Origin of the sequence: Roseobacter sp. TSBP12 (assembly GCF_009129705.1) — a bacterium.
Lineage (GTDB): Bacteria > Pseudomonadota > Alphaproteobacteria > Rhodobacterales > Rhodobacteraceae > Celeribacter > Celeribacter baekdonensis_A.
Genome location: NZ_PYIB01000030.1, coordinates 1 through 55,939, shown reverse-complemented (window position 1 = coordinate 55,939; position 55,939 = coordinate 1). Strand labels below are relative to the sequence as shown.

57 protein-coding genes and 2 pseudogenes (1 of these 59 cut by a window edge) are annotated in these 55,939 nt (G+C 58.4%); 37 read left to right on the top strand and 22 right to left on the bottom strand.

Going from position 1 to position 55,939, the window contains the following annotated elements; genetic code table 11:
• From C8029_RS10140 to C8029_RS10125, 4 genes are all read left to right on the top strand, one after another.
• On the top strand, positions 1–111 hold the 3' portion of the coding sequence (locus tag C8029_RS10140) for a cation efflux transmembrane domain-containing protein (protein WP_107718023.1). The gene continues 468 nt to the left of window position 1, outside the view; the window shows 111 of its 579 coding nt (coding positions 469–579); its start codon lies off the left edge, out of view; it ends in the stop codon at positions 109–111.
• Positions 112–206: 95 nt separating this feature from the next.
• Complete coding sequence (locus C8029_RS10135) at positions 207–962, top strand: transglutaminase-like domain-containing protein (RefSeq protein WP_107718025.1); 756 nt, start codon at positions 207–209, stop codon at positions 960–962.
• Complete coding sequence (locus tag C8029_RS10130) at positions 952–1,917, top strand: cation diffusion facilitator family transporter (protein WP_152002836.1); 966 nt, start codon at positions 952–954, stop codon at positions 1,915–1,917. The genes C8029_RS10135 and C8029_RS10130 overlap by 11 nt, the downstream gene beginning before the upstream one ends.
• Positions 1,889–2,251 carry a SpoIIAA family protein gene (locus tag C8029_RS10125; protein WP_009573604.1) on the top strand — a complete coding sequence of 121 codons (363 nt, stop codon included), beginning with the start codon at positions 1,889–1,891 and terminating at the stop codon, positions 2,249–2,251. The genes C8029_RS10130 and C8029_RS10125 overlap by 29 nt, the downstream gene beginning before the upstream one ends.
• 270 nt (positions 2,252–2,521) lie before the next feature.
• On the opposite strand, the gene C8029_RS10120 is transcribed toward C8029_RS10125, so the two are convergent.
• Together C8029_RS10120 and C8029_RS10115 are read right to left on the bottom strand one after the other, a co-directional pair.
• Positions 2,522–3,364, bottom strand: coding sequence for a hypothetical protein (locus tag C8029_RS10120; RefSeq protein ID WP_107718027.1), 843 nt, complete (start codon positions 3,362–3,364; stop codon positions 2,522–2,524).
• Positions 3,365–3,600: 236 nt separating this feature from the next.
• Complete coding sequence (locus tag C8029_RS10115) at positions 3,601–4,254, bottom strand: hypothetical protein (RefSeq protein ID WP_226946299.1); 654 nt, start codon at positions 4,252–4,254, stop codon at positions 3,601–3,603.
• 473 nt (positions 4,255–4,727) lie between these two features.
• On the opposite strand from C8029_RS10115, the gene C8029_RS10110 reads away from it, so the two are divergent.
• Positions 4,728–4,970: a type II toxin-antitoxin system ParD family antitoxin gene (locus C8029_RS10110; RefSeq protein ID WP_009573607.1), complete on the top strand. Its 243-nt coding sequence runs from the start codon at positions 4,728–4,730 to the stop codon at positions 4,968–4,970.
• A 5-nt stretch (positions 4,971–4,975) separates the two neighbouring features.
• Complete coding sequence (locus C8029_RS10105; RefSeq protein ID WP_009573608.1) at positions 4,976–5,296, top strand: type II toxin-antitoxin system RelE/ParE family toxin; 321 nt, start codon at positions 4,976–4,978, stop codon at positions 5,294–5,296.
• Between the two features lie 208 nt (positions 5,297–5,504).
• Here the strand turns inward: C8029_RS10105 and C8029_RS10100 are convergent, their stop codons facing one another.
• The 6 genes from C8029_RS10100 to C8029_RS10075 all read right to left on the bottom strand — a co-directional run bounded on the left by C8029_RS10100 (position 5,505) and on the right by C8029_RS10075 (position 10,555).
• Complete coding sequence (locus tag C8029_RS10100) at positions 5,505–6,827, bottom strand: APC family permease (protein ID WP_009573609.1); 1,323 nt, start codon at positions 6,825–6,827, stop codon at positions 5,505–5,507.
• Positions 6,820–7,512: a TVP38/TMEM64 family protein gene (locus C8029_RS10095; RefSeq protein WP_009573610.1), complete on the bottom strand. Its 693-nt coding sequence runs from the start codon at positions 7,510–7,512 to the stop codon at positions 6,820–6,822. Before C8029_RS10095 ends, C8029_RS10100 begins: the two co-directional genes overlap by 8 nt.
• Complete coding sequence (locus C8029_RS10090; RefSeq protein ID WP_009573611.1) at positions 7,509–8,957, bottom strand: multicopper oxidase family protein; 1,449 nt, start codon at positions 8,955–8,957, stop codon at positions 7,509–7,511. The genes C8029_RS10095 and C8029_RS10090 overlap by 4 nt, the downstream gene beginning before the upstream one ends.
• Positions 8,958–8,972: 15 nt before the next feature.
• Entirely contained in the window at positions 8,973–9,434 is a 462-nt protein-coding gene (locus C8029_RS10085) for a rhodanese-like domain-containing protein (protein ID WP_009573612.1), read from the bottom strand.
• Positions 9,435–9,455: 21 nt separating this feature from the next.
• Complete coding sequence (locus tag C8029_RS10080) at positions 9,456–9,842, bottom strand: DUF302 domain-containing protein (RefSeq protein ID WP_009573613.1); 387 nt, start codon at positions 9,840–9,842, stop codon at positions 9,456–9,458.
• 89 nt (positions 9,843–9,931) lie between these two features.
• The gene (locus C8029_RS10075) at positions 9,932–10,555 is read right to left on the bottom strand and encodes an EF-hand domain-containing protein (RefSeq protein ID WP_193217633.1); all 624 of its coding nucleotides are present in this window, start codon (positions 10,553–10,555) and stop codon (positions 9,932–9,934) included.
• A 168-nt stretch (positions 10,556–10,723) separates the two neighbouring features.
• Between C8029_RS10075 and C8029_RS10070 the strand changes: the two genes are divergently transcribed.
• The 8 genes and pseudogenes from C8029_RS10070 (at position 10,724) to lgt (ending at position 18,395) form a co-directional block, all read left to right on the top strand.
• Positions 10,724–11,446, top strand: a complete 723-nt coding sequence (locus C8029_RS10070) for a response regulator (RefSeq protein ID WP_009573615.1) — start codon at positions 10,724–10,726, stop codon at positions 11,444–11,446.
• On the top strand, positions 11,443–12,828 hold the full coding sequence (locus C8029_RS10065) for an ATP-binding protein (protein ID WP_009573616.1): 1,386 nt from the start codon (positions 11,443–11,445) through the stop codon (positions 12,826–12,828). Before C8029_RS10070 ends, C8029_RS10065 begins: the two co-directional genes overlap by 4 nt.
• Before the next feature lies 1 nt (position 12,829).
• Positions 12,830–13,150: an SHOCT domain-containing protein gene (locus C8029_RS22020; RefSeq protein ID WP_226946298.1), complete on the top strand. Its 321-nt coding sequence runs from the start codon at positions 12,830–12,832 to the stop codon at positions 13,148–13,150.
• A gap of 47 nt (positions 13,151–13,197) precedes the next feature.
• Positions 13,198–15,196: pseudogene (locus tag C8029_RS10055) on the top strand (heme lyase CcmF/NrfE family subunit).
• 3 nt (positions 15,197–15,199) lie between these two features.
• Positions 15,200–15,760, top strand: coding sequence for a DsbE family thiol:disulfide interchange protein (locus tag C8029_RS10050; RefSeq protein WP_107718031.1), 561 nt, complete (start codon positions 15,200–15,202; stop codon positions 15,758–15,760).
• 1 nt (position 15,761) lies between these two features.
• Positions 15,762–16,232, top strand: a complete 471-nt coding sequence (locus C8029_RS10045) for a cytochrome c-type biogenesis protein (protein WP_009573620.1) — start codon at positions 15,762–15,764, stop codon at positions 16,230–16,232.
• Positions 16,229–17,392, top strand: a complete 1,164-nt coding sequence (gene ccmI, locus C8029_RS10040) for a c-type cytochrome biogenesis protein CcmI (protein ID WP_009573621.1) — start codon at positions 16,229–16,231, stop codon at positions 17,390–17,392. Before C8029_RS10045 ends, ccmI begins: the two co-directional genes overlap by 4 nt.
• 97 nt (positions 17,393–17,489) lie before the next feature.
• Positions 17,490–18,395 carry a prolipoprotein diacylglyceryl transferase gene (gene lgt, locus C8029_RS10035; RefSeq protein WP_009573622.1) on the top strand — a complete coding sequence of 302 codons (906 nt, stop codon included), beginning with the start codon at positions 17,490–17,492 and terminating at the stop codon, positions 18,393–18,395.
• Between the two features lie 57 nt (positions 18,396–18,452).
• On the opposite strand, the gene C8029_RS10030 is transcribed toward lgt, so the two are convergent.
• From C8029_RS10030 to C8029_RS09995, 8 genes are all read right to left on the bottom strand, one after another.
• A complete protein-coding gene (locus tag C8029_RS10030) occupies positions 18,453–18,935 on the bottom strand; it encodes a c-type cytochrome (protein WP_009573623.1) in 483 nt (160 codons plus the stop codon).
• Positions 18,936–19,056: 121 nt separating this feature from the next.
• On the bottom strand, positions 19,057–21,417 hold the full coding sequence (locus C8029_RS10025) for a copper-transporting P-type ATPase (RefSeq protein WP_009573624.1): 2,361 nt from the start codon (positions 21,415–21,417) through the stop codon (positions 19,057–19,059).
• A gap of 65 nt (positions 21,418–21,482) precedes the next feature.
• Positions 21,483–22,373 (bottom strand): ribose-phosphate diphosphokinase, encoded by an 891-nt coding sequence (locus C8029_RS10020; protein ID WP_009573625.1) that lies wholly within the window; start codon positions 22,371–22,373, stop codon positions 21,483–21,485.
• On the bottom strand, positions 22,373–23,887 hold the full coding sequence (locus C8029_RS10015) for a thymidine phosphorylase family protein (RefSeq protein ID WP_066707498.1): 1,515 nt from the start codon (positions 23,885–23,887) through the stop codon (positions 22,373–22,375). The genes C8029_RS10020 and C8029_RS10015 overlap by 1 nt, the downstream gene beginning before the upstream one ends.
• Positions 23,884–25,269, bottom strand: coding sequence for an MBL fold metallo-hydrolase RNA specificity domain-containing protein (locus C8029_RS10010; protein ID WP_066707496.1), 1,386 nt, complete (start codon positions 25,267–25,269; stop codon positions 23,884–23,886). Before C8029_RS10010 ends, C8029_RS10015 begins: the two co-directional genes overlap by 4 nt.
• A gap of 33 nt (positions 25,270–25,302) precedes the next feature.
• Positions 25,303–26,364 carry a YncE family protein gene (locus C8029_RS10005; protein WP_066707494.1) on the bottom strand — a complete coding sequence of 354 codons (1,062 nt, stop codon included), beginning with the start codon at positions 26,362–26,364 and terminating at the stop codon, positions 25,303–25,305.
• A 682-nt stretch (positions 26,365–27,046) separates the two neighbouring features.
• The gene (locus tag C8029_RS10000; protein ID WP_152002835.1) at positions 27,047–29,227 is read right to left on the bottom strand and encodes a protein-disulfide reductase DsbD family protein; all 2,181 of its coding nucleotides are present in this window, start codon (positions 29,225–29,227) and stop codon (positions 27,047–27,049) included.
• A gap of 251 nt (positions 29,228–29,478) precedes the next feature.
• Positions 29,479–29,775 (bottom strand): DUF2933 domain-containing protein, encoded by a 297-nt coding sequence (locus C8029_RS09995; RefSeq protein WP_066707491.1) that lies wholly within the window; start codon positions 29,773–29,775, stop codon positions 29,479–29,481.
• Between the two features lie 163 nt (positions 29,776–29,938).
• On the opposite strand from C8029_RS09995, the gene C8029_RS09990 reads away from it, so the two are divergent.
• From C8029_RS09990 to C8029_RS09955, 8 genes are all read left to right on the top strand, one after another.
• Positions 29,939–30,502, top strand: coding sequence for a L,D-transpeptidase (locus C8029_RS09990; RefSeq protein WP_066707488.1), 564 nt, complete (start codon positions 29,939–29,941; stop codon positions 30,500–30,502).
• A gap of 29 nt (positions 30,503–30,531) precedes the next feature.
• Entirely contained in the window at positions 30,532–30,996 is a 465-nt protein-coding gene (locus C8029_RS09985; RefSeq protein ID WP_066707486.1) for a c-type cytochrome, read from the top strand.
• Positions 30,997–31,422: 426 nt separating this feature from the next.
• Entirely contained in the window at positions 31,423–31,995 is a 573-nt protein-coding gene (locus tag C8029_RS09980) for a c-type cytochrome (RefSeq protein ID WP_066707483.1), read from the top strand.
• An 11-nt stretch (positions 31,996–32,006) separates the two neighbouring features.
• Positions 32,007–32,942, top strand: coding sequence for a c-type cytochrome (locus tag C8029_RS09975; RefSeq protein WP_096807334.1), 936 nt, complete (start codon positions 32,007–32,009; stop codon positions 32,940–32,942).
• A gap of 56 nt (positions 32,943–32,998) precedes the next feature.
• Positions 32,999–34,393: a multicopper oxidase family protein gene (locus tag C8029_RS09970; protein WP_009573640.1), complete on the top strand. Its 1,395-nt coding sequence runs from the start codon at positions 32,999–33,001 to the stop codon at positions 34,391–34,393.
• A complete protein-coding gene (locus C8029_RS09965) occupies positions 34,390–34,860 on the top strand; it encodes a c-type cytochrome (protein ID WP_009573641.1) in 471 nt (156 codons plus the stop codon). The genes C8029_RS09970 and C8029_RS09965 overlap by 4 nt, the downstream gene beginning before the upstream one ends.
• 5 nt (positions 34,861–34,865) lie before the next feature.
• The gene (locus C8029_RS09960) at positions 34,866–35,594 is read left to right on the top strand and encodes a DsbA family protein (RefSeq protein WP_040402930.1); all 729 of its coding nucleotides are present in this window, start codon (positions 34,866–34,868) and stop codon (positions 35,592–35,594) included.
• A 118-nt stretch (positions 35,595–35,712) separates the two neighbouring features.
• The gene (locus tag C8029_RS09955) at positions 35,713–36,033 is read left to right on the top strand and encodes a YnfA family protein (protein WP_009573643.1); all 321 of its coding nucleotides are present in this window, start codon (positions 35,713–35,715) and stop codon (positions 36,031–36,033) included.
• Positions 36,034–36,121: 88 nt separating this feature from the next.
• On the opposite strand, the gene C8029_RS09950 is transcribed toward C8029_RS09955, so the two are convergent.
• The gene (locus C8029_RS09950; protein ID WP_009573644.1) at positions 36,122–36,319 is read right to left on the bottom strand and encodes a heavy-metal-associated domain-containing protein; all 198 of its coding nucleotides are present in this window, start codon (positions 36,317–36,319) and stop codon (positions 36,122–36,124) included.
• A gap of 174 nt (positions 36,320–36,493) precedes the next feature.
• Here C8029_RS09950 and C8029_RS09945 point away from each other — a divergent pair, with 174 nt between their 5' ends.
• Positions 36,494–38,998 carry a heavy metal translocating P-type ATPase gene (locus tag C8029_RS09945; RefSeq protein WP_040402909.1) on the top strand — a complete coding sequence of 835 codons (2,505 nt, stop codon included), beginning with the start codon at positions 36,494–36,496 and terminating at the stop codon, positions 38,996–38,998.
• Positions 38,999–39,010: 12 nt separating this feature from the next.
• Positions 39,011–39,415, top strand: coding sequence for a Cu(I)-responsive transcriptional regulator (gene cueR / locus C8029_RS09940; RefSeq protein WP_009573646.1), 405 nt, complete (start codon positions 39,011–39,013; stop codon positions 39,413–39,415).
• Positions 39,416–39,470: 55 nt separating this feature from the next.
• On the opposite strand, the gene C8029_RS09935 is transcribed toward cueR, so the two are convergent.
• From C8029_RS09935 to C8029_RS22015, 5 genes are all read right to left on the bottom strand, one after another.
• Positions 39,471–39,758, bottom strand: coding sequence for a copper-binding protein (locus C8029_RS09935; protein ID WP_009574142.1), 288 nt, complete (start codon positions 39,756–39,758; stop codon positions 39,471–39,473).
• A gap of 23 nt (positions 39,759–39,781) precedes the next feature.
• Positions 39,782–40,258, bottom strand: coding sequence for a cupredoxin domain-containing protein (locus tag C8029_RS09930; protein ID WP_009574143.1), 477 nt, complete (start codon positions 40,256–40,258; stop codon positions 39,782–39,784).
• Between the two features lie 26 nt (positions 40,259–40,284).
• A complete protein-coding gene (locus C8029_RS09925; RefSeq protein ID WP_074646437.1) occupies positions 40,285–41,652 on the bottom strand; it encodes a multicopper oxidase family protein in 1,368 nt (455 codons plus the stop codon).
• Positions 41,649–43,049 (bottom strand): TolC family protein, encoded by a 1,401-nt coding sequence (locus tag C8029_RS09920; RefSeq protein WP_043872337.1) that lies wholly within the window; start codon positions 43,047–43,049, stop codon positions 41,649–41,651. Before C8029_RS09920 ends, C8029_RS09925 begins: the two co-directional genes overlap by 4 nt.
• A gap of 863 nt (positions 43,050–43,912) precedes the next feature.
• Positions 43,913–44,071: a hypothetical protein gene (locus C8029_RS22015; protein WP_169747690.1), complete on the bottom strand. Its 159-nt coding sequence runs from the start codon at positions 44,069–44,071 to the stop codon at positions 43,913–43,915.
• 314 nt (positions 44,072–44,385) lie between these two features.
• Between C8029_RS22015 and C8029_RS09910 the strand changes: the two genes are divergently transcribed.
• From C8029_RS09910 to C8029_RS09845, 13 genes and pseudogenes are all read left to right on the top strand, one after another.
• On the top strand, positions 44,386–44,712 hold the full coding sequence (locus tag C8029_RS09910; RefSeq protein ID WP_009574148.1) for a hypothetical protein: 327 nt from the start codon (positions 44,386–44,388) through the stop codon (positions 44,710–44,712).
• Positions 44,669–45,352, top strand: a complete 684-nt coding sequence (locus C8029_RS09905) for a lytic transglycosylase domain-containing protein (protein ID WP_043872336.1) — start codon at positions 44,669–44,671, stop codon at positions 45,350–45,352. The genes C8029_RS09910 and C8029_RS09905 overlap by 44 nt, the downstream gene beginning before the upstream one ends.
• Entirely contained in the window at positions 45,349–45,663 is a 315-nt protein-coding gene (locus C8029_RS09900; RefSeq protein ID WP_043872335.1) for a TrbC/VirB2 family protein, read from the top strand. The genes C8029_RS09905 and C8029_RS09900 overlap by 4 nt, the downstream gene beginning before the upstream one ends.
• Before the next feature lie 21 nt (positions 45,664–45,684).
• Positions 45,685–45,963: a VirB3 family type IV secretion system protein gene (locus C8029_RS09895; RefSeq protein WP_009574151.1), complete on the top strand. Its 279-nt coding sequence runs from the start codon at positions 45,685–45,687 to the stop codon at positions 45,961–45,963.
• Positions 45,953–48,337 (top strand): VirB4 family type IV secretion/conjugal transfer ATPase, encoded by a 2,385-nt coding sequence (locus tag C8029_RS09890; RefSeq protein WP_107718037.1) that lies wholly within the window; start codon positions 45,953–45,955, stop codon positions 48,335–48,337. Before C8029_RS09895 ends, C8029_RS09890 begins: the two co-directional genes overlap by 11 nt.
• The gene (locus tag C8029_RS09885) at positions 48,334–48,549 is read left to right on the top strand and encodes a hypothetical protein (protein ID WP_043872333.1); all 216 of its coding nucleotides are present in this window, start codon (positions 48,334–48,336) and stop codon (positions 48,547–48,549) included. The genes C8029_RS09890 and C8029_RS09885 overlap by 4 nt, the downstream gene beginning before the upstream one ends.
• 4 nt (positions 48,550–48,553) lie before the next feature.
• The gene (locus tag C8029_RS09880) at positions 48,554–49,720 is read left to right on the top strand and encodes a lytic transglycosylase domain-containing protein (protein WP_152002834.1); all 1,167 of its coding nucleotides are present in this window, start codon (positions 48,554–48,556) and stop codon (positions 49,718–49,720) included.
• Entirely contained in the window at positions 49,717–50,514 is a 798-nt protein-coding gene (locus C8029_RS09875) for a type IV secretion system protein (RefSeq protein ID WP_028095516.1), read from the top strand. The genes C8029_RS09880 and C8029_RS09875 overlap by 4 nt, the downstream gene beginning before the upstream one ends.
• Positions 50,515–50,528: 14 nt before the next feature.
• Positions 50,529–51,175: pseudogene (locus C8029_RS09870) on the top strand (VirB8 family type IV secretion system protein).
• Positions 51,172–51,873, top strand: coding sequence for a TrbG/VirB9 family P-type conjugative transfer protein (locus C8029_RS09865; protein WP_009574160.1), 702 nt, complete (start codon positions 51,172–51,174; stop codon positions 51,871–51,873). The pseudogene C8029_RS09870 and the gene C8029_RS09865 overlap by 4 nt, the downstream one beginning before the upstream one ends.
• Complete coding sequence (locus C8029_RS09860; protein ID WP_107718039.1) at positions 51,870–53,195, top strand: TraB/TrbI/VirB10 family type IV secretion system protein; 1,326 nt, start codon at positions 51,870–51,872, stop codon at positions 53,193–53,195. The genes C8029_RS09865 and C8029_RS09860 overlap by 4 nt, the downstream gene beginning before the upstream one ends.
• Position 53,196: 1 nt before the next feature.
• Complete coding sequence (locus tag C8029_RS09855; RefSeq protein WP_090062945.1) at positions 53,197–54,231, top strand: ATPase, T2SS/T4P/T4SS family; 1,035 nt, start codon at positions 53,197–53,199, stop codon at positions 54,229–54,231.
• Between the two features lie 434 nt (positions 54,232–54,665).
• Positions 54,666–55,691, top strand: coding sequence for a TrbL/VirB6 family protein (locus C8029_RS09845; protein ID WP_009574169.1), 1,026 nt, complete (start codon positions 54,666–54,668; stop codon positions 55,689–55,691).
• Positions 55,692–55,939: the final 248 nt, after the last annotated feature.

Genomic DNA, 55,939 nt, shown 5'->3' with positions numbered 1-55,939 from the left:
CCGGATCTTGTCGTCGGTGTGATCGTCGCCGGGATCGCGGCCTGGGGCGGTATCGACATCCTGCGCGACGCACACGGCGAACACCACAAAGCGGTTCACACGGACAAATAGTTGCGGGAGATTCATTCTGAAAGAAAGGATTGAAGCTATAGTGACTATAGCAATTAGTCTTGTTCCAAGACGATTCGAGGAGCGACCCGTTGCAGATGACCGACCCCCTACTTGTACCCACCAAACTACTGGATTTTGATGCCGCGCCTCTTGCGCGTCTAATTGAGAACCGCAGCTGGCGCGGCTTATCCGAATACGATCGGATCGGAGCTGCCTATGATTTCGTTCGGAATGAAATCGCGTTCGGATACAATCGAGCTGACGACATCCCCGCATCCGAAGTGCTTTCCGACGGCTATGGGCAGTGCAATACCAAAGGCACGCTCTTGATGGCGCTGCTGCGTGGTGTCGGCATTCGTTGCCGGTTGCATGGGTTTACGATCCACAAAGGCTTGCAGCGCGGTGTTGTCCCTGAGCTGGTGTATCCGCTTGCTCCGCAGGAAATTCTCCACTCATGGGTCGAGATCGAATTTCAAGGTGCCTGGATCAACCTTGAAGGCTTCATCCTGGATGACGCTTTCCTCGATGTCCTGCAAACGTCATTCTCGGACACAGAAAGTCTCTGCGGTTATGGCGCGGGCACGGATTGCCTTGGCGCGCCTCCCGTCGCCTGGAACGGAGAAGATACCTACATTCAGAGAACCGGCATTGTGCAAGATTTTGGCGTGTACGATACGCCGGACGCCTTCTATTTGTCCCATGAGCAATCCTTTGGGTGGCTGCGTGGTACCCTTTACCGTCATATCACCCGCCACTGGATGAATGCGCGCGTACGTGGTTTCCGCAGCGGCCGCCTCAAGACTGACCGACGCGCGACACACGCGCATGAGGAGCCTGCCAATGCCGCATGATCATGGGCACGCGCATATCGAACCGGATTCTGGCGATCGGCGGGTTGCCATCGCGATCTGGGCGAACGGGCTTCTTACCGTTGCGCAGATCGTCGGGGGCATATTCTCGGGTAGTTTGGCACTGATCGCCGATGCGCTGCACAACTTTTCCGATATGGCCTCGCTTGTCATTGCCTTTGCCGCACGCAAGATCGCGCGCCGCCCGGCCGATGAGCGCATGACCTTCGGCTATGGCCGGGTCGAAATCGTCGCGGCCCTGATCAACTACACCACCCTCATCGTGATCGGCTTCTATCTGATCTACGAAGGTGGCATGCGCATGATTGATCCACCCGAAGTCATGGGGTGGACCGTCGTCATTCTCGGTGGAATCGCGCTTGTGGTCGACACGCTGACCGCAATGCTGACCTATTCGATGCAGAAGGGGAGCGTGAACATCCGTGCGCTTTTTCTCCACAACCTTTCGGATGCGCTTGCTTCGGTCGCGGTTATCGTCGCTGGGTCGCTGATCATCCTTTACGACATGCTTTGGGTCGATCCTGCCATCACCATCGGCATCGCGATCTACATCCTGTATCTGTCTTTCACTGAAATAGGCGGCCCAATCCGAACCCTGATGCTCGGGAGCCCGCCGGACATCGACAACGAGGCCGTCGTCGAAGCGATGCGGAAAGTCGAAGGCGTCGCCGACGTCCACCACGTCCATCTCTGGCAAATGCAAGAGCACGAGGCTGCGCTCGACTGTCATGTCGTCGTGGCAGCCGAAGGATGGTCGAAGATCGAAGAGATCAAGAGCGCGATCAAGGAGCGGCTGAAGAAAGAATTCGGCATCAGCCATTCCAGCCTCGAATTCGAGCACGAGGATCGCGCTCATCAGAACGCCGATCTCTACGGTCACGGCAACGCAAGTGAAAAGGAGAAGACCAATGTTCAAGGAAACGCTGACCGAGCGTGATGATGTCATCGGGCTCGTCTGCGAAGGCAAGTTGACGGAGACAGAATTCAAGCAAATGCACGCGCTGCTTCATGAGCGTCTTGGAACAACCGATAATCCGGGTCTGGTTCTCGACCTTACAAGTTTCGAGGGCTACGAAGAGCCTTCGGCGATGCTGGAAGATCTGAAGGTCGACACCGCCCACGTGAACGATTTCGGTCGCATAGCGGTTGTCGGAGAACGCAGATGGATGGAATGGGGCGCACGGGTGGTCAACCTACTGACGGGCTCCGAGATGCAGTGGTTCGAATCAAGCGATACCGAGTCCGCAATTGCGTGGGCGCGTGACGGGTAGCCAGCGATTCTGCAAGAAAAGGATTCTGGCCTGGAAATTGACATCACATCAGATGCTTCACGATTAATGGAGGATCGGAACGATCTAAATGTAGTCAGCAACATTTGTCTGCTCGGATGAAACAATCCGATGAAGTTTGATGTCGACTTTAGGCTGCAAAATAAGTCCCTACGCGCTGAATTCTTCGAAATTTAACATAAACTTCATTATCTGCCGATTTTCTGTACGCGGGGGCAGAGCCTTCCCGGATCCAAAGCTTGGCAGGTGAATCTACCTGGATATCTCCCCTGCCAGCACCGCTCGTCCGTGCACCGCCAACGTCGCTGAAAACCTCTGGCACCCAAACTCGTGGATCACATCGAGTACACGCGCTTCGTAGGCAGTGTGTCCGATCAAGCGACACAAGTCGGACGCGTGGAACTGGCGGTTCGAAGTTGGTGCGGCTTGCATCTGTCTCAGCAATTCGCGCTCTTTGGGGTCCGTTATTGGTCTCGCGGGCGGCTTGACCGCGGGACGAGTTGGAGTTCCCGACGAATTTCGCCATCGGCGCATGAAGCCAAGCAGGAAGCCGGCCGGCACCCTGCCATTGCCTCTGGACCGGTTGAAGGCGAGGAAGCGATCCCAGATGACCTGGGTGTCGATGTTCCAGCAGGGCAACGTGGCCTTCGCCGCTTTGATGAGCTCTGCCCAACTGGTCTGGAAAACGCTCGAACTCGCGGTGATATCGATCAGCCCTGAGAAGAGAGTTTTGTTATTACTATCTCTAGATAGTGATGTGTCGCCTTCACCTGACACGAGATCATGGGTTTCACTCTCCTCGTCGAAAGCGGAAAACCGAAAGATCCAGGGCGCGAACTTGCCATTCGGCTTCGCCCGCTCGAGCTGCAACTCCGAAGCCTCAAGTTCGTTCAGAAGAACCGCAAGATACTGCCGTGAGACACCCATCTTCTCTGCCAGGGCCGAGAGGGTGAAGGCTGCCGTTCCCCGCGACAAACCGTTGTAGCCATCCTTCCAGGCGATGGCGTCGAGGATGAGGGTGGCAAGCTTGTGCGCTGCAACAGAGAGATTTGTCTGCGTAATCCGCCGCAGGATCAAGCCGGTCGTAGGTTCCATGGTCGAGGTCTCCTTGGAGATCCGACGCCATGTCGTGAGACAACAACATTCTTGCCAGCAAAACAACTTTGCTGGTTGCAGGTGTTTTAGCGGTGCGCTAGGAAACTCTTGTTCACGGAGTTTTCTAGCACGGCGTCAGGCTTCACGGTCTGGCGTCGTCTCCTTTTTGGGGGTTTTGCACAGCCTTCCGTGCAGGGTTGTGAGGACGCGCGCAGCAGAACCGCGCGCAGATTTTGTCAGTAGCGAACCTCTTCAGAGCCATAGTTCCCGGCGTGATCGCGCCAGTCGACGAAGACGGAACGGTAGAAGTAGCTGCCGCATCCGTTCGGGATGCTCAGTCCGGATGCGGTCGGCACTTGGCCCACGTTGGACCTTGTCCATCGGTAATCGCCCTGCACGCCGTAGGACCCCAATCGTGTCGAGTCGCTGCGATTGCAGTCGCCATCTCGGTTTTCATGCTGGCGGTACTGGATGTGATAAACGCGAATGCTACGCACGAAATCAAAGGCGTCGCCTGAGATGTCGATGTCGGCTTGCTCATCTGCTTGGACGCGAACAAGGGGGATCGGAGACGATTCCTGCGGTTCGGGCGGATCGCGGAACGTGATGTCATAAAGGCGTTCCATAGGCGACATCGGACTGGGATCGTTGAACGACACACCCATCGGACACCGCCAGATTTGTAAGGGCGGCTCGATCGGCCATGGCGTGATCCGCCGAATGAAGACCGCTCTGGCATGCGCGCAGGGCGCAGAGTCAGGCCAACCGCCCGCAAGGCAGAGGAGGATCGCACAATCCACCTGATAGGCCTGAGCCGGAGCTGACGAGGCCATTAGTCCGGATATGCTTATTGCCGTGGCTGTTGCCACGCCGTGGATCACGTGCTTCATGATGCCGACTCCATCTATAATGGTGCAGCGATACGAAACAACATTAATGATAGCAAGGAGATTTGATTGATGGTTGCTTGCGACTGTTCGCTTGTGTCGCTTGACCGCTTCCAAGATCTGACGCCGGTTCTGGCTGCTTCTGCGTCTTGAAAGTGGCCAAAATTGCGGACCCCTTTCATGTTAGCTGCTAAACAAACGTCTGTTACAAAGGGGAAATTGGGTGTTCCAATGTGGCCGCGAAAGTGGTCACGGAAGGACAGATCGAATGAGCCCTCCAAACCGCGTGGCGCAGCGCTCCTGGCCTCGGGAAGGGCTGTATCGGGAAACTGCCCGGCCCGGCTCTCCGCATGGAATCCGGGAGCAGAAGGGCGGGAGCAGCCAGCGAGCCGATTTGGGGCCCAAGTTGGGATCGAGCATGAGCTTGAATATCTATGTCAGTATCTGATACGATTGAGCATGGATAGGAGAGTCTGATGCCAAACGTCCACCTGACCGAACCGATGCAGAAATATGTGCAGGCGCAGATCGAGTCCGGCGCCTACGCCAATCTGAGCGAAGTCGTGCGCGCCGGCGTAAGGATGCTGATGGAGAAGGATGGCGCCCGGCAGTTCTATGCCCTCAAGGCCGACCTAGAGGAAGCAGCCTCCCTGGCCGAAAATGGGGATTTCGCCGAGTTCGATGCTCATGCCTTCGAACCGGATGCATTTGATCGCTGACCCATATGATTATTCGACTTTCCGGTCGGGCCAGGGCCGACCTTGAAGAGATCCGTGCCTACACCGTCGAAACTTGGGGTAGGGACCAATGGCTCGTCTATTACCGCCAGTTGGTCAACGCCTTCGAGCAGATCACCGGGGATCCCGACCGGGGTCGGGACAGGAGTCTCTTCGTTCCGGGGTTGCGGTCCGTCAACTGCCAACGTCACGTGATCTTCTACAAGCGGCTAGATGCGGCGGATGGGGCGGCAGTCATCCTGCGCATCGTGCATCAGCGCCGCAACATGCCCGCGCTCGTCTACTACGAGGATCTCGACGGCGGTTAAGCCCTTGCGTTTCCTCATTTCAATGGCTCGACCAGTCTTCCATAGTCTTCACTGACCTCGTGAAACGCGCGTTGGCGCCCGCCATCGAGGCAACGAAAGTAGTCCTACACATCGGCAAAGTGGGTCTCAAAATCGCTCAAACCCGACCAATTTGAATGTTGGAAGCGCTAAGAATTACTGCTTCGATACCTGGTCATCACGCGAGCACTCAATGCCCATTGTGATCATGTTGATGTGGCTCGGTTTTTGTGCGCTGAAGAAACCAATGCTCAAAGATCAATACACAAGCCATGATCGCGAATGCGACCACTACAATCATTGGATCGCTCTGCCACTTTAGTGAAGCGAATACGGCAAGCACGATCGCGTCGAGACCGATTGCAGTCAACATGATCCATCCATGCGCAGAAAGCTCGGCCCTAAGGTTTCGGTACACTCCCCAGTGAATAACCATATCCATTACAAGGTAAAAGAAGGCCCCCATCGACGCTATTCGGCTAACGTCGAAGAGAATGGTCAGCAGGCTCGCAATCACTACTGTGTAGATCAGTGTATGGTCGCGGACTCCGCCTGACATCCCAAAATGACTGTGCGGGATCAATTTCATCTCTGTCAGCATTGCCAACATACGAGATACCGCAAAGATGCTGGCAATCACGCCTGATGCAGTTGCGATCAAAGCGAGCGCGACGGTCAGATAGAAGCCCGTTTCCCCAAGGGACGGTGCTGCCGCTTCCGCGAGCGCATAGTCTTTTGCTTCGACGATCTTGCCAAGCGGCAAGCTGCTTCCCACCGCAAATGCTACCAAGAGATACACCACTACGCAGACCGCCAATGAAATGATGATCGCGCGTCCGATGTTGCGGTGTGGGTCCACTATCTCGGCGCCGCTGTTGGTGATTGTCGTGAACCCTTTGAATGCCAGAATTGCCAACGCTGTGGCACCAACAAATCCGCTGAGACCCTGTGAAGCTGTTCCATCTCCTGTTGTGCCAAAAGTAAACCCGCCGGCCCAAAGCGCAGAGATCCCAAACAGAGTGATACCGCCAACCTTCAGTACCGCGAGCAACTGGGAAATCCAGCCTACAGAGCGGTTGCCCGAGATGTTGACGACATAGGCTGCGATAATGAGAGCAACGCCTATTGCCGGAACCAGTAAGCCATCTGGTGCAATGCCCAGTCCACGGAGCAAATAGTTTGCGAAGGTCCGTGCGACTAGGCTTTCGTTAATGACCATTGACAGAGCCATAAGCAAAGCCGCTGCAGCGGCTACGGCGGTTGGTCCATAGGCCTTTTGCAGGATCATTCCAATTCCGCCAGCTGACGGGTAGGCATTGGACATTCTTATGTAAGTGTAAGCGCTGAAGGCTGTAACGATGGCTCCAACGATGAACACAAGTGGAAAGGTAGGGCCGGCCAGTTCCGCAATTTGGCCTGTGAGTGCCAGAATTCCGGCGCCAATCATGACACCAGTCCCCATGGCGACGGCATCCCAAAGAGAAATGCTGCCCGCTTTATAGTCGCTATTCATCGTCGATCTGCTTTCTATTTTTGAGGGTCAAAAAGACAAAAGGCAGTGCTGTCACAACCCCAAGTCCTATCGTGATCCATTCAGCCGTTCCCCAATCCCCTGACATGGCCACAGCTCCAAAATGGGCAAGAACAAAACTCGCCGGCAAAATCCCGGCAAAAGTTGCCAGCATGAAGCGCCATAGATGAAGTTGGCTCAAGCCCGCAACATAGCTGATTGCATCGAAAGAAACGAATGGAAGCAGGCGGGACGCAAACACTGATAACATCAGAGCCTTTTGCGACCCCAACAGCCCGAACTCTGAATACTTACCCAAAAAACGCCGAACTGTGCTTCGACCGAGTTTTCGCGCGAAGACAAATGCGATTGTAGCACCGAGCTCCGAGCCTATGGCTACGTAGGCGGCTCCGAGATAGTGACCAAATGCAGCCCCGGCGGCAAGTGCGATTGGTGCGCTCGGTATGGGGCTTGCGACAATCGCGAGGGCCATGAGTGCAATAACCGCGAGGGGGCCAACGGCTCCGGCATTTTCAATATGGCGCTGCACTTCAGCCTGTGAAAAGGCGACCCCAAGATTGCTCAGAGAAACCGTGCCCGAAAAAAAACCGAAAGCTGCAAGAGACAGAACTGTTGCTATCGCCAAACAACCAATCAGGCGACCATATCCCCATGCTTGCACGATCATGTGACCGTGAACTGCGCCATCATTCCTCCATCTTCGTGTTCAAGGATGTGACAGTGATACATGAAGGGATTGGCGCGATCTGCCGTCTGCTCAAAGCTGACCAGGATATCGACTCGGCCATTTACGAGCACGGTATCCTTCCAGCCAGAATTTTGTATGCTTGGTTTCTTTCCGTTTTCGGCGAGCACCTGAAACCTCACGCCATGAACATGAAACGGGTGCATCATCATGTTTGAGGAGACTTGCCAAATCTCGGTCGCCCCCTTCGAAAGAGACAAGTCTATCCTCCCCATGTCGAAGGACTGCCCATTGATCGCAAACCGATCATTCGACCTACGCATCATCATGCCCATCCCCATTGGCATATCGAGTGTGATCTGACGTGTATTGACTGATCGGGCCTCACCGTCAGGCAGGACGCCGCCCAAGTCGGCGGGTATTTCCAGAATGCGGGCAGGAAGTCTCGCATCCACACCAAAGGGTACAACTACGAAGCTCCCCCCAGCAGTGCTCGCGCCGCCCATCATCCCACCCATCATCTGATTGGGATTTGCAGAGGATACCAGCGTGCCAGCCTCTCCTCCCGAAAAATCGACGAGGACTTCGTATCGTTCGCCGGGAGCGATCACGAGGGACTCAATGGCGACAGGTTGATTGAGATAGCCACTGTCCGTCGCGATGAGGTGCATCTCGCGACGGTCAGAAAACGATAGGGGATAAATCCTCGCGTTCGAGCCGTTGAGCAAGCGCAAACGGACAATACCGCGAGGGACGACAGCCTGGGTGCCTAGCTGACCGTTAACAAGAATGACATTGCCCATGAAACCCATCATCTGATCTGGCATAGACAGGCCATAATCGATGCGGCCCTGCCGGTCGAACCGGCGGTCTTGCAGAACCAAGGTCAAATCATCGACGCCGTATGAGATCGGGAGACCCCGAGCATCGTCCCGACCGTCATCAACGTGGATCACACCGGCCAATCCCCTTTGAACTTGTCGTCCGGTGTCACCATGAACGTGCGAGTGGTACCAAAGAGTAGCGGGTGGTTGTGTCAGATCCAGTTCGGGAAACCAAGTCGTGCCCGGTTCAATGGTCTGGTGTGGGCCGCCGTCAACTTCGCCGGGTATCAGCATACCGTGCCAGTGCACCGAGATTTTCTCTGACAGCGTATTGTCGATCTGTGCTTGCGTCGAAGCTCCTGCGGGAAGACGTAGCGTAGGCCCCAAAAAGGATTGGTTGAACCCCCAGGTCTCACCGCCGCCCAGTCCTGTAAAATCGGTCTTGCCCTTTTGGGCAGTCAGACGGAAATGCCGATCGCGGGTTGCGTCGAGCAATGGTGGCATAGCCAACGCCCTGACACTCCCCTGTGCGATGGCCGCCAGCGGACCTGTGGCGAACGGCAGGCCAGCCAAGCCGGCGATGAAGGCTCTACGATTTGTCATGGTATAGCTTGTGTCTCACGCTAGCTCACTTGGGAGGGCGGCCAGTGCGGCTTCTCTTGTTACTGTCGGCAGACCTTGCTCGATCCAGCCGGATCTCCCCGGGGCGCCAAGCATCCCGCCTACGGCGTCAACAAAGCCGGCAGCTTTCGCTTCACGCAACTTGCTCATTACGAGACCTGAGCGATGGCCGGTCCGACAAATCAGGGCGACCGGGCGTCCCGCAGCAAGATCGCGGGCGTCGAAGAGGCGCTCCCCGAACCGCGGATGGGTCATGTCGATTGGCCACGCCCCCTCCGCGACGCCGGTATCTTGCCATTCCTCGGGTCTGCGGATGTCCACAAGCCTTGCCAAATCGCTTTTCAGCGCATCATGGAGAGTATCGAGCGCCCATACGTCATGGTTGTCAGCCCAAGCTGGCGAATAGGCAAGCAAGGTGCTCGATGCGAACAGGCCAAAAGTTTGACGGCGGCTCAGCATGGTCTGCCTCCTCAGTTTAGTTTATGCATTATCAACCGCAGATCGCAGCATATCGCGCACCTGCGCGGCGACTTCGTGCAGCTTCTCATTCTCGACAGCGGCCATCGAAGCCACTGGATCAACAGCGCTGATTTCAGTGCCGTTTTCGACCGTCCGCAAGATCACATTGCAAGGCAGCATCGATCCTATACGGGGCTCCAGCCCAATGGCCTCCCATGCCATATGAGGGTTGCACGCACCCAGAATGCGGTATCCATCCATGTCGCGGTCAATCTTTTTCTTCATTGTTGCCTGTACGTCGATTTCGGTCAGTACACCAAATCCCTTTTCTTTCAGGGCTTCGCGCAGGCGCATCTCCGCATCATCAATCGCCGTATTGGGCAGATGTCTGTTGTAGGTATAACTCATTTTGAGCCCTCTCGATCTTGTTCAGGCAAACCCAAAGCACCGAACCGTTGACGGGCTTACCTGAATGGGGAATTTCTGAACGACGGGGTTCAGTTGTCTTCGTCCGTCATCATTCCGGGATTTGCGGCCATACCCTGTGCCATGTTGTCGGCAGGGGCGACCATTTCGCCTTGAGAAATCTGGCCGTCGCCATCAGCATCAAGCATCTGGAAACGATCGACCATGGTCTCGCGCATCGCCTTGGCGTGAAGCGACGCGAATTCGTCAATCGAGAGCGTGCCATTACCGTCGGCGTCATAGTCCGACAGCATCGACTGAAGGCCCTCATGCGCCTCTTCGGGAGACACCGCGCCGTTTCCATCCATATCGAACATTGACATCATGTTGCCCCCCATCATCGGGAACATACCTTGACCGGTTGTGCTTGGTCCCATCATGCTGCCGTTTCCGCTCATCATGCCCGAATGCATTTGCATCATCATGCGCATCATGCCGTGCATCATCTGAAGATGCTCGGCCATCTGACTGGGATCCATCATGCCGCCACCCATCATCATTCCGGGCCCGCCCGTCCCTGCCATCGGTTGAGCAAGTACATTGGGAGAGACGCTTTCAGCGCCCGCAGCTTGGTGATGGCTGTCATCGGCGAGCGCAGCACCTGCTGTGAGAACGGCAACCAGAAGACCGGTAGAAACTTTTGTTGAGTAGGACATTTTGAAGCCTTTCCTTCTTTTGACCTCATACAACTTGGCATCAAACATTTGAATGTAAGGACGTACACCCGTGGATTTGTATCCGTCTGTCGCAATGGACAGGGGCTGATACAATTGGCGACAAAAAGGAACCTGACCGTCTGATTTCCAATGCTTTAGAAGGGCCCCATGCAACACGCGCCACATATTCTCGTCGTGGATGACCATGAACAGATCCGGAAAAGTGTAACCCGCTATCTGGAAAAGAATGGCATGCGAGCAACCGCTGCCAAGGATGCGGCGGAGATGGACGCGAAGCTGGCTGTCGGAAGCTTCGACCTACTGGTCCTGGATATCATGATGCCTGGCGAGGATGGCCTTTCCGTTTGCCAACGTCTGTCAAGCGAAGGGCGACTGCCGATCATCATGTTAACCGCGCTCGGTGAAGATGCGGACCGTATTGTCGGTTTGGAGATCGGTGCGGACGATTATCTTCCCAAGCCGTTTAATCCACGCGAACTCCTTGCGAGGATCAAAGCCGTCCTGCGAAGAAGCGAGCACAAAGAGGCCTTCACCGGATCTCTGAGCGGCCGCAAAGTCCGCTTTGCACACCTTACCTTGGATGTAGACCGGCAGGTGCTTCTCGACGACGCGGGACAAGAGACCGCTCTTACGGTCGCAGAATTCAAACTGCTGACGGTCCTTCTGGAGCGCCCTCGGATGGTGTTGAGCCGCGATCAGTTGCTAGATCTTTCTCAGGGCATTTCCGCTGGTCCGTTGGACAGGAAAATTGACAACCAGATTTCGCGCCTTCGGCGAAAGCTCGAGCCCGACATTCTCCGTCCACGTATTATCAAGACGATCAGAAGCGGCGGCTACTGCCTGTCGGTCGACGTCGAGGTGTCCGAATGATCTGGCGGCTCCTACGATCTCTCCGGGTCCAACTCGTTCTTCTCATCATTATCGCGTTGGGGATCGCACAGTTTGTCAGCCTGTGGCTCTTCGCCGATGAACGAAGCCTCGCCATACGGGCTGCTCTTGGGTTTGAGGCAGCTGGACGAGCGGCAAATGTTGCGCGCTTGATTGAAGAGGCACCCGCTGACCTGCGCCCATCAATTATCCGCGCGGCGAACTCGCCCCTTGTTCGCTTTGACCTCGGGACGAAGCCGCTTGTGCAACATAGCGACCATTCGGATGGCGGGTTGGTTGAAACCCGCGTCCGCGCACTCCTGAACGACAGCTACAGTCGCGACATTCGTGTGGAGCTTCACCAGATCCAAGGCGCGATCCTGCCGCTACCGAACCTTTCGCACGAAATGACCGAGATGCACTTGGCCATGATGCGAGGTGAACTGTCCGCAATCGAGATGAACCTTTCAATTTCGATCGCCGGCGGCCAGTGGTTGAACGTAAGTACGCGCTTTGAGCGTCCGCCGATCCAGTGGCCGCTTTATTCCATGCTGACATTTGGTCTGACGGCAATGGCCCTGTTGGTCGCAGTGAGCTGGTTTGTCATGACCGGACTGCTGGGCCCTCTGCGGCGATTGGCCTGGGCGTCGGAACGATTGGGGCGTGGAGAAGACATAGACGCGTTGCCAGAACGGGGACCCCAGGAGGTTCGGGAGCTGACCGCTGGTTTCAACCGTATGCAGGACAGGCTGACACGGTTCGTTGCCGACAGAACGAGGGTTCTGGCGGCCCTTGGACATGATCTTCGATCTCCGCTCACCGCAATGAGAGTACATTCAGAAATGGTAGAGGAAGACGAAACCCGAGAGAGTCTCGTCGCAACCGTCGAAGAAATGCAGTCGATGGTGGAAGCAACCCTTACCTTCGCGAAAGGTCTCTCAGGGAACGAACCAATGCAGGATGTTGACCTGCAATCGTTCCTAGAAGCTCTGCGGGGGGATATGGTCGTACCGTTTGTGCTCTCTGACGGCCCCGAAGTCACGGTTCGATTGCGCCCCAATGCCATTCGACGCGCATTGCGAAACGTGATCGAGAACGCGGTGCGCTACGGCGGGTCCGCAACCCTGGGCTGGATATCAGCCGAGGGGGAAATAGAAATTTCCGTCACTGACAGAGGGCCGGGGATTCCAACCGCAGAATTGGAACGCATATTTGACCCATTCTTCAGGCTTGAAGAAAGCCGATCTCTGGAAACCGGCGGGCATGGGCTGGGCCTGTCGATCGCAAGGTCCATTCTTCGTGCGCAGGGTGGGGAGATCAGTCTGGCGAACCACCCGGACGGGGGGCTTATCGCGACAATTCGATTGCCAGTTGCTGAAACATGAAATGACAGAAAAGGAAACCGACATGCTTAGACTTACCAACACAACCGCAGCATTCACACTGTTCGCGACGACCGCCATGGCGGACCCCGGCGGAGATTATTACGGCCACATGTGGGGCGGTGGATTTGGAATGCTGGGAGGGCTGATGATGATCGTGTTCTGGGGCGTGATTATTGCGCTGATATTCTTCGCCGTTCGCTGGTTCAGCGAAAAGGGCCGTGCCTCCGGGTCGAGCGCGCATGACATTCTCAGGGATCGCTTCGCGCGCGGTGAGATTGATGAAGACGAGTATCGCAAGCGCAAAGCCGCTCTAGACGACTGAGAAAGTGATCACCAGTCGACCCCACTGCTAAAGATCGTGAGGCTCCTATGACCCCGGAACTCGGCCATTTTGTGCTGGCCCTCGCATTGGCGTTGGCCCTCGTCCAATCGACTATTCCTCTTTTCGGCGCGGCCCGGGGCAATCTTCTCTGGATGCGTTCGGCCCGGTCGACTGCTTTTGGGCAGGTCGTCTTCGTCGGACTTGCCTTTGCAGCCTTGATGCGCGCTTTTGTTGTCTCTGATTTCACTGTTTTGAACGTTGCGAACAATTCGCATTCGCTGAAACCAATGATCTTCAAAGTCGCGGCGACTTGGGGAAGTCATGAAGGATCGTTGCTTCTCTGGGTCTTCATTCTGACCATCTTCGGTGCTGCGGTTGCTGCTTTCGGCTCAAACCTACCGGAAACACTTCGAGCGCGAACTTTGGCAATGCAGGCATGGATCAGCGTCGGGTTCCTGTCCTTCCTTCTCTTCACATCCAATCCGTTCGAGCGCGTCTTTCCTCCGCCGCTTGATGGCGCTGACCTCAATCCTCTGCTCCAGGATATCGGCCTCGCGATGCACCCGCCTCTGCTGTATTTTGGATATGTCGGTTTCTCGATCGTCTTTTCGTTTGCAGCCGCAGCCTTGATCGAGGGACGGATCGACACAGCCTGGGCAAGATGGGTTCGACTGGACACTGGCCGCGTGGATCAGCCTGACTGCGGGGATAGCTCTGGGATCGTGGTGGGCATATTACGAACTGGGTTGGGGTGGATGGTGGTTCTGGGACCCGGTTGAAAATGTCAGTTTTATGCCCTGGCTTCTCGGGACAGCACTTCTCCATTCGGCGATTGTCACTGAAAAGCGTGACGCGTTCAAAAGCTGGACAATCCTACTCGCGATCTTGACGTTTTCGCTGTCACTCCTCGGCACATTTGTGGTTCGGTCTGGCTTGCTGACCTCTGTGCATGCTTTTGCCGTGGATCCGGAGCGAGGCCTATACATTCTTGGCCTGCTTGCGATTTCAATTGGTGGCTCACTTGCACTCTATGCGTGGCGGGCGCCAATGATGGAAGGTGGCGGGTTGTTTAAGCCGATTAGTCGAGAGGCAGGGTTGTTGCTAAACAACCTGATCCTGGCTACAGCGACTGGCACGGTTCTGTTCGGTACGCTTTATCCGCTGTTTCTCGAAGCCGTTTCTGGTGACAAGATTTCCGTCGGTCCGCCGTTCTTCAATGGCGCGTTCGTACCAATGATGCTCCCCTTGGTTTTTGTCATGGGTCTGGGGCCGTTTTTGTCCTGGAAACGAGCCGATCTCGTCGGAGTGCTTCAACGTGTCCGCTTCGTGGTGGTGCTGGCGGTGCTGGCAACGCTCGCAATTTGGTATTTCGCCAAAGGCGGGCCCGTGTTGGCATATCTTTCGATCCTCATCGCGCTTTGGTTGTTTTTTGCTTCCTTACGTGAATGGGCGCTGCGGGTTCGTTTGTTCGAGGTTCCGCTCCAGGAAAGCATCCGGCGTGCCCGCAATTTGCCCCGCGCGGCGCATGGAATGACGCTCGCTCATGCGGGAGTTGCGGTCTTGATGATCGGCATGATTGGCTCTTCGGTTTGGAAATCTGAAGAGATCGCATTTGTAGAGCCCGGCACGAGTGTCAACATTGCGGGATTTGATGTCACATTTGAAGGTGTGCAGCGCGTTCGTGGCCCGAACTATATTGCGGATCAGGGAACCCTGCGCGTCGAAAGGGGCGGCTCTTTCGTGACGGCTCTCAAACCTGAACGGCGCAGCTATCCGGTCGCACAAAGTACGACAACAGAATCGGCGATACGGTCAACCCTGGCGGGAGACCTATACGCTTCGATCACGGAACCCTCTCTGGACAAAGCCGAAGAGAGCGGTGCCTGGACTCTGCGTATTCTCTATGAGCCATTCGTCGGCTTGCTTTGGTTGGGTGCGGCCATGCTTGTCATAGGCGGCAGTCTGTCCTTGTCCGATCGCCGCTTCCGGGTCGGGGCACCCCAAAGCTCCAAGGCACGATCCACGAAACCGGTCGCAGCGGAGTGAGCAATGAAACGATCTGTAGCGATTATTCCCTTGGTACTGGCAGTGATTGTCGGCGGATTTTTCTTGTGGGGCCTGAATCCCAATCGTGACCCAAGCGAGATTCCTTCGGTTCTCATTTCTCAGCCAGCTCCCTCGTTCATTCTCGGGCCGGTGCCGGGTCTTGATGTACAGGGACTGTCTCGGGAAAACCTGCTCGGAAACCCAACGCCAGTCGTCGTTAATGTGTTCGCTTCCTGGTGCGTTCCCTGTCGTGCCGAACACGCGGTTCTGAGCGCTTTGGTTGAGCGCGATGGCGTGCGTTTGTTCGGGATCAACTACAAGGATCAACCGGTAGACGCGGTCAATTGGCTTCAAAATCTCGGGAACCCGTACGAACGTATTGGCTTGGATCTGTCAGGTCGTGCCGGGATCGAGTGGGGGATTTCGGGTGTGCCCGAGACATTCATTGTCGGAGGCGATGGAACGGTGCTCTACCGATACGTCGGCCCGATCGTCGGTGAAGAGGCTGTATCAACCTTTCGCCAGGCTCTCCGACAAGCGGGTGTGTTAGAGGAGAGGAGCTGACATGCGTCGTTTTTTCCTTGTGTTGGCACTCATCATGCCAATGTCTGCGCAGGCTGTTGAGCCCGACGAAATCCTCTCCGATCCAATCCTCGAGGCTCGGGCACGGGAGGTTTCCAGGCAGCTTCGCTGCGTAGTTTGCCAAAATCAGGATATTGACAGCTCGAACGCCGGCGTTGCGCGCGACCTACGACTTTTGGTCCGGGAACGGTTGGTTGCGGGTGACACGAACGAAGATGCAATTGCTTTCATCCAAGCGAGATACGGCGATTACGTTCTACTGAAGCCTCCGTTTAAACCCGAGACCTACGCTCTCTGGTTTACCCCCCCACTCCTTGGGCTCTTGGCTCTGGGGATCGGTGGCGGCATCCTGATGGGCTCTCGAAAAAGAAAAAAAATCGCAGACCTGAGCGATGACGAGGAGGCCGAGGTCGCACGCATTTTCACTTCATCCAGCGAAGGGGACCACCGATGATATGGATTGCAATGGCAGTCCTCGCCTTGACTGCCTCAGGTATTGTTGCGGCTTCGGCGTGGAAGCCTGCCTTGGTGCAAGGTCCGGCCGAAGACAGGACTCTCGCAGTTTTGAAGGACCAGTTGTCTGAAGTCGATCGGGATGCTGAACGCGGCCTGCTTTCTGTCGCAGAGGCGCATGCGGCGCGACAGGAAATCAAGCGGCGGGTTCTCTCCGTGGGGAGAGTAAAAAACACCGGGGAATCCAACGGCGGCGGCAGGGTCATACTCATGGCTGCTGCGGTCTTTGTGCCGCTGTTCGCGGCGGGGTATTACAGTTTTGCTGGAGCGCCAAACCTATCCAGCATCGCTTTCGAGGATCGCCAGGCAGAGGTCGCGCAAAATCGTGAAATCGAAGCGTTGGCGCAGAAGCTATTGCAGCGGTTGCAGGCGGATTCAGAAGGCGGAGCCTTGGAGGGCTGGATGCTCCTTGGACAGACCTTCATGAAATTGGGCCGCGCTTCGGATGCCGCATCGGCCTACGAGCGTGCAACACAATCCATGAATGCCGATTCTGCTGTGTTTTCGATCTATGCGGAAGCTCTCATCGTTTCCGAACAGGGGATCGTGACACCCCAAGCGAAGCGGGCCATTGCAAGAGCACTTGAGCTCGATCCGACCAATCCTGCTGGAACTTTTTACGATGCTGTCGGGCTTGCGCAAGCGGGTGCGAATGAGCAGGCCTACAATCGTCTTCTCACGCGATTGGACGAAGTGGATGGGTTCGCACCCTGGATGGAAACATTTGTCGCGGAAGCAAACCGGATAGGTGCGGCACTGGGCCGAGCGCCTATCAGTTTGTCGGATTATGCTCCAGTAATGTCAGGCAATTCGCCCGGCCCCACTGCTGCAGATGTCGAAGCGGCCAGCCAGATGGATGATGTCGATCGAGATGCATTTATCCGATCCATGGTGGAACGTTTGGCAACACGCCTTGAGGCTGAACCAGACGATATCGATGGATGGATGCGTCTTGGCAGGGCCTACAGGGTGCTCGGCGAAACTGACCTCGCCTTGAACGCGTACAGTCGAGCCAAAGAGCTATTGGTGCCCGTTTCCTCCGAAGACCCGCGCCAAAGTGTCATTTTGCAGTCCTTGGAAGAACTCCAGTCGGGCCAATAGCCCGCGGAAGCTTCACTCGCGATGAACAAACCATGAGAGAGCACGAACGGCGTATGTGCACGATCCGACCTCACCCGAATGACTAGAAAGAATGTCCATGCCTTTGTCCGCACTTCCGTTCCCAAATATCGGGCCGGATATATTTTCGGTTGAGATCGGCACGTTTACGTTGACTCTCCGCTGGTATGCGTTGGCCTATATCATCGGCCTTCTCGTCGGCTGGAGAATTTGTGTTGCCACGGTCAAACGCGCCGCTCTGTGGCCTGCATCGGGCGCCCCGCTAACACCGCGCCAAATTGAGGATCTTTTGACCTGGATTATCATCGGGGTGATCGTTGGCGGGCGGTTAGGGTTCGTGATGTTCTATCAGCGCGGGTTCTATCTTGCCAATCCGTTAGAAATTCTGAAGGTCTGGCAAGGGGGAATGTCATTTCATGGTGGGTTTGCTGGCGTAACCATTGCCGCGCTTGTTTATGGCATCCGTCAGCGTATGCCGCTCCTGAGCATGGCTGACCTTCTCGCTCTGGCAACGCCTCCGGGCTTGTTCTTGGGCCGGATCGCAAATTTCATAAACAATGAACTATGGGGCCGCCCATCGGACATGCCCTGGGCCGTCATATTTCCCGGTGACGCAGCGCAATCATGCCCGGGAATAACCGACATTTGCGCACGGCATCCTTCGCAACTGTACGAAGCCCTTTTGGAAGGCCTGTTGCTTGGCTTCGCTCTCCTATTCCTTGCGTGGCGGCGCGGATGGCTTAGGACACCAGGGGCAATTTGCGGGCTCTTCCTGGCCGGATATGGTTTTGCGAGAAGTTTTGTAGAGTTGTTTCGCCAGCCCGACGCTCAATTCGCAGACGTGAACAATCCGATTGGGTATGTTGTGCAGTTTGGTGACTGGGGGCTTACGATGGGGCAATTCCTTTCCTTGCCGATGTTAGCCGCGGGATTTGGATTACTTTGGCTGGCGCAGAAGCGGTCCGCCATAGGATCGGCATCTTAGGGCGCAAATGAAACTTTCGACGCATTGCCTTATTCTACTGCGATATCCCCTGACGCTTCAGTCGTGATCCTCCTCACCCATTTGGTGCATCATTTCTTCAATCTTTTCGGGGATGTCGCCGGCAGAGAATGCCTTCTGTTCTTCGGAATCGTGAACGAACGCGATGATATCGGCAAGCTCCTGACCTGTGAATTCAATTTGCCCGCCGAGCTCATCCTCTTGGGCAGCGACCATCGCCGGCGCGCCGCGCCACATTCGGGCGGCAAATTCAAACGGGTTCATTGGCAGGTCCATATACGCTGCATCAAGGGCGGGGGCATCCTCGCCTCCGACCCCGTTGATAGAATGACAAACGACACAGCCTTTCGAGGCGAACAGCGCACGCCCCTTGGCTGCATCCATGTTTGGCAGGAACAGTCCGGAGCTCATCATCTGACTCATCGCCCCATTATCTGTCATATGCCCGCTGTCTTGGGCGCCGACTGGCAGCGCCCACACCACAGCAATGGCTAAGATCATCTGTCTGGAAATGTAGGTCATTTTGGTCTCCTTGGTTTGCAGGTGATTGTCTGAACGCTGTTGCCCCTTCTCCGGCGATGGATTGTACCCAATACTGTTTATTGAACGGTCTGATGGACCTCGCGATCGTTCTTGTTTCCCCTCAAATCTGCGCGCGCCGTAGCCGAAGGGAGTTTAGGACGACCGAGATTGAGGAAGCGCTCATGGCAAAGGCCGCAAACATCGGACTGATCAAGATCCCGAGGAATGGGAACAAGATCCCCGCAGCGACGGGCACGCCCGCAGTGTTGTAGATCAGAGCAAAGAACAGGTTCTGGCGTATGTTCCGCATGGTCGCGCGGGCGAGTTTGCGCGCACGCACGATACCGTCGAGGTTCCCTTTGACGAGCGTGAACCCTGCGCTCTCAATGGCCACATCGGCGCCGGTGCCCATGGCAATCCCGACATCGGCCTGAGCCAGGGCAGGTGCATCGTTGACACCGTCGCCGGCCATGGCAACCTTGTGCCCCTTGGCCTGAAGTTCCTTGATGATCTTCGCTTTGTCTTCCGGCATCACATCGGCGCGGATCTCGTCGATGCCTAGACTGGACGCGACGGCCCTAGCGGTACGCTCATTGTCTCCCGTCGCCATGATAATACGGAACCCAAGTGCGTGCAGTTCCTTCAGGGCGGCCGGTGTGGTCGCCTTTACCGGGTCTGCGACGCTGACAAGACCGGCAACGTCATTCTCGACGACGACAAACATAACCGTTTCGCCATTATCCCGACGGGCATCCGCCTTGTCCCGAAGCTCTGCTGCATCAAGTCCGAGGTCAGTCAGGAGTTTCACGTTGCCGAGCGCCACTACCCGCCCGTCCACCGTGCCTTTGACGCCCTTGCCGGTGACCGCCTCGAAGGCGTCGGCTTTTGCCAGGTCGACGCCACGCTCTTCAGCACCGCGTACGATGGCTTCCGCGAGAGGATGCTCGGAGCCGCGTTCCAGCGATGCGGCAAGCCGAAGCACTTCTACCTCATCGTGACCCGGTTCAGGGTAGACGCCGACAAGTTTCGGCTTGCCTTCCGTCAGCGTGCCGGTCTTGTCGACGATCAGGGTATCGACCTTCTCGAACCGTTCCAGTGCCTCTGCATTCCTGATCAGGACACCCGCCTGCGCGCCGCGCCCCGTCGCCGTCATGATAGACATCGGTGTCGCAAGGCCGAGGGCACAGGGACAAGCGATGATGAGAACGGCAACGGCCGCAATAAGAGCATAGGAAAGGGCCGGGACCGGGCCCCAAATGGCCCAGCCAATGAAGGCCAGCACGGCGATGCCAATAACTGCAGGCACGAAATATCCGGAGACCTTGTCGGCGTATTTCTGGATCGGCGCGCGAGACCGCTGCGCATTGGCCACCATCTCGACGATTTGGCTCAGCATCGTGTCGGCGCCGACGCGCGTCGCCTCCATGATCAGGCTGCCGGTTCCGTTGATCGTGGCACCCGTTACAGGGTCTCCTCCGACCTTTTCTACAGGTACCGGCTCGCCCGTGATCATGCTTTCGTCAACTGAGGACCTGCCTTCGACGACCATACCATCGACCGGCACCTTGTCACCGGGTCGCACACGTAGTCGGTCGCCGACCTGGACCTGTTCCAATGGAACCTCTTCCTCGCTTCCGTCGTCGCGGATAATACGTGCCGTCTTGGCGGCCATATCCAGAAGAGCACGGATCGCCTTGCCAGTGCCTTCGCGAGCGCGCAGCTCCATCACCTGTCCCACAAGGACCAGCGTGACGATCACAGCCGCCGCCTCGAAATAGACGCCGACATGCCCTTCGGCATCCCGGAACCCATCGGGGAATATGCCCGGTGCCAGGACGGCGATGATGCTGAACAGCCATGCGGCGCTTACACCCATGGCAATGAGACTGAACATATTGAGGTTCCTTGTCCGGAACGAGTTCCAGCCACGAACAAGGAAAGGCCAGCCGGACCAAAAGACAACGGGTGTCCCGAGCGCGAGTTCGACCCAGAGGGTGACGCGTTCTCCGAATATCTCGCGCACCCCGCTCAGGCCAAGATAGGGGCCCATGGTCAGCACAAGGAGCGGTACGGTCAAAATGGCCCCCACCCAGAAACGACGGCTGAAATCCACAAGCTCCGGGTTCGGGCCTTCCGCTTCCATGGCGGCCGATTCCAGTTCCAGCCCCATACCGCAGATCGGACAAGACCCGGGATGCGTCTGGCGCACCTGAGGGTGCATCGGACAGGTATAAACCGGGCCAGTGTAGTCGTTGGGAACCGAGTCCAAGTGGTTTGGCTCCACCGCGTCGCCCGTGTGCTGATGATGGGCGTGGTGTTGCGAGGGCTCGCCCTCCGGCACCAGATGCATCTGGCATTTCGGGCAATCTCCCGGTTCGGCGCGGCGTACCTCGGGGTGCATCGGGCAAGTGAAGACCGTGCCCGCGTAGCCAGAAGGAACTTGATCGTCAGATCCGTTGGCATGTTCGTGATGGTTGTTCATTCGGGGATCCTTTCCCGTATTTCTAGCTCATTGCCTCAAACCTAATTCTTCCAGTAACTGGAAGGTCAAGTGGCGCATTGAGCAACTTTCATTTCTGTCGCTAACAGCTCGCCGACGCAGACTGCGTTCGTTGAGTGTGGAATCGTATCGGTACTGACGATCCGCGCGGCACCGGCATGGCGGATTGCTTCCTCTGCGCCGTGTGCGAAAACCGCGTGGATAATTACGCAAGTCGCAGGTCGGGCACCGGCCTGCTCGAGTTGTTCGAGCGTTCGGATCAGCGTGTGTCCGGACGAGGCGATATCATCGAGGATCACGGGTGTCCCCTGTCGGAAAACGGCGCTGCCCGGCAGGCTGATCTCGACCTGCCGATCCCCGGAGCGATGTTTTGTCAGCACTTCGTAGGGGCGTCCGGCGAGCCTGGCGACTTCAGCCACCCATTGCTGGCTTTCGCTGTCAGGCCCAAGGAGCACGGCCTCTGGAACGTTCGCCGCAATCCAGTCGGCCAGCAGAGGGGCTGTGGCGACACGATATGCGGGAATGCGGAACAGCGCTGAAAGGCTCGGGTTGCGATGCAGATGGGGGTCAGCGGTCATCACCCAGTCGAAACATTCATCAAGAAATCCCGCGAAGATCGGGGCGCTCACAGCTTCGCGTGGATGAAACCGCTTGTCCTGGCGCATGTAGCCAAGATAGGGCGCGACCAGCCCCACACGCGCGGCCCCAAGTTCGCGCGCCGTCAGAGCTGCGAAACGCAGAGGCAACGCCAGCCGATCAGGATCGCGCAACGTGGCGAGGAAGGCGATTTCGCGTCCTGCAGGATCGCCGCCGAGCTTCACGAGGGTTTCACCATCGGGAAAATGGTGCAAGTCCACCGGCTGGATTTCGGCACCGGATGTCGCCGCCATTCTGCGCGCCAATGGCTCCATGCCGGGAAAGGGGGCGATAATGGTCATCAGTTTGCCTCCTCAATTGTGCAAAGTCCCAATTGCGCCTCGGCATAGGAGCGGGCGTATTCCAGTTCTCCCAGCGTTTCGGCGTGGATCTCGAACAGCGGCTTGCCAAATTCGATATGGTCACCGATCTGGACCAGAAGGCGCAGCCCTGCGAGCTGCTGCCGCGGTGCGCCGGCGAGTTTCGCTGTGCGCGCGATGCGACGATTGTCAATCGCAATGAGGCGCCCCGCCGTGCGGGAGGTGATCACCGCATGATAACGCGCCTCACCGGGCTCAGTGAAACCGCCTTGTGCATCGCAAATCGCCATGAACTTCGCCTCGGCAGCGCCGCTGTCGAGCAGCTGTGCGGCCACCTTTCGCCCTCCCGCGCTGCCCGTCTCGGGGACAAGGTCCAGCAGCGCTCCAGCGATGTCGAGTGCACGGTCGCGCAGGTCGACAGGGAAGTTCTCGTTGCGGCGTAGCACGGCAAGGACATCTTGGGCTTCAAGTGCGGGTCCAATTCCGCGGCCGACAGGTGCAGTCCCGTCGCTTTGATGGATCGAGAGCGTCAGGCCGATGGCCTTGCCAACGGCGCGGAGCCGCTCTGCCAGCGCAGCGGCGGTTTCCGCCGAGCGGACCTTGGCCGTTGGTCCGACGGGCACATCGATCAGCACGCGCTTCGCACCGACCGCAGCCTTCTTCGACAAGACGCTCGCCACCAGCTGTCCGTCGCTGTCGAAATCGAGTGGCCGTTCAATCCGGATCAGAACATCGTCCGCAGGGCTGAGAGCGAGGTTGCCCCCCCAAACGATGCACCCGCCCTCAGCCTCGACGACGCGTCTCAACGCGGGGATGTCGAGCGAGACGGGAGCCATGACCTCCATCGTGTCGGCCGTGCCTGCGGGGGAAGTGATCGCGCGAGAAGAGGTCTTGGGGATCATCAGCCCCGCCGCCGCGATGATCGAAACGATGATCGGCGTGGTGCGGTTTCCTGGAAGCCCCCCGACGCAATGCTTGTCGTAGATCTCGGCGCCGCCCCAATCCAGCGTTTCGCCCGCCGCCTGCATGGATCGGGTCAGTGCGATGGTTTCCGCAATCGAAAGCCGGTCGCCCGCGCAGGCGGTGATGAAGGCTGCCAGATCGAGATCGGAGAGACGATGATCGAGGACGTCACGAATGATTGCGTCGAACCTTTGCTGCTCAAGGGTTTCTCCATAGACCTTGGCGCGGATCGCTGAGACGGAGTCCGGTGGCTCCGGGTGCGTAAAACTTGCCCGGTCCCCCGGTTGGGGCTTCAGGGCGGCCCAGGCTTCTTCCGACAAGGCGGCAGTGTCGTCGGGCAGCCAGTCGCCATTGGTCAACACGTTCAGCGTGGCAATCACCGACCTGTCGCCGAGCGTGACCTCGATCCGGGTCAGGGCTGCGAAGCCTTCGGCGCGGCAGACGTGGCAGTCTTCGCGCATGAAGACAACGGGTTGCCGGTAAGTGTCGATCCCCGCGCGGGACAGGGCGAGCGTATTGTCGATTTCTGTCATTTTGGATTGTCCAGCCGGATCGTTTCGAGGTGTTCGGGGGCGCGGGCAGGCCAGCCGAGTTCATGTTCGATCCGCCAGCGCAGCCGGTCCGAGGCAGAAGGTTCGCCGTGAGTCACATAGGTCATGCGCGGCGCGCGATCCGACGCGCGCATCCAGGCCAGCAACTCTTCGGCATCGGCATGTCCGGAAAAGGCTTCGAGCTGGATCACCTCTGCCCTGATCGGGAAATCTCGACCGAACATGCGCAGACTGTCCGCGCCAGCGGCCAGTGCCGCCCCGCGGGTACCGCCAGCCTGAAAGCCCGACAGCAGGATTGCGTTGCGCGGGTCGCCGCCGAAGCTGGCGAGGTGATGCAGGATCCGCCCGCCGGTCAACATGCCGCTCGCCGAAATGATGATCATCGGGCCATGCTGCGTGTTCAGCTTCTTCGACTCCTCGACCGAAGTGACCCGCTTGGCGATCTGGAACATCGCAAGGCAATCCTCCCAGGCAACGTGATGTTCTTCGTGATGGCCGTGGTAGATTTCGGTCGCGTCGATCGCCATTGGCGAGTTGAGATAAACCGGCACATATGGGATCTCGCCGCGGTTTTGCAGGCGTGCAATGTGATACATAAGCCCCTGCGCGCGCCCAACCGCGAATGAGGGGATGAGAACCGTACCGCCCCGCCCGAAAACACGTTTCAGGATTGGCAGAAGCTCTTCCTCCGCGTCGATGGCTGCGTGATGGCGATTGCCATAGGTGGATTCACAAACCAACACGTCCGCACCTGAGAACGGTTGTGGTGGTCGCATCAGTGCGTCGTTCTGTCGGCCGAGGTCGCCACTGAAGTGGATTGTCCTTCCCGGCAGTCTGATACGGATCTGCGCCGCACCGAGCAAATGGCCCGCCGGGATGAACTCTGCGGATATTCCGTCACCAACATCGATTGTGCTGTTGAAGGGAACTCTGTGCAAATGCTCAAGCGCCGCCTGAGCATCTTTCAACGTGTAGAGCGGCTTGGGGTTCTTGTGCTTGGAGTATCGGTGCCTTTTGGCAAAACGTGCCTCCTCTTCCTGGATATGGCCGCTGTCCGGCAGGATCAGGCCGCAGAGTTCCTCCGTCGCTTCGGTACACATCACCTTCCCTCGATACCCGCCGCGGATCAGCGCAGGCAGATAGCCTGAGTGATCGAGATGCGCGTGCGTCAGAAGTACGGTGTCAATGGTGGAGGGGCGTACCGGAAACGCCTTGCGGTTGCGGTCCCGCAGCGATTTGAAGCCTTGAAACAAGCCACAATCAACTAGAATGCGGCGATCCCCGGTTTCAATCAGATAGCGCGATCCGGTTACTGTTCCGGCGGCTCCCAGAAAACGAAGTGTTGGGCGAGTGTCCTGTGCCATGATCCTGTGCCTTTCATTCCCATCGGCAGCCCTTCAGGGAAGCGCCACCATCTGATGTCCTTCTCCTTCGACAGAAACTGTTTCACGCGTTTGCAGTGAGCTGGTATCGATGAGCCAAACCACGGGCTCTGCACGGCTTGAGACATAAAGGATGTCGGAGCCTGGAATTACCGTCAGGTGGTAGGGTTCTGGTGCAAGCGTGGCTGTGCGCACTTCCCCGGTAGCGAGTGCAACTGAGGCGAGTTTGTCCTCTCCCCTACCCGCGACGAACAAAGTTGCCCCATCATTTGACAGCCCCAGTCCATGAATCTCGCCGCCAATTTCGAAGGTCCGCAGCTTTTCACCGGTACTCAAAGACAGTTCCAGAACCTGACCTGCGTCCGCGTCTGCCACAAAGAGTCGATCAGTTTCGGGCGAAACCGCCGTATGTTCCGGGGTGTCACCTGCAATGAAGTTGCGACGAACGATACCCCGCGACAGGTCTACTTCGCTGATCGTTCCGTTACCGGTGTTGGAGACGTAGACGAGATTGGGATCAGTTCCGAACGCTGCATAGTTCGGCATCGATCCAGTCGGGACAAATGCCGTCATGCCGAAAGTCGCCAGGTCAATCACCGATATTCCGTCACCTGCCGGATGGGTCGCAACGGCAAAGCGTCCATCAGGGGAAACTGCCGTATGATGTACGGCACCCGGCACCTCTATCCGACGCAGGATATCGCCACTTTTTGCGTCCAGAATCGAGAGAAGACTGATCCCGGCATCGGGTGGCCCCATTGGCGCGGCCTTTGGTGCGTGGTGCGCGGCGTGATCGTCTGCAGACACGGTGGAGGGCTTTTCTAGCGCCGCGACATCCTCGCGCGGGATCTCCGAATAGCTGCCGGCGACCAGATACGGCACGCCGGGTGCGCCTGCGAGACCGTGGACCGCCTCGACATCATTGATCCGACGCAGGACTTTTCCAGTCTCCGCCTGAACCATCAGGACTGAATTGGCGCTGCCCTCTGGAATGAAGACCGTAGGCGGAGCGGCCAAAGCTGGTGCTGACACGAACAAAGTGGCGAGCGTATAGGCGATGCGGGGCGACATGTTCATTTTTGGAACCTTTATCTGGTCGAGATCATGCGGTGGCCGTGGCGAGGGCAGAAAACCGGCGGATCCACGGTTAATAGGAGCGAATGAAGTGAGGAGCGCGGTCAGGCAGAATCCGGACATCCAGACTACGAGCCTGTCGAAAAACCTAAGCGTCACGATTGGCGTAAAAGCCGAAAGGGAGGCGCTTCGCTACCTCGCTGACTGGAATGCTCAGAAGAGAATGGGGACGTGTATGAATTCGTCATCGGCGAAAGACGCCGATTGCCGCCACGACATTACCATTCGCGTGCTACGGTTCGAAACTACTGCGCTGACAAGCCCGTTAGGGATCAGAGCAGCGGCGCAACCGGGATGAATTCCGCAATCCGCGTCCAGAATAACGTGGACGGAGGAATTTGCGTCGGTGACCTGAACAATCTGCGTCTCTAACCCGGCAGGCTCGCCCTCATGCGCATGCAAACCATCGGCAATGAGACCGAAAAACAAGGCTCCGATCAATATCAGGACGAAGCTGACGCGAATACGCGACACTCTTCTGACATCGATATGTGGCCTTGATCGCATGATTTGAGTCCTTCCTAGGTGATTATAACACGCTATCCAGATGGTGTGGTTGATCTAAATCAGGGCGTTAAATGCTGCCTGACTCGGCGTCCTTGATGCGCAGCTTAGGCGAAATTACTCAGTCGGCACTTTGCTCCAAAGTGTTTCCAAATCTGGAAACCTTCACATCGTCCTCGATGAGCGTTGCTTGAGCGGCCCCCGGACGCGCCGCGTGCAGAGCAGCAAGAACATCCTGAGTCGACAATATTTCAGACAGGATAATTCCTTCGGGAGCAGACGGCCCATAAACCGCGTTGAATGGAATGCCGTAACGGTTGTTGGTCTCCAAAAAACGGGTGATCGCGTCATCTGGGCGGGTCCAGTCGGCCAGCATCGGCGTGACACCAGAGCTGTTCAATGCCGAAAGAACCGGGTCGCGTTCAAGAACGAGCGCCTTGTTGGCTTTGCAGGTCAAACACCAATCGGCGGTTACATCGACAAAAACGACCTCTCCGCGTGAAACCCGACGGGCAATATCGCCGCGGTCAAATGTGACCCAGGCAATTTTTCCTGCTTGGGCATCGGGTGCGGCGGGTGTTGCCAAGAATGGCGCGGCCGCGACCGCGAGTGCCGCCAGCGCCAGCCCAAAGGGCCAGCGAAGAGATCTTGGCACCCAGGGCGATGCCGCTATGAAGAGCATAACCGCACCGAGAGATGCAACTGTTAGGGCCGCGCGCGATCCAGCAACGCCGAGCAGGACATAGAACAGCCATGCCGCGGTACCCATCAGGAGGATGCCAAGGCCGGCTTTCAAGGCGATCATCCAGCGGCCGGGCTTGGGCACGAACCGAACAACGTTCGGCACGATGGCCACCAACAGATATGGGCTGGCCAGACCTAACCCGAGAAAGGTGAAAACGACAGCGATGTCTATCACCCGCCCCGCAAGTGCGAATGCGATAGCTGTTCCAAGAAACGGCGCGGAGCAGGGAGTAGCCATGACCGCCCCGAAAAATCCGGTGGCAAAATCCGCTCCATAACCGGCCGTACCTCCTGCTTTCATCAACCGCGTTGTCAGGGCGGCTGGCAAAGAGAATTCGAACAGTCCAAACAGGTTTGCGGTGAACAGACCAAGGATCAGGAGCATCAGAACCAGGAACGTTGGGCTCTGGAACTGGAGCCCCCAACCGACGGCAACGCCAATCTTTTGCAATGCGAAGAGAACAGCCGCGAGTGCCCACATAAAGACCATGACTCCGGCGGCGGCGGCCAAGAAGCCTGCCCTGACTTGGGCATTGCCGCGTCCTTCGGATTTCAGGGCAGAAGATAACTTGATCGACAGAACAGGAAGCACGCAAGGCATGGCGTTCAGGATCAAGCCCCCAAGAAAAGCGATGATGGCGATCCAGATCACTTGATCAATGCCGGGGACCACCCGATCAATACTGAAAGGGGGAGTTGGGGCGGTTGTTGCCCGATCTGGCGTGACGGTGAGGGCGTGATCCGGCCCGTCCGTCACGGTTACCCGTGGCGGCGCGTCTGTATCTGCCATGTAGGCAAGAATTGGGAATTCAGCCCAAAGCGTTCGCCCGCTTGCCCCAAGGCGAATGTCGGGCTTCCCCAACGTGTTGCCATCACCAATTTCAGGAAAGACGTCCGGGGTTTTGAAGGCAGTCGTGGCAGCTATTTCTATCGTTAGGCGGGTGAAATCATCGTTTATATGGGATGTGGCGGCGGTCACGCCTGCCGCTCCTCCTTCCGCCGGAACGCGTGCGAGAAATGCCCCGATACGATTAGCCGAGACTTGATCGATTGAGTTCCCCTGAGGCAACGAAAGTGCCAAGTCAAAATCCTGGGGGACACAAACTGCTGAGCAGGTCAAGAGCTTGACGTTTGCTCTGAGTTCGACAGGTTCCCTAGGATCCTTCAGGGTGATCTGAAGTGGAAAGACAACCTCATCATGATAGCCGAAGTTTTCGATGCCAAAGGCAGTGAACCGCTCGGGCGCAGGCCATAGGAAATCAACGCCCGCGACATTCGTCGACCCGCTCCAGTCGATCTGTGGCGGAATGCCAACCTCGCCAGGCGAACGCCAATAGGTTTTCCATCCGTCAGCAAGGTTCAGATCCAGACCGGCGGAGAGCGTTTGAGCTTCGGCGGAAACGGCATCCTCGGCGGAGATCAGCCGCGCTTCCACCGCAGTGACCTTGTGGGCGACTGATACCTCGGCCGTTGCAGCAAAGGGGATCAAGAGCCAGAACATTGCGGCAGCGAGGGTACCGCAGAAAGCAAGACGGATTGGCGAGCGCCAGATGGTCATCGCACTATCTCCAGGCTTTGAACTTGAGTGGCAACAAAGCCTGATCGGCCGTTTACACAATCCAACTGGCCCACACCGTTGGAGATAGGCCCTGCCAGACGACATCCATTGGGCAGCTCCAGCTCTGGTGACTTTGTCGACAAAGTTGGCGGCGGGTTTGTCGGGCACAGGACTGGTCCGCCGGAACAAGCGCTCACGAAAATCGCTCCCAAGAAGACAGTCGCCAGCCGCGCTCTTGTTCTCATTTCGACTTACCGCCGGACGGCGCTGTCGGTCATATCTTCAATCGGCACTGGCTGGGGGGCGGTCTGCTTGTGCTCTTTGCTTCCATGGCATGAACGCCCCATCATCTTGTGCATCACAAAATGGGCGCCAACGCAGAGCACCAGAGGCGCAAAGACGGTAGCGTTTGCCCAAAGGCCTGCGACGGTGCCTCCGCCAATCAGGAAAGCTGCGATGGGTAGAAGCATGACAGCACAGCAAGCCATCATGCCCCAGTGCATCAACTTTCCGTGGCGATTGCCACCTGACTCGCTATCCTCTTGCATGGAATCCACCTCTGATTTTGGTCAACGCATCCTGTTTAGCTTGATCTCCCGCTGGAAGGTCAAGGATACACTTCGATACAAATCTTGCGGCCTGTTGCGGTTGAGATTCAGCCCCATCTGAGCAATGCCTGTCTCGTCCAATTGAGTAACCAAGGACGAACAAATGGCAGAGAGACCGAGTTTGAACAGGCGGAGCCTGATTGCAATTTCAGGCGCATTCTTGATGACCCCCCACACTCTTCGGGCGGAAGAGGCTGGTGTGGTAAGACGCAATATCTCGTCGTTCGTTCTCCACAATTGGCGTGATCACTTTGACCGTCTCGGGAAGGGCATCATCATTTCGGATACTGTCACAAAGGTGCTCCAACACTGGACAGAGGATGAAGAGATGCGGATTTACCCGACCTCTGTTCCCTTGACTGATGAATTGACGAAGCGCGGGTATACAGAAGTTGTCGAGAAACGGGAAAATCCAAGTTGGGCGCCGACCCCTTCAATGCGGGAACGCAATCCGGAATGGCCAGCCTATGTGCCTGGAGGAGATCCCTCCAATCCTCTGGGAACGCGTGCGCTCTATCTGTCGTGGCAATACTACCGGATCCACGGAACCCAAGACACGCGGAAAATCGGGCGTCGATCATCAAACGGCTGCATCGGCCTTTACAACGAACATATAGAAGAGGTCTTCGATCGCACGCCGGTCGGGACGCAGGTTAAGTTGATCTGAACGGATCACATGCAGGAGAGTAAAACACTATGAATTTCTGGGGATGGTTCGTTAGCGGGTTCTTCGTGCTCGGCCTTGGAGCGGTCGGTTGGCAAGCGTTGCAGCCGGCCCCGGCGCAGACCGCTCAAGGACACTCAATGGTTCCGCCGGACACGAGCGGCATTCCTCAGGGCGCGCCCATTGCCAATGTAATAATTCCCGCTGAGTTTTCGCCGCAAGCCCAAATGGGGCAACGCGCGTTCGAGGCAAAATGCGCCAGCTGTCATGGTGAAAATGCCGCAGGCCAGAATGGGGTCGCTCCTCCGCTTGTTCACAAAATCTACGAGCCGAACCACCATTCCGATGCCGCGTTCCTGAATGCGGCGCAAAACGGCGTCCAATCTCATCATTGGAATTTTGGCAATATGCCTCCCGTTGAAGGCCTCACCCAAGGTGATGTGAAGATGATTGCTGGATACGTGCGCGAACTGCAGCGCGCGAACGGGATCAACTGACTTTGGTCGTCAGGCTGAACATCTTCCGTAGCGCGATCCAGATTCTCCTGCTGGTCTCGATTGCGTTATTTGTCGTTCTCCCGGCGGGATCTCTCGATGCAATTGGCCATGAAACGGTCGCTGCCAAAGTTTCCGAACGAAGTGCGCAAAAACATCAGACCTCTCATGAGGAAGATGCAGATAATCTTCTCCCCGGGCATTGCGATCCGGGGCCGGACTGCTCGAAAAATATGGTAATTGTCATTTTATCAGCTCCGAGAGCTTCGACCAACTTGTCGCAATTGCCTCGCGAACATCCAGATCAGAGCTTTTCTAACCGGAATGTCCTAAGGGACACCCCGCCTCCCAAACACCTATCCTGACCTAGGGGCAACCACGCCTCATCAAATTAAATCTATCAAGCATGGAAATACAGGATACGGAACGATGAAAAGCAAACTGATGATCGGCCTCTTGGCAGGAACGACAATGGCCGCAGCTGCATTTGCACATGGTGGCGCGGAAGGCGTCGTCAAGGAACGCATGGACGGCATGATGGCCATGGGGCAATCGGTCAAAGAACTGGCTCCGATGATGCGTGGTGAAATCACCTATGATGCTGAAGCTGTTCGTGCGGGAGCACGCGTCTTTGTCGAACATAGCGAAGGCATGACCGAATTGTTTCCCGAAGGGTCTGCTGGGAAACCGTCGGAAGCAAAGCCCGAGATCTGGTCGGATTGGGAAGAATTCAGTGCGCTCGCAGAGCAGCTCAAGGTGGTTAGCGAAGGTCTTGCCAAAGCCGCCGACAACGGGCTTATGGCGTCAGCGGCGGGAATGGATGCAGGCTCTATGATGGGCACGCAATCCCCCGGTGGCATGATGGGAGCTTCGTCCATGATGGGAACTTCGTCAGGAAGCCCGATGATGGACTATGCCTCGATGCCCGCAGATGGGGCATTCAACATGGTGACCCAGACATGTTCGGCATGTCACGCGAAATTCCGCTACGAGGCGAAGTAAAGATGGGCCGGATGAAAAAACTGGTCTTTGCTGCAGGGGCGCTTGGCGCCCTTGTGGTCGGCGGCCTTGTGATCTGGCCGATTGGCAAGGTGCCCGCGTCGATCACGCAAACGGGTGATGTCCAGCGCGGCGCCTATTTGGCTCGCGTATCCGGGTGCATTTCATGCCACACCAATTCAGAGGCTGGCGGCGCCGCACTCGCAGGCGGCGCGGGGCTGGCGACAGATTTTGGCACGTTTTTTCCGCCCAATCTGACGACAGACAAAGAGAGCGGCATCGGGGGGTGGACGGTTGAGCAGTTCGCCAAGGCGGTTCGCCAGGGCATTAGTCCTAGCGGAGAGCCGTATTATCCCGCTTTTTCCTATCCGTTCTATGCGGATTTCACGGATCAGGACATTGCCGACCTTTGGGCAGCTTTCCAGACCGTGCCACCGGTCGCCGAGGCAGCGCTTGAGCATGATGTCAAGTTTCCTTTCGATCAGAGATGGGGCCTGAAGCTATGGCGGGCGGCCTATCTCTACGATCCACCCACGGAACCCATTGACGAGAAAAACGCACAATGGAACCGCGGTCGCGAGCTGGTTCGAGGTGCAGCACATTGCGGTGCTTGCCACACGCCACGCAATATCGGAGGCGGGCGCCTGCTTGACGCGGTTTTTGCTGGAAATGAGGCATTGCCAGGGGGGAGCAAGGCGCCTTCGATCACGCCGAACTCACTGGCGGAACGCGGCTGGACCGTTTCCAACCTCGCCTATGCGTTGCGTACTGGCGTGACGCCGTCAGGCGACGCTTTCGGCGGCAGCATGGTGGAGGTCGTGCAGGGCAATACGCGCTTTTTGTCCCCCGATGATCTGGAAGCGATGGCCGTGTACTTGCTTGATGGTGACGAACCTCGAGCCGACCGGGTCGCTCAGGGCGAGGGCGCCGCTGCTAATAAAGACATGTGACTGCAATAGAGACAATGTGTGAGCCAAAACTGGCTCGCACAACAAACGAGAACGAAATGACACACACCAGAAGAGCATTCATTCAATCGGGGTTGGCAATGAGTGCGTTGAGCGTCTTCCCTAAGGCTGGATCAGCAGCCACCCCTGAATTTCAGGTGATGACAGCGCAAAGTGGCGCCGTACAACTCGCCCCTCCGGACTACCCCAAGACGGAGATTTGGGGCTATGACGGAAAGTTTCCTGGCCCCGTGATCCGTGTTCGGCAGGGCGCGCGTCTTCAACGTCGGCTCGTCAACAAGTTGCCGCAGGCGACGTCCCTGCACTGGCATGGCGTGCGGATATCAAATGCGATGGACGGCGTGGCCGGGCTCACCCAAGATGCCATCCCCACAGGCGAAACCTTCGACTACGATTTTGCCGTTCCAGATGCAGGAACTTTTTGGTTTCACGCGCATAATCGCTCCGTCGAACAGGTCGCTCGTGGGCTCTACGGAGCGTTGATCGTCGAAGAACCGATAGCCCCGGATGTTGATCGCGATGAAGTCCTTATTCTTGACGATTGGCTCCTCAACCCGGAGACCGCACAACTCGACCCAGATTTTGAAGCCGTTCATGATCGTAGCCATGCAGGCCGACGTGGCAACTTTGTCGCCACCAACGGAAGCTTCAATTCTACGCTCAACGTGAGCCAGGGTGAGCGGATGCGGCTTCGGTTGATCAACGCGGCAAATGCCAGGATCTTTGTTTTGGGCCTGTCAGGTCTAAAGGGGTGGGTGATGGCGTTCGACGGAATGCCACTGGTGACGCCGAGTGAGATCAGCGAACCGATCATCCTTGGGCCGGGCCAACGAGCGGATTTGTTTGTCGACGTCATTGCGGATGAAGGGGAAAGTGCTCATCTGGTGCGGCTTGAAGACGGCCAGGGATTTGCCCAAACCGAGTTTCGCGTGACCGGCACTTTGGCCTCCGCTGTGCGGGATGTCCCCCAAGTTCTGCCACCGAACCCTAATATGGATGTGCCGGGACTGGAGCAGGCGAGACGCATCAGGCTCAACATGGAAGGCGGGGCAATGGGCAACCTTGACGCAGCCATACTTGAGGGTGAGCGAAAAACGTTCCGCCAACTGGTCGACGCGAACCAGTTCTGGGCTTTCAATGGTACCGTGGGCATGACCGAGAAGCCACTGGCTAGCCTGTCACGCGGTGAAACAGCGCGAGTGGAGATCTACAACGATACATCCTTCCCCCACGCCATGCATTTGCACGGGATGCATTTCCGGGAGGTGCTGGAGGGCGGTGAAGTTGGTCCCCTGCGGGATACCTTGCTGATGTTCGGTGGCGAGACTCGCGAGATCGCCTTCGTTGCCGACAATCCGGGAAAGTGGCTGTTTCACTGTCACATGCTCTCGCACGCGGCATCCGGCATGATGACGTGGCTGGAGGTCGCATGAGATCAGCTTACCTGGCGGTAATTTCATCCATTGGCCTGATTGGGCTAGGTGCAACCTGGTGGTTCAGCGGCAATGCCTCCCAGGGTTCTTCCCCGTTTGACGACGTCAATATCGAACTGGGGCAAGCTCTCTATTCTGAAAACTGTGCGTCCTGCCATGGCGCCAATCTCGAAGGGCAACCAGACTGGCGAAGCCCTGGTTCAGATGGCCGCCTGCCCGCGCCGCCGCATGATCGCAACGGTCATACCTGGCACCATAGTGACCAGATTTTGTTCTCCTACACCAAGCTCGGGGGGGCGGAACTGATGCGACAACAGGGCTCAGATTTCGATAGTGGCATGCCGGGCTTCGCCGGCAAACTCACAGATCAGGAAATTTGGAACATTCTCGGCTTCATTAAGTCGACCTGGCCAGAGCGAGAGCGCAATGCTCAGGCCGCACGCACAGCAGCAGAACAAGAGGGATAATGGACATGATTTTCAGAAATTTGATGCTCGTATCGTCATTTGCCTTACTTCCAATGGCAGTGCAGGCCGCAGACCTGGACGAAGCGCGGGTCAAGGAACTTGTATATGAGGCTATCCGCGAGAATCCGCAAATCATCATGGAAGCAGTCGAAATACTTCAACGTCAGGACGCCGAAGCCCAGGCACAAGCGCAGGCAACCGTCTTGCGCGATCAGCGACAATTGCTCGAGCAAGACCCGAATGCACCGGTTCTCGGCAATCCCGATGGGGATGTGACCGTTATCGAATTTTTCGATTACAACTGCCCATATTGTCGACGCGCTATGCCGGAAGTTCAGGCTCTGTTGGAGGCCGATCCTGATGTGCGTCTGGTCTATCGCGAATGGCCAATTCTCGGGGACGGGTCAGTGTTTGCAACCAAAGCTGCACTCGCATCGCGGCTGCAAGGCAAGTATGAGGCATTCCACTGGGCCCTAATGGGTATGAACGGCCGGGCGGAAGAGGCAAGCGTTCTCAGGATAGCACAAGAAGTTGGTCTCGACATCGAACGCCTTCAAACCGACATGGAGCGCCCCGAAATTGAAGAGCACATCGCGACCTCGATGCGGTTGACGCAGTCGCTCGGCTTCAGTGGCACGCCTTCATTTGTGATCGGCGACAATCTGGTTCCAGGCTTCGTGGAGAGCGATAAGCTCACGGAACTGGTCGACAACGTGCGGGCGTCGGCAAACTAGCACTCTGCGGTGGGTTCTGACATCACGCCCGATGAGCAATGATGCAGGCGAATGAGCCGGAGCCCCTACATACCAAAAGACCTAGGCACGGCCTACCACTGAAAGAGGCGGCGAGAAGATGACTTACCTTTGGTATCTTATTGCTGCCTTTGCCGAGATCGCCGGATGTTTTGCTTTCTGGGCATGGTTGCGGCTCGATCGTTCGCCGCTTTTGGTCGGGCCAGGTCTGGTAAGTTTGGCACTCTTCGCATGGCTTTTGACGCGCGCAGAAAGCGAAATGGCCGGTCGGGCATATGCAGCTTACGGGGGCGTCTACATAGCGGCGTCCATGATCTGGATGTGGCTAGTGGAGGGGAGCCGACCGGACCGCTGGGACATTGCAGGCATTCTTCTTTGCCTCTTAGGCAGTGCTCTCATCCTGTTGCCTTCGCGCTCATGATCTGCGGAACCTCAGAAAACCAGGCAAATCCGTCGCTAGAAATCGCTAGGTCATCGCACCCGTCACGACGGGTGCGATGACCCATAGATTAGGCAGTCACGGTATTTTCGTACCCAGCTTCACGAAGCAGGGCCGTCAGCCGTTCTGTTGACAGTGCACCTTCAACAGAAACCGTGCGGGCCGGAATGTCGCAAGATACGCTCGCATTTGCGTCAGCTGCCTTGATCGCCTTTTCGATCGTACTGGTGCAATGACCACAACTCATGTCGGGAACGTTGAATTTCATGTCGATGTCTCCTCTGTGACAGCTTGTTCAGTGCAGATGGGGCTTCCAGTGGGGGGAAGGTCAAGGGTCTCCGTAGATTTTTAAAGCGAAGCCAGGAAAGTTCAAATTGGGTATTGACCTTCCAGTCACTGGAACTCCTATTTGGGGTGTCAAATGGGATTCCAGGAGACTGAAATGACAGATCAATCCAAAGTGACGCTCTCGATTGAAGGAATGTCTTGCGCCTCATGCGTAGGGCGCGTGGATCGGGGCCTAGCCGCGTTGAGGGGAATATCCGATGTCTCGGTGAACCTCGCGAACGAGACGGCGCGTTTCAGCGTGGATGGTTCGCCCCACCTGCAAGATGCGGTCCAAGCCCTGAAAGATCTCGGGTATCCAGCGCGAACGGCATCCGTGACGCTGAACATCGCGTCCATGTCATGTGCTTCTTGTGTCGGGCGCGTCGACAAGGCACTTGCCTTGGTTCCCGGCGTGTTGGAGGTCAACGTTAATCTTGCGGCGGAAAATGCGCGCATCACATATCTTGAGGGCATGACCGACCCTGTGGCCCTCATCCGTGCATCCGAGCAAGCCGGATATCCAGCCAGCGTGGCCGAGGCCACGGCAACACAGGATCGCACTTCGCGAAAAGAAGAGGAAGCGCGCGGGTTGGCACGCCGGGTGGCACTGGCCGCAGCACTCGCTTTGCCGGTTTTCCTGATGGAAATGGGCGGGCACCTGATCCCGGCCGTGCATATGGCGATCAACAATACCATAGGACAGCAGGCCAGCTGGTTGATCCAGTTCATCCTCACAACGGCTGTGCTCATTGGGCCCGGCCGACAGTTCTATCTGAAAGGGTTTCCGGCCTTGCTGAAAGGTGCTCCAGACATGAACAGTCTGGTCGCCGTCGGCACAGGCGCAGCTTATCTTTATTCAGTTGTCGCAACGTTCTTCCCGTCGCTGATGCCCGAGGCCGTCCGCGCTGTCTACTTCGAGGCCGCCGCGGTCATCGTGGTCCTGATCCTGATCGGGCGCTGGCTCGAAGCGCGAGCGAAAGGGCGAACAGGGGCTGCAATCGAGAAGCTGCTCGGCCTACAGGCTCGTACGGCGCGTATTTTGCGTGACGGCGATGCGGTCGAGGTCGAGATCGATGCCTTGCGCACCGGAGATCTGATTGTTGTGCGCCCCGGAGAACGACTCGCCGTGGACGGTGAGGTTGTGGACGGCGAAAGCCATGTCGATGAAAGCATGATCACCGGGGAACCCGTGCCGGTCGGCAAGTCGGCTGGTGATCCTGTCACGGGCGGTACGGTCAATGGCGCGGGCAGTCTGACCTATAAAGCAACGCGTGTTGGTGCGGATACCACGTTGTCCCAAATCATCCGCATGGTCGAAGATGCGCAGGGCGCCAAGCTCCCCATTCAAGGGTTGGTGGATCGGATCACGCTTTGGTTCGTCCCCGCTGTGATGACCCTCGCCGCCTTGACGATCCTTGTCTGGCTAATATTCGGCCCTGATCCCGCCCTCACCTATGCGCTGGTCGCGGGTGTCTCAGTTCTCATCATTGCTTGTCCCTGCGCGATGGGACTGGCGACGCCGACGTCGATCATGGTCGGGACCGGTCGCGCTGCTGAAATGGGCGTGTTGTTCCGCAAGGGGGATGCTCTGCAAGCATTGGGGGACGTCAAGGTTGTCGCTCTGGACAAGACCGGCACCGTCACCGCCGGACGTCCCGCGCTGACCGACCTTGTGCTGGCGGAAGGAGCCGAGCGCTGCACCGTTCTTGCGGCAGTCGCATCGGTCGAAGCCAGATCAGAACACCCGATCGCCGAAGCTATCGTGCGCGGCGCGCAGGCGGAAAACATCAGACTGTCGGAACCGAGCGCGTTTACTTCGATTACAGGGTATGGCGTGCGCGCCATCGTTGACGGGGCCGAGGTTGTTGTCGGAGCTGACCGAATGATGCAGCGCGAAGGGATCGATCTTGGTGAACTCGCAGAGGCTGAAACTATGCTCGCACGGCAAGGTCGCACCGCACTCTTCGCCGCAATCAATGGCAAGGCGGTGGCTGCGATTGGCGTCGCCGATCCGGTCAAACCCTCGAGCCGAGCCGCGATTGCCGCACTGCACAGTCTGGGTTTGAAGGTGGCAATGATTACCGGCGACAAACGCGAAACGGCAGAAGCAATTGCCGAAGAGACTGGTATCGACCACGTGATCGCGGGGGTCTTGCCCGACGGCAAGGTGGCGGCACTGGAAAATCTGCGCCAGCAGGGCACATTGGCCTTTGTTGGCGATGGCATCAACGATGCACCCGCGCTCGCCCACGCGGATGTTGGCATCGCCATCGGCACTGGCACGGATGTGGCGATCGAAAGCGCAGATGTCGTATTGATGTCCGGTGATCTTCGCGGCGTTGTGAACGCTTTCGAGATCTCGCGACACACCATGCGAAACATCAAACAGAACCTTGGTTGGGCCTTTGGTTACAATGTGGCTTTGATACCCTTGGCCGCCGGAGCGCTTTATCCGAGTTTCGCCGTGCTGCTGTCACCGGTCGTCGCTGCCGGTGCGATGGCACTTAGCTCGGTCTTTGTCTTGACGAACGCCTTGCGGCTGCGGCGCGTAAGACCGGCGATGGACGAGCGCCAAGAGTCTGGGCGGGTGGAGGACTTCGCCCCCGTCCCGGCCGAGTGAGAGGAGGCAGAAATGAACATTGGTGATGTTGCCGAGCGGTCAGGAGTGCCGGCCAAGACCATTCGCTACTATGAGGATATCGGTCTAGTAACACCTTTGCGCGCTGCAAACGGGTATCGAAGCTTCAGAGAGATCGATTTTCATAAGCTGGCATTCATCGGACGAGCGCGAGCCTTGGGATTTACAATCGAAGACTGCCGTACGCTTTTGGCGCTCTATAACGATGACAATCGAGAAAGTGCGCAGGTAAAGGCCGTCGCAGAGGTGCACCTGCGCCAGATTGATGAAAAGATCTCTAAACTCATGTCGATGAAAGAAACTCTTTCGTCTCTCGTGCACCAGTGTGCTGGCGATCACCGACCGGATTGTCCAATTCTTGCGGATCTTTCTGTCGTAGACGACGCAACTTTCTCATGATCTCCGACGACGAATGAAATCGCGCGCCCTGCGAGACAGGGCGCGCGACCTGTAGTTACTGCACCAGCTCTGTAATAGTCAGCTTGCCATTCACACGGTCGGCAACGAAGTTGATCTGTGCGCCTTCACTCAGCCCTTCCAGCATCGCGGGATCGGCGAGAACGAAGACCATTTTCATTGCTGGCATGTCGAGGTTTTCCAGCGGGCCATGGTCGACAGTAATCTTGTTCCACTTGGCATCGATCTTGGTCACCGTGCCCGAGGACATGGCACTATCGCTAGCAGCAATTGCAGTTCCAGCGGTCATCAGAAGGGCAGCGGCGAGCGTCAAAAATTTGGTCATGATTGGTTTCCTTTGATTTGAGATCAGTTGACAGTAAGGGCGCCGTGCATGCCGCCTTCATAGTGGCCGGGCAGCAGGCAGGCGAATTCGAAGTTGCCGGCCTTGTTGAAAGTCCAAAGGATCTCCGCCTCTTCACCTGGTTCAAGGCGCACAGCGTTAGGGTCGTCATGTTCCATCTCAGGGAACTTGGCCATCAGCTCTTTGTGTTCAGCGTTTTGTGCCATCGAATCCATCACGAACTCGTGGGTTTCCTCACCCATGTTCGTGATGCGCAGGCGCACGGTTTCACCCTCAGAAAAAGTCATTTCCGAGGAGGGTTCGAAGACGAACGGTGCGTCCTTGTCGTAGTCCTCACGCATTATCACATCGATGGTTCGCGTGGGTTCATGGCCATGCATCGCAGGCATGCCGATGGCCATTTGACCGTTGCCGTGCCCGGCGTCCGCAATTGCGAGGGCGGGAATCAGGGCCAGCCCCAATGTCAAAAGTGCAGTTTTCATGAGCGTGTTTCTCCTGTGCTCTGGCATCAGCCCTGCCGCACGCCGCCGCGCGGCGTGATCACGGTTTTCGGACTGGTGTTGTATGCATGTTCGGGCAGCTCGCCCGTCCATTCGTAGGCCTGTGTTCCGGGCGGGTTGTCGTACCAGCCAGGATCGCTGTAATCGTCGCGGTCGATGCCCTCGCGAACCTTCACCACGCTAAACATGCCACCCATTTCCAATGGGCCATGCGGCCCCCATCCGGTCATCATCGGCACGGTGTTCTCGGGGATCTCCATCGACATCTCGCCCATATCCGCCATACCCGCCGTGCCCATCGGCATGTAGCCAGGCTGCTGGCGGCGGATCATTTGGGTCAGGCGGGACTTGTCGGCGCCAATAAATGTAGGGATGTCGTGGCCCATAGCATTCATGGTGTGGTGCGACTTGTGGCAGTGGATCGCCCAGTCACCTTCGTGAATCGCGTCGAACTCGTAGGCGCGCATGGCGCCTACAGGAATGTCGATCGAGACCTCGGGCCAACGGGCACTTTCCGGCACCCAGCCTCCGTCAGTACAGGTGACCTGAAAGTCATAGCCATGCATGTGAATTGGGTGGTTGGTCATCGTCAGGTTGCCACAACGCACACGGACGCGGTCCCCCTTGTTGACCACCAGAGGATCGATGTCCGGGAAGATCCGGCTGTTCCAGGTCCACATGTTGAAATTGGTCATCTCGGCCACGCGCGGGATGTAGGTCCCCGGGTCGATGTCATAGGCCGCAAGGAGGAACGCGAAATCCCGGTCCACCGGCATGAACGCCGTGTCGCGCGGATGCACGATGAAGAGCCCCATCATGCCCATGGCCATCTGTACCATCTCGTCCGCATGCGGGTGGTACATGAAGGTGCCGGACTTGATGAGGTCGAACTCGTAGACGAAGGTCTTACCCGGCGGGATGCCGGGATGCGACAAACCACCAACTCCATCCATTCCCGATGGCAGGATCAGTCCGTGCCAATGCACGCTGGTATGTTCCGGAAGACGGTTGGTTACGTAAATACGCACCCGCTCGCCTTCGACCGCTTCGATTGTGGGTCCGGTGGATTGGCCATTGTAGCCCCAGAGCCGCGCAATCATCCCGTCCGCCATAATCCTTTCAACAGGCTCTGCAACGAGGTGGAACTCCTTTACATCTCCGTTCATGCGATACGGCAAAGACCATCCGTTCAGTGTTACAACGGGGTTGTAGTCGAACCGATCCGAAGGCCTTGGGGGAACTTGTGTATAGGGGCTGTCGGTAAAGGCGGCCTCGGGCAGATCGCGAAAGCGTGTTTGCGCGGCCCCGGCGTTCGCCAGCACAGCTCCAGCGCTCGCGGTCAATCCCGCGCCCAGTAATTGACGACGGTTCATCATTCTTCGCTACCTCCGGTCAGAGTAATTGCCCCGCCCCAAATCGCCGCGGTCGCGTCTGTTTCGGCAAGCCAGTAGTCACGTTTCGCTTCTGCGGCAGAGAGGCGCGAAGCGAGCCCCTCCTGGGCATCAGCGATCAATTCAAAGGTCGAGGTCAGCATGCCGTTGTAGGACAGCAGCGCTTCGTCATCGATCTGGCGTCGCAGAGGCAAAACAGAGTCGCGCCAATGCCGCGCGATGCTATGGCGACCGGTGATGGCCCTATAGGCCATGCGTGCGTCCGAACGCGCATCGACGGCCTGCTGGGCCAGCCTGTTCGCTGCCTGCAGATAGGCCATGCGGCCACGCTTCGACACCAGCGGACCGGTGTCGTAGAGCGGGATCTCGAAATCTAGAGCAAGCGCTGGATTGGCCTCGGTTTCTCCGGCTGCACGTTCCAGGTCGAAACCAGCCACCAACTGGACGTCCGAGACCATACGGGTTTGCCCGGTCAGACGGTAGTCCAGCGCGAGCGCCTCGAGTTCCAGCTTTCCAGATGCCAGGTCTACGCGGTTTGCCAGTGCCAGCTGTTCGATATTTCCTGCAACGCGCGGGCCACCAGGCAAGGCGGGCAGCGAGTCCGGCACGAATACAGTGGTGTCGCTACCCCAAAGCCCCATCAGCCGAAGCAGTTTTTCTTTGGCCAATTGCGCCTCCAATTGGGCGGCTGCACGTTCGGCGGCAAGCTCAGCAGTAAAGGCATGCTCTCTTGCTTGATCGGCCTTGCTCATCGCGCCGGTACGGCCCAGTTGCACAGCAAGTTCGGACGCTGCCTCGGCAGTGCCCTGAGTTTGAGCGATCAGTGCAGCGGCTTCGAAAGCGCCAACCGCCTCAATCCAGGCCCGGCGGGTTTCAACGGCCAAGTCTATCGTGTCGGCGAGCGCAGCAAGTTCGGATTGTCTGAAGCGAATCTCCGCAAGTTGGGTCCGCGGTGCGGATGTTGCCACGTCGAGCAGGGAGTTGATTAATGTTGCCTCAAGTGTGCGAGTGACATCGCCAGCCAACCCGGAGATTGACACACCGATCGAGGGCACCGGCCCCATAGCCACTTCCCATAAGTCAGTTGAGGACAGACCTAGCTCAGCGAAGCTGGCTTGAAGTGCGGGACTGTTTATCAGGGCAACCTGCACTGCGGTGTCGGCGCTGACGGTCTTACCATGCACCATGGCGTGAACCCTCTTGCGCGTTTCCTCAAGGTCCGCGGCAGACAGGTTCCAGATCGGTGTGGCCCCTAGAGCCTGGCGTGCACCCGTCTCGACACTGCCAAAGCCCGCGCGATCTGGTTTTGCGCGCTCAAGAACGGCAGGACTGGCGCAGGCGGACACCAGCAACATGGACCCCATGAGAAGAGGCAGTTTCATTCGCCACCCTCCCGTTGTTCATCATTCAGCGTCCGCCATTCGGCCGGTTCTCCGACCGAGTAGCCCGCGTAAGCAACAACAGGCCCGGGTTGCGCAGACGCGACCACAGGCGATGTAACCGCCGCCGTAAGCGCTGGCACGGTTTCAAGTTCAGGAAGCGCCGAGCAGGCGGCCCCGAACAGCGGCAAGGATGCCGCAAGCAGAATTTTCACTTAGATTTCCTCGAAATGTCAGATGCAGATGGTCGCAGTCAAACTGCGGCTACAGGTGCATCAGGCGCGAGGAGGGCGCCGCAAACCTTCGGGTGTGGCCGAACGGACTAGGGACGCAATATCCCAGGACCGGAGGGAAACATTAGCGGACTGCTTTGTGCAACTTTCGGCACCTACGAAGTCTCCGACCACGCAGATATGTGACGCACAGTGGTCTGCTCCATGGTCGATATCTGCAGCCGGAATGTCCGTTTCATGATGGTGGCGCTCGTTTGAAGACTCCTGGGCGAGTTGTTCAACAGAGCACGAAACCATGGCTGATGCATTGGACGGCATCAGGGTCACTGCCACCAATATGGAGGCAATCTGGAGTATCCCAAAAAAGGCCCGAATCCTGTACATCATTTTTGAAGCTGTATTGCTGAAACAAAATGTCGGCAAGTCACCAAAACGTGTGGGCCAATTTTTCATACATTCTTCGTAGAAGTCTGAACAAACTGCTGAAATCCTAATCGATCAATGAATGTGCGAGCGCGGATGTCGCAAGCGGTGACGACATGATCGCCCGCTTGAAAAACATCATTGCGTTAGAGACTGACGGAGCGTTGGTCTAACGGTTGATTTCTACTGGCGGCACAAACCCGTAGTCGCTTACTCGAGAGCATTCAGGAACCTGGCGTAGTCATCACTGACCTCCCTCGCCTCAACAAAGGCGCGAGCGCGCTCGGCGTCGAGACAACGAAAGTAGTCCTGCACATCGGCAATGTAGGTCTCGAAATCGCTTCTGATCAGATCGGCGTAGGCACGCATGTCGTCTTGCGACTGAGGCAAGAACGGTCGTTCGGGAGGTACGCAATCTGCTGCCGCGGCTATCGGCATGCTTCCAAGCAGGAACGCGAACAGCAACGGTGCGTTGCGCGCAATAAACAGCCGCAGGGCAAAACTCCTTTGCCGCCTTTAAGATTATCATTCTGTCGGCTATCACCGTTATCGGAGCAAGGCGAACTTCGTCAACACGTTATTATTGTCTTGCTATCATTAATGTTGTTTTGTATCGCTCACGGTGTTGCGACCCCGTGGGCCTGATACTGCACCCAGGCAGAACAAGGACCCAAGGGAAGGCCATGATTGAAGAAGCCCCGAATGTGGTTACAGAAGACGGACTGCGCGGCTTGCTCGCCGAGGGCTACCTCATTGAGGTGGTCTGCAAGGAGAGAGCAGAGAAGCGCCATAACAGCTGGTACGGCTCGTGGGTCATCCGCGCCGTCGCCACTGATGAGCGTGACGATAAGATGCTCGTCACCAGCCGAAGCGTCCTCAAGCTCCGCGACTTCAAAACCATCGTTGGCCTTGTCAGTTTCCTGGCCGACATGGGCTGTACGACCGCTAGCATCCCACTTGAAGAAGGTGGCCGCGAGCGCCACGCCGCGCCTCCGGTCAAAGGCAGCTGACCGCGCGACTGCGCTCGTCGTTGCTTTGGGTACAGGCGTTTGTTCCGCGCCCCCGGCCCTGGCCGACGGTTTCATCTTTTCGGTTGGCCCAGACGGCCAATTGATTTCCTCTTCTCAAGAGGCAAACGGGCGCCTTTTTCTCTTCGCAGAACCTCGCGTTCCTGACGCAACGAGCGAGACAGCGATCCCGGCTCGATCCGCCGCCCGCGCCACCCCAGAAATCCTCCATGCGATCGAGACCACGGCTCTGCGGTATGCCGGGCATGGTGCGCTGCGTCGCGCAGGGCTTTCAGTCACTGATTGGGCGCTCCTTTACCGGGCCAATATCGAAGTCGAGAGCGCATACAATCCGGCTGCACGTAGCCCTGTCGGTGCCATAGGCCTTGGCCAGCTTATGCCGGATACCGCCCGCGACCTCGGCGTGGACCCACATGACATTGCGCAGAACCTCGACGGATCAGCCCGCTACTTGCTGATGATGCTCGACCAGTTCGGTGAGGGTTCTCTGGCCCTTGCCGCGTACAACGCTGGCCCTGAGGCGGTCACACGCCACGGCGGCATCCCCCCTTTTCGAGAAACCCAAGGGCATGTGGCCCGTGTGACTGCCGTGTTTGAGCGGCTCAGAGGAGATCTTTCATGACATCGAGGAAACGTCAAAGCGTGCTCCGCACGCGGGCGATCGTCGCGCTCGGCGCGACGGCCCTTATCGTGCTGGCGGGTCCAGCGCTTGCGCAAAGCATCGACCTCTCGCCGGTACAGACCCTGCTTCAAGGCATTGTCGATGCGATCACCGGTCCCTTGGGCATCGTGATTGGCACGCTCGCACTGATCGGTGTGTTTCTTTCCTGGCTCTTTGGCATCCTCGACTTTCGTCAGGCGCTTTGGGTCGTGGTTGCAATCGCGGGCATCGCCGCAGCACCCACCATCGTCGCCGCCATCTGGACCACCTGAGCAATCCCGGAGTTCTTGGCCATGGCTGACCAGTCCCGCGTGTTCATCGGCCTTCTCAGGCCACCCAAGCTGATGGGCTTGCCGATCATGTACGCCATGGTCTGGCTCTTCGGCTCGACGCTTCTGTTCCTCTGGGTGCAGAGCTGGGTGGTGGCTGTTTTCGCGGGGCTGGCCTGGCCGGCGCTCTGGAAGGCCGCGGACTGGGATCCGAACTTCCTCGATGTCCTGGTGATCACCCTGCAGGAAACCCCGCCCACGACGAACCGCAAGCTGCATGGAGGCGACAGCTATGCCCCGTGATGGAATTGCCGATGAGATTGAGAACGCCATCGATCCGCTGACCGCGCTACCCGCATGGGTCAAGGGCGAGAAGCGGCTCTCAATGATGCTGCCTTATGTGAGCCTCGTGAACGACCGAACGATCCGGACACGCGGCAACGAGCTGATGCAATGCATCCGGCTCGAGGGGGTGAACAGCACCACGAGCGAGGACGGGCATCTCGACCGGATCGGAGGGTTGCTGGCTGGCATCGTGGCGCAGGTCGGGACCGAGTTCTCATTCTACTTGCACAAGGTCTCGAAAGCGGTCGACGTGACCCTGCCGCCCGTTCCGGGCGAAGGGTTTGCGGCCGCCGTCGACAAACGATGGCACGCGCATCTCGGCCGCGCGAGTTTGCGCGACAAGACGCTGACTCTGACCGTGCTGAAGCGCCCCGAGGCGAGCAGCCGTCTGCCCTTCGGTCTGGGGGCGTCTCGCTCGCGACATGCGGCCGACACCACCCGCCGCTTGCGCAAGCTCGACGAGGTTGTGGGGTTTCTGCTGTCCTCCTTCGATGAGCTGAAGCCCCGCCCGCTGGCCGCCAGCAGCGGCGAGCTTCTGGGCTTCCTCGGTTCACTCAACACAGGCGAGGAGCACCCGCTCTTCCCCCGGTCGCGCCTCGGTGTGATCGCCGAGGACGTCGCAAATACCCGCGTCACCTTCCGCGGCACGACCATCGCACTCTCGGACGGTGCCGTCGGCGACAAGCTCGGGGCGATCTTTGCGGTGAAGAACTACCCCGCCAAGACCGATAGCCTGATGCTCGACGAGTTGAATCTGCCCGTCGACATGGTGGTCACGCACTCTTTTGTGCCGATCAACGCCAACATCATGGCGGGCCGGATCAAGCGGCAGCTGCGGCTCATGCAGGCGGCCAATGACGGGGCCGTCAGCCTCGCGCAGGAGTTGGAACTCGCCCAGGACGATCTGGAATCCAAACGCCTGATCTTCGGCGAGCACCACATGACCGTGGCCGTCTATGCCCGCACCCAGACGGCGCTTGACGATATCGCGGCCGAAATCCGCAACATCTCCGCCACTTCCGGGATCAACCTGATCTCGGAGGCCTTCGGGGCGCGGGCGCATTTCATGGCGCAGCATCCCGGGAACACAGGGGCGCGCAGCCGCAAGGCCGCAATCACGAACCACAACTTCACCGATCTCGCCACCTTTCACCGCACCCCGCTCGGAAAGACAGGTCGGGAAGTCCCCTGGGGCGTGCCGATCACGCTCTTTCCGACACCCGAGCGCAGTGGTTTTCGCTTCAACTTCCACGAACAGGGCGCGCCGGATCGCGAGCCCACGGGAGGCCACACGCTGATCCTCGGCCGTCCCGGCTCCGGCAAATCCGTCCTGGCGGCTTTCCTGATGACCATGGCACGGCGGGCAGGTGCGCGGGTCTTCGTATTCGACTATCGCGCGGGCATGGAGATGGCCGTCCGCGCGCTCGGCGGCAGCTATTCGACCGTGCGGGCGGGGCGCCCCACGGGCCTCAATCCGCTCCAGACCGAGATCGACATGCGGGGCCAGGCATGGCTTGCTGATTGGCTCGCGAGCCTCTTGGAGCGGCGCGATCGACCGCTAACCCCGGTTCAGACCAACCGATTGCAGGAAGTCGTGCGCCAGAACGCGAGCGCAGGACATGCGGGCCTACGAAACTGGTCGGATTTCGCCTCGCTGCTGGTCTCGACCGATGACGAGGGCGATCTCTTCGAGCGTATGCAGGAATGGACGGCCGAGGGTCGCTACGGCTGGATCTTCGGGGCCAATGCCGAGGACAGTTTCAGCATCGATGGAGACGTCGCGGGCTTTGACCTCACCGGCATCCTCGATTCCGAGAGCGAGCGGGAACGCATGGCGGTCCTGTCCTACCTCTTCCGCCGGGTCGAGCGGGTGATCGAGGACCGCAAGCCCACCATCATCGTCATCGACGAGGCATGGAAAGCCCTCGACAACGCCTACTTTGCGGAGCGCCTCAGCAACTGGCTGGTGACCGCCCGCAAGCAGAACGCCGTCGTCGTGATGATGACGCAATATGCCAGCCAGCTCGAGCGCACGCGCACCGGCAAGACCATCGTGGAAGCGGTGCCGACGCAGGTGCTCTTGCCCAACATTCGTGCTTCCGCCGCTGACTACGCGATGCTCGGCCTGACCGAGAAAGAGCTCGACGTGCTTCTGGGCGTCGGCTCGGCCTCGCGGCTCGCGCTTGTACGCGACGACCGTGGTTCCGTCGTGATCGATGCCGATCTCAGCGCGCTCGGCCCGCTCGTGACCATCCTTGGCGGAATGGAGAAGGGCGAAGCGCTTGTCGGCGCCGATTATCGCGAACGTCCTGATTTCTGGAGAGTGACATGACCCGTACCATCATTCGCAGCGTAGTGCTGCTCGGGCTCGGCCTGACCCTGACAGCCTGTGCGCAGCATAACCCCCCGCAAGCCAACTGCTTCAATTTTCGCGAGGCTCCTGCGCAGGCAGGAACCGCCACCGCCACGATCTCGACCATGGGGGCGGAGGTCACGCGCCGCGACAGTCCTTGCGATTTCGTCCTCTTGGGGGCGGGCGGCTGAGCCAATGCGGACCTGGCTACCTCTCTCGATGATCGGCTTTGCACTGGCAGGTCCCACGGCAGGGCCAGCGGTCGCCCAAGGCGTGCCGACCTTCGATCTGCGCCTCTTCGCAGAGCGGCAGGCCATCCTTGAGCAGACCGATCGGGACCTGGCACTGCAGCAGGTCCGGCTAAGCCGCGAGGAGGAACTGGCCGAAATCGAGCGCCAGCAACTCGCCTCCCTCGAAGGGCTGATGGATGCCATGTCGCTTGGCGCTGGAGACGTGGCCGGAACCGTGGCGGGGCTCGAGGCGGGGCAGGGGGCGGTAGACGACGTCGAAAGCGCGGCCGCCAGTCTTTATGCGCCCGAGGACACCAATCCAGCGGCAGCGCGGATGTTCGGCGATGCCAGGGAGGGGATCGAGGAGCTGATCATCCGCGCAGCACGCGACACCCATAGTCTGTCCGGGGTCGGCCGCGCAGGTCTTTCGCTCGTGCAATGGCGCTGTCTCTTGCAGGCGCTGATTTGGCAGGAGAGCCGCTTCCAGATCGGGGCACGCTCACCCGTAGGGGCCTTCGGACTTACCCAGATCATGCCCGGTACCGCGGGCGATCTCGGGATCTACCCGGCCTATTACGACGATCCCTATCTGCAGGTCACCGGCGGTGCGCGATACCTCGCACAAATGCTGAACATGTTCGATGGCAACATTATCCATGCGCTCGCCGCCTATAACGCCGGTCCTGGCAATGTGCAGGATTATGGCGGTGTGCCGCCTTTCGCGGAAACCCAGCACTATGTCGTGGTGATCCCGCAGCAGTACAACAGCTACCTCGCGGCCGTGGGCGGCATCGATGCGCTCGGCACCATCGATCCTGTGCTCCTCGCCAACGCGAGTTTCAGCCTCTCGGCCCACGGCGCAGGGGTCTATGGCGACTATTCGCTGGTCTCGGTCCGTGCCGCCGCCCTGCGGGTTCAGGACATCATCACCCGCATTGGTGAGACCGAGGATCTCCACGAGGCCATCGCGCTCAACACCTATGCCCGGGCCGAACTGGCCCGGCTGGTCGCAATCCGGACCCGGATCAAGGCCGCCCGAACCGAGCCACTCAGCGCCGAGCAGATCGCCTTGGCGGCAGCGCAAGCTGCCGAGCGGCGATACATGGATTTTAGTCAGGAGGATTTGCGTTGAACCTGCGCCTGCCCCGTTCCCTTTTCGCCGGTAGCATCGCTCTCGCGCTTGCCCTCAATGTTACCGGACCTGTCGCGGCACAGGGTGTGCCCACGGTGGACACTCAGAACATTGCCCAGGAAATCCGCCAGCTTCAGCAGATGCTGCAGGATTTCGGGATCCAGACCGATCTTCTGGACAATGCGTTGGAGCAACTGGACATGCTGCAAAGCCAACTCGATCAGCTGAACGAGATGTATGCCTCGCTCACCGGGCCGCGCAGCATCCTCGGACTTGCCATGGGCGGGGACCTCGATACCTTGCTTGAGGCCAACTTCGAAGACATCCCCGGCCTGATCCGAGGCATCCAGGCGGGCGATTGGAGCGCGCTCATCGGGCCCAATGCCGGGCCCATGCGCACGCAGATGGAACAGGCGCTGGCAAGCGCCGGGTTCGACGAGGATTCACTCCGCGAGATCGCCACCAGCGGCAATCCGGGCGCCGAAGGCGTGGCCACGCGGGCCACCACAGGTGCTGTGATGTCGGCGGCGGCGCAGAACAGCCACGCAGAGGCGGAACAGTCTCTCGAACGGGTGGAACGTCTGGTCGAGATGATCCCCGACATGGAGGATCTCAAAGCCTCGATGGATCATAACACACGCGTCACGGCGGAACTCGCCATCGCCATGACCCGGATGTGGGAGCTGGAAGCGATCCAAACCCTAGGCGCAGGCAATGCAGGCGTGGTCGACGCCGCCACGGTTGCCGAAGAACGCCGCTACATGGACTTCACCTTGCCGGATCTTGAGCCATGAGTGGGGCAGGGGTGATGACTGCGCGCGAGCTCGTGGAAGAGGAACTTGTCTACGGTGCCCTGCGCCGGGAACAGCTTTGGCGGATGATCGGCATTTCCGGGGCAGGCTTTGGCGTATTCGGCTGTTTGACGGCTGCGGCTGTCGCGCTGATGGTCGAGACGCCGCCTCCCGTGGTTGTGCCCTACGATCCCGCGACCGGGATGGCGCTCCCCAATGCCACGGTTGAAACCGTGTCGCTCGCCGAACGGCCTGCCGTGATCGAAGCGCAAATCTACCGCTACATTTTCGACCGCGAAACCTACAACCAGCTCGACAACGATCTTCGTGTCCGCCGTGTCCTGGCACAGTCTTCCGGATCGGCCGAGGCCAGCATGCGCGCGATGTGGACATCGGGGCAGGACAGCTATCCGCCGACGCGTTACGGGGCTGCGGCCGAGATGGCCGTTGAGATCGCATCGATCACCCTTATTGGCGATAACCGCGCCCAGGTGCGGCTCAGAAAGCGCCTGACCAGCCTCAGGGGGTACAGGATGGATCGTTCACTGCCACGTTGATGTTCGAATTCCGGCCCGAGCGGACCCGAGCGATCGACGATGTTTGGCAAAACCCTTTCGGTTTCACCGTTACCCAATATGCCATCCGATCGGACCGTTCCGAATGACTCGCACTCCAATCTCTGCGCTGCTGGCCGCCAGTATTCTCGCGTTCGCGGGAACGACTGCTTTGGCCGAAACTACGCCCCGTCCAGGTTCTCATGACAATCGCGTGCGCGTCGCGACCTGGACTGAAGGCCAGGTTTACCGTGTCGTCACGACTCTGACCCGCGTCACCACAGTCGAATTCGGTGAGGGTGAAACCATCCGCTCGATCATCGCCGGCGATACGGTCGGGTTTCAATTCGACGGTGTCCCGGGTGGCCGTGCCTTCGCCATCAAGCCGACAGCATCTGGCGTCGCCACCAACATCACCGTCTACACCAACCGCCGCTCCTACTACTTCCATGTCGTCGAAGCCCGGGAGACGCCGCATTATGTCGTGCAGTTCCGCTATCCTGAAAACCGCGTGCAACCCACCAGGGCGGTTGCGGCCGATGCGCCGAACGCGAACTATGCGGTCAGCGCCCGAGAAGAGTTCACGCCGACGGCCATCTGGGATGATGGTACCTTCACGTATTTCCGGTTTGCACGGAACGCGCCGGTGCCCGCCATCTTCCGATATTCGAACGGCAGGGAACGCGCGGTAAACAGCCAGGCCTTGAGTGACGGCGTCATCCGCGTGTCCGGCGTCAACCGGCAATGGGTCCTTCGCCTTGGCGAAGAGGTGATTTGCGTCCAGGACGCAGGACAGGCCACATCATGACCGAAGGTACGGAAGACCTCGCCGCGCGCCTCGCGGCTCTCGAAGGTTCGACAGGCAAAGCGAAGGCAAACAAGCGGCCTGCACCGCTTGCCGCGATCCTTGGAGTCGTCGGCATCGCCGCAGCAGGTGGTCTGGCGTGGGCTGCCCTACAGCCGTCGGCAGAAGCACCAATGGCGACCGCCGCGCCGGAGGAGTTCCAGAGCAGCGGCCCCGGATTCGGAGATCTGGCGCCGATTTCTACCCCGGAGCCCAGCCAAGCCCCGCCTGCGGACACAGGTCCGAGCGAGTCTGAACTCGCGCTGATGGAAAGTCTTGCGACATTGAGAGCGGAACTCGAGGACCTGCGCGCAAGACCGGCCGAGGCCGCGGATAGCGGGGCGGAGCAGGCTATTGCGGACCTGACGGCGCAAATTGCCACCTTACAGGAAGCATCCGCCGAGGCTCAGCGTGCCCTCGAGCGGCAGCTGACCGAGCGGGACCGCGAATTGGATCAGCTCCGCATGGACTTGGAACTTGCACGGCTTGCACCACCAGAGCCGACCTCATTGGGACCAAGTGAAGAAGAATTGCGGCTGGCCGAACTCGAAAGGCGGCGCGCTGCTGAAGCTGAGGCCCGCGCAGAGCGTATCGCGTCTCCTATGATCGCATTCTCCGGGATGGGCGCGGGTGCGGATAGGGAGAACACGCTGGAAGCCGCACGTTTGAATGCAGATGAAGCCTTTGTTCGTTCGGGCGCACAACCTGCGCAGGTGACACGTGCCGAAGTGATCGCGAACCCATCGAACACGGTTGTTCAGGGCACCATGATTCAGGCTGTCACAGAGACGGCTCTCGACAGCACACTGCCCGGCGCGATCCGCGCCATCGTCTCGGAAGACGTCCATTCGTTCGATGGAACCCGTATCCTGATCCCGCGCGGCGCGCGGCTGATCGGGCGCTACCGCTCCGATGTCGCACTCGCCCAATCGCGCGTCATGGTGGCATGGGACCGGATCATCTTGCCCGACAATCAGACTGTGCAGATCAGCGCCTTCGGTGGAGACGAACTCGGCCGTACTGGCACCACCGGGTTTGTCGACACCCGTTTCGCGCAACGCTTCGGCTCCGCCGCGCTGATCTCCTTGATCGGCGCTCTGCCTGCGGCTGCAGCGGGTCAAATCGACAGCGAGGCGGCGGCCGATGTTGCGAGTGATGTCGGCACCGACCTGCGCGATAGCACGCAAAGCGTGATGCAGGACTATCTGGCGATCCGGCCAGTGCTACATGTCGACCAGGGTACACGGATCACGGTCATGGTTGATCGTGACCTCGAGATTTTCTGACATGGCTGCAAGTTATCTGGAAGCGTCGCTCGACCGTTTCGGCCCCGAGGTCCTGCGCGACGACACGATCGAGATCTGCATCAATCCCGACGGACAAGTCTGGGGCGAATTCCAGGGCGACCACTTCATGCGAGGTCTCGGCAGCCCGCTGAGCCCAACCGAGATCAAGGACCTCGGCAACCAGATTGCCTCCGCCGCCTCGACCACACTCAGCACCAAGAAGCCTATCGTCTCGGTCTCGATCCTATATCGAGATCGCCCGATCCGCGCGCAGGTGATCCAGCCGCCGGCAGTCGAGGGCGGGTTTTCGATATCACTGCGGTTTTTCTCCTCCCTGCCGCTAGAGGCGATCCGGCTCGGATTTCTCTATGGCAAGGAGCGCAGCCTCGAAGGCTTGCGCCGCGAACGTAACGCCGCACTGCGCGATGTGGTGACATCCGGCGACATCGGCGCCGCGCTGCGGTTTTGCGTCGAGAACAAGCTCAACATGATCGTCTCGGGTGGCACGTCGACCGGCAAGACGGTTGCGGCGCGCAAGATCCTTTCGCTGATTCCGCCCGAAGAGCGGATCATCACCATCGAGGAGGCGGCCGAGCTGCGCCCCGAGCAGCCCAATGCCGTGACGTTGATCGCGGACCGGGACACGGATGCCCGCAGTGCCGATGTGCTCTTGGCCTCAACGCTTCGCATGCGACCCGACCGGATTGTCCTAGGCGAAGTCCGCGGTCGCGAGGCGATGACGTTTCTCGAGGCAATCAACACCGGCCACGGTGGATCGCTGACTACGCTGCATGCCGAGACCCCACAACTTGCTGTTCGCCGCCTCGCCATCGCCGCCCTGAAAACCGATGTGCCGATGACCTATGCCGACATGATCGATTACATTGAGGGCTCGATCGACGTGATCATTCAGGCAGGCCGCCATGAAGGCGCGCGCGGGATCACCGAGTTCTTCCTCCCGGGTCAAACCACAGATTTGAACCTCGACACGGTCGACGGCAGAGGCAACAAGAGCCCCTCCGTTGCCGCTGAGTAAAAAAGGAACCCCCCAGATGCGAAAACCAATTCTCGCACTCATGCTTGCCGCCTTGGCGGGCCCCCTTGTGGCGCAGACTTCGCCTCCGATCTCAAACGATCTCACGGTCGATATGTCGCCTCAAAAGTACCGGATTTGCAACGATCGTCCGGCGCGCCCGACCTGGATGGACGAAATCAATCCGCGGGAAGCTACAAGGCAGCAGCTTTGATGGAATTGTACGAAATTCGGGCCTGGGAGGAGATCGCTGAATCTGGCGACTGCGGCTGTGAAACCCGCTTTCCCGCTTGGGGTAGCTCCGATGGCGAGTATCATGAAAGGTATGCAGGCCTTAGCCAAGCCGAGCATTCAGCGTTTCGCCGCGACTGGATTGAAGTAAGGAAGCAACTCGAGCCGAGCGTGCGTACAATCTGCGAAGCTCAAGGCAACTGGTAATGGGCGTCGTCAGCTGGATGGTCGGAACGGCAGACGCGTTCCTTGTCGATGCGGCTGAGTCCCAGTTCGGGGCCGTGGCAAGCAATACCGGCACGATCGTCCTGCTGATGGTCACGCTTTCGCTAATCGGCGTCTGCATCAACATGGCATTCCAGTTCCGCAGCATGGATGGGGCCAGCTTCTTCTGGTACCTGATCAAGCTGATGCTGATAGGGCTCTTCGCCTTCAACTGGGCAAACTTCAATGCAGTAGCGAACGCCGTCATTGGAGGCTTGGACTACGTCGCTGGCGCGCTGGTGTCTTCGGTTGGCGGCGGAGGAGCCGGAGCCACACACTTTGCCGGCGAATTCGACATCCTGATCGAAAAATTCAGCCAGTACCTGAATGCCATCGGCAGCAATTTGAACTGGATGACGGGCGCGATCCTAGGCGGCATCGGGCTTATTCTTTTGAGCCTCCTTGGCTTCATGACCGGCATCGTCCTCATATTCGCCAAGATGATGCTGACCCTCATGCTCGGCCTTGCTCCGATCATGATCGCTCTGTCGCTCTTCGACGCGACCAAGGATTTCTTCCATAGGTGGGTCTCGACGACGGTCAGCTATGCCTTCTACCCCATCGTCATCGCAGCAATGTTTTCGACCGTCGTCGGCATGGCGAATTCGCTTCTCGCGCAGCTCGGTGATCCAAACTCGGCAACCAACATCGGATCGCTCGTGCCGTTCTTCGTCATGGTGTTCCTAGCCAAGGGCTTCGTCGCTGCAACGCCCCTGATTGTGCGGGGGATCTCTGGGAACCTGATGGTAGCCGCAGCGCCCGCTGTGGTCGCTGGATCGACCGGGATCATGCGGGGGATCTTCAATACCGACGGCGTGAAGGGCCGGGCGCGGATCGGTGCGCTCACGACAAGCGAAGTAATCGGACGAGGCGCGGTGCAGACGCCTGCCGCTGTGCGGAGCGCCGCGGCAACGACAAGCGCGCAGGTGGTCAGAATGGCGGAACGAGCAAAACGTTTGCGAGAGTAGAAAGGAGAAAGCAGCCTTTCGCCGCACTGTGCATGAACTCACACAATGCGGGACTTTTCGGGCTTTCGCTGCGCCGTTCACGAAGGTCCGTTGCCCCCTCTTCTTCAGGGTGGACTAAGCATCGAGTAACGCATCGATCACCGCGCATTCTGGGGCAGCATCGCCGGTGCATCGCGCAACAGTGTCCGACAGGACGCGCTCGATGCGCTGCAGATCGGCAATCTTGGTGTCGCGTTGCCTTTAAATCT

What these genes read in the sequence shown, in the direction of transcription:
- C8029_RS10135 (WP_107718025.1), top strand. Translation starts at nt 207, where the DNA reads ATGACCGACCCCCTACTTGTACCCACCAAACTACTGGATTTTGATGCC.
- C8029_RS10130 (WP_152002836.1), top strand. Translation starts at nt 952, where the DNA reads ATGCCGCATGATCATGGGCACGCGCATATCGAACCGGATTCTGGCGAT.
- C8029_RS10125 (WP_009573604.1), top strand. Translation starts at nt 1,889, where the DNA reads ATGTTCAAGGAAACGCTGACCGAGCGTGATGATGTCATCGGGCTCGTC.
- C8029_RS10120 (WP_107718027.1), bottom strand. Translation starts at nt 3,364, where the DNA reads ATGGAACCTACGACCGGCTTGATCCTGCGGCGGATTACGCAGACAAAT.
- C8029_RS10115 (WP_226946299.1), bottom strand. Translation starts at nt 4,254, where the DNA reads ATGAAGCACGTGATCCACGGCGTGGCAACAGCCACGGCAATAAGCATA.
- C8029_RS10110 (WP_009573607.1), top strand. Translation starts at nt 4,728, where the DNA reads ATGCCAAACGTCCACCTGACCGAACCGATGCAGAAATATGTGCAGGCG.
- C8029_RS10105 (WP_009573608.1), top strand. Translation starts at nt 4,976, where the DNA reads ATGATTATTCGACTTTCCGGTCGGGCCAGGGCCGACCTTGAAGAGATC.
- C8029_RS10100 (WP_009573609.1), bottom strand. Translation starts at nt 6,827, where the DNA reads ATGAATAGCGACTATAAAGCGGGCAGCATTTCTCTTTGGGATGCCGTC.
- C8029_RS10095 (WP_009573610.1), bottom strand. Translation starts at nt 7,512, where the DNA reads ATGATCGTGCAAGCATGGGGATATGGTCGCCTGATTGGTTGTTTGGCG.
- C8029_RS10090 (WP_009573611.1), bottom strand. Translation starts at nt 8,957, where the DNA reads ATGACAAATCGTAGAGCCTTCATCGCCGGCTTGGCTGGCCTGCCGTTC.
- C8029_RS10085 (WP_009573612.1), bottom strand. Translation starts at nt 9,434, where the DNA reads ATGCTGAGCCGCCGTCAAACTTTTGGCCTGTTCGCATCGAGCACCTTG.
- C8029_RS10080 (WP_009573613.1), bottom strand. Translation starts at nt 9,842, where the DNA reads ATGAGTTATACCTACAACAGACATCTGCCCAATACGGCGATTGATGAT.
- C8029_RS10075 (WP_193217633.1), bottom strand. Translation starts at nt 10,555, where the DNA reads ATGTCCTACTCAACAAAAGTTTCTACCGGTCTTCTGGTTGCCGTTCTC.
- C8029_RS10070 (WP_009573615.1), top strand. Translation starts at nt 10,724, where the DNA reads ATGCAACACGCGCCACATATTCTCGTCGTGGATGACCATGAACAGATC.
- C8029_RS10065 (WP_009573616.1), top strand. Translation starts at nt 11,443, where the DNA reads ATGATCTGGCGGCTCCTACGATCTCTCCGGGTCCAACTCGTTCTTCTC.
- C8029_RS22020 (WP_226946298.1), top strand. Translation starts at nt 12,830, where the DNA reads ATGACAGAAAAGGAAACCGACATGCTTAGACTTACCAACACAACCGCA.
- C8029_RS10050 (WP_107718031.1), top strand. Translation starts at nt 15,200, where the DNA reads ATGAAACGATCTGTAGCGATTATTCCCTTGGTACTGGCAGTGATTGTC.
- C8029_RS10045 (WP_009573620.1), top strand. Translation starts at nt 15,762, where the DNA reads ATGCGTCGTTTTTTCCTTGTGTTGGCACTCATCATGCCAATGTCTGCG.
- ccmI (WP_009573621.1), top strand. Translation starts at nt 16,229, where the DNA reads ATGATATGGATTGCAATGGCAGTCCTCGCCTTGACTGCCTCAGGTATT.
- lgt (WP_009573622.1), top strand. Translation starts at nt 17,490, where the DNA reads ATGCCTTTGTCCGCACTTCCGTTCCCAAATATCGGGCCGGATATATTT.
- C8029_RS10030 (WP_009573623.1), bottom strand. Translation starts at nt 18,935, where the DNA reads ATGACCTACATTTCCAGACAGATGATCTTAGCCATTGCTGTGGTGTGG.
- C8029_RS10025 (WP_009573624.1), bottom strand. Translation starts at nt 21,417, where the DNA reads ATGAACAACCATCACGAACATGCCAACGGATCTGACGATCAAGTTCCT.
- C8029_RS10020 (WP_009573625.1), bottom strand. Translation starts at nt 22,373, where the DNA reads ATGACCATTATCGCCCCCTTTCCCGGCATGGAGCCATTGGCGCGCAGA.
- C8029_RS10015 (WP_066707498.1), bottom strand. Translation starts at nt 23,887, where the DNA reads ATGACAGAAATCGACAATACGCTCGCCCTGTCCCGCGCGGGGATCGAC.
- C8029_RS10010 (WP_066707496.1), bottom strand. Translation starts at nt 25,269, where the DNA reads ATGGCACAGGACACTCGCCCAACACTTCGTTTTCTGGGAGCCGCCGGA.
- C8029_RS10005 (WP_066707494.1), bottom strand. Translation starts at nt 26,364, where the DNA reads ATGAACATGTCGCCCCGCATCGCCTATACGCTCGCCACTTTGTTCGTG.
- C8029_RS10000 (WP_152002835.1), bottom strand. Translation starts at nt 29,227, where the DNA reads ATGACCATCTGGCGCTCGCCAATCCGTCTTGCTTTCTGCGGTACCCTC.
- C8029_RS09995 (WP_066707491.1), bottom strand. Translation starts at nt 29,775, where the DNA reads ATGCAAGAGGATAGCGAGTCAGGTGGCAATCGCCACGGAAAGTTGATG.
- C8029_RS09990 (WP_066707488.1), top strand. Translation starts at nt 29,939, where the DNA reads ATGGCAGAGAGACCGAGTTTGAACAGGCGGAGCCTGATTGCAATTTCA.
- C8029_RS09985 (WP_066707486.1), top strand. Translation starts at nt 30,532, where the DNA reads ATGAATTTCTGGGGATGGTTCGTTAGCGGGTTCTTCGTGCTCGGCCTT.
- C8029_RS09980 (WP_066707483.1), top strand. Translation starts at nt 31,423, where the DNA reads ATGAAAAGCAAACTGATGATCGGCCTCTTGGCAGGAACGACAATGGCC.
- C8029_RS09975 (WP_096807334.1), top strand. Translation starts at nt 32,007, where the DNA reads ATGAAAAAACTGGTCTTTGCTGCAGGGGCGCTTGGCGCCCTTGTGGTC.
- C8029_RS09970 (WP_009573640.1), top strand. Translation starts at nt 32,999, where the DNA reads ATGACACACACCAGAAGAGCATTCATTCAATCGGGGTTGGCAATGAGT.
- C8029_RS09965 (WP_009573641.1), top strand. Translation starts at nt 34,390, where the DNA reads ATGAGATCAGCTTACCTGGCGGTAATTTCATCCATTGGCCTGATTGGG.
- C8029_RS09960 (WP_040402930.1), top strand. Translation starts at nt 34,866, where the DNA reads ATGATTTTCAGAAATTTGATGCTCGTATCGTCATTTGCCTTACTTCCA.
- C8029_RS09955 (WP_009573643.1), top strand. Translation starts at nt 35,713, where the DNA reads ATGACTTACCTTTGGTATCTTATTGCTGCCTTTGCCGAGATCGCCGGA.
- C8029_RS09950 (WP_009573644.1), bottom strand. Translation starts at nt 36,319, where the DNA reads ATGAAATTCAACGTTCCCGACATGAGTTGTGGTCATTGCACCAGTACG.
- C8029_RS09945 (WP_040402909.1), top strand. Translation starts at nt 36,494, where the DNA reads ATGACAGATCAATCCAAAGTGACGCTCTCGATTGAAGGAATGTCTTGC.
- cueR (WP_009573646.1), top strand. Translation starts at nt 39,011, where the DNA reads ATGAACATTGGTGATGTTGCCGAGCGGTCAGGAGTGCCGGCCAAGACC.
- C8029_RS09935 (WP_009574142.1), bottom strand. Translation starts at nt 39,758, where the DNA reads ATGACCAAATTTTTGACGCTCGCCGCTGCCCTTCTGATGACCGCTGGA.
- C8029_RS09930 (WP_009574143.1), bottom strand. Translation starts at nt 40,258, where the DNA reads ATGAAAACTGCACTTTTGACATTGGGGCTGGCCCTGATTCCCGCCCTC.
- C8029_RS09925 (WP_074646437.1), bottom strand. Translation starts at nt 41,652, where the DNA reads ATGATGAACCGTCGTCAATTACTGGGCGCGGGATTGACCGCGAGCGCT.
- C8029_RS09920 (WP_043872337.1), bottom strand. Translation starts at nt 43,049, where the DNA reads ATGAAACTGCCTCTTCTCATGGGGTCCATGTTGCTGGTGTCCGCCTGC.
- C8029_RS22015 (WP_169747690.1), bottom strand. Translation starts at nt 44,071, where the DNA reads ATGCGTGCCTACGCCGATCTGATCAGAAGCGATTTCGAGACCTACATT.
- C8029_RS09910 (WP_009574148.1), top strand. Translation starts at nt 44,386, where the DNA reads ATGATTGAAGAAGCCCCGAATGTGGTTACAGAAGACGGACTGCGCGGC.
- C8029_RS09900 (WP_043872335.1), top strand. Translation starts at nt 45,349, where the DNA reads ATGACATCGAGGAAACGTCAAAGCGTGCTCCGCACGCGGGCGATCGTC.
- C8029_RS09895 (WP_009574151.1), top strand. Translation starts at nt 45,685, where the DNA reads ATGGCTGACCAGTCCCGCGTGTTCATCGGCCTTCTCAGGCCACCCAAG.
- C8029_RS09890 (WP_107718037.1), top strand. Translation starts at nt 45,953, where the DNA reads ATGCCCCGTGATGGAATTGCCGATGAGATTGAGAACGCCATCGATCCG.
- C8029_RS09885 (WP_043872333.1), top strand. Translation starts at nt 48,334, where the DNA reads ATGACCCGTACCATCATTCGCAGCGTAGTGCTGCTCGGGCTCGGCCTG.
- C8029_RS09880 (WP_152002834.1), top strand. Translation starts at nt 48,554, where the DNA reads ATGCGGACCTGGCTACCTCTCTCGATGATCGGCTTTGCACTGGCAGGT.
- C8029_RS09865 (WP_009574160.1), top strand. Translation starts at nt 51,172, where the DNA reads ATGACTCGCACTCCAATCTCTGCGCTGCTGGCCGCCAGTATTCTCGCG.
- C8029_RS09860 (WP_107718039.1), top strand. Translation starts at nt 51,870, where the DNA reads ATGACCGAAGGTACGGAAGACCTCGCCGCGCGCCTCGCGGCTCTCGAA.
- C8029_RS09855 (WP_090062945.1), top strand. Translation starts at nt 53,197, where the DNA reads ATGGCTGCAAGTTATCTGGAAGCGTCGCTCGACCGTTTCGGCCCCGAG.
- C8029_RS09845 (WP_009574169.1), top strand. Translation starts at nt 54,666, where the DNA reads ATGGGCGTCGTCAGCTGGATGGTCGGAACGGCAGACGCGTTCCTTGTC.